The sequence below is a fragment of the Oceanisphaera pacifica genome (genome assembly GCF_017498065.1).
Lineage (GTDB): Bacteria > Pseudomonadota > Gammaproteobacteria > Enterobacterales > Aeromonadaceae > Oceanimonas > Oceanimonas pacifica.
In genome coordinates this window covers 57672-115342 of record NZ_JAGDFX010000004.1, presented here as the reverse complement: position 1 = coordinate 115342, position 57671 = coordinate 57672, and the positions used below count along the sequence as shown (strand labels likewise).

52 protein-coding genes (1 of these 52 only partly in view) are annotated in these 57671 nt (G+C 47.2%); 32 read left to right on the top strand and 20 right to left on the bottom strand.

What is annotated here, in order from left to right:
- Nucleotides 1-462 carry the 5' portion of a TonB family protein gene (locus tag J3U76_RS14665; protein ID WP_208004666.1) on the bottom strand. The gene continues 234 nt to the left of window position 1, outside the view, so only the first 462 of its 696 coding nucleotides appear in the window; the start codon lies at nt 460-462; its stop codon lies beyond the left edge, outside the window.
- 315 nt (nt 463-777) lie between these two features.
- On the opposite strand from J3U76_RS14665, the gene hutX reads away from it, so the two are divergent.
- From hutX to J3U76_RS04570, 4 genes are all read left to right on the top strand, one after another.
- Entirely contained in the window at nt 778-1281 is a 504-nt protein-coding gene (gene hutX / locus J3U76_RS04585) for a heme utilization cystosolic carrier protein HutX (RefSeq protein WP_208004665.1), read from the top strand.
- Entirely contained in the window at nt 1274-1801 is a 528-nt protein-coding gene (gene hutZ / locus J3U76_RS04580) for a heme utilization protein HutZ (protein WP_208004664.1), read from the top strand. The genes hutX and hutZ overlap by 8 nt, the downstream gene beginning before the upstream one ends.
- Before the next feature lie 166 nt (nt 1802-1967).
- Nucleotides 1968-2399, top strand: a complete 432-nt coding sequence (locus J3U76_RS04575) for a CBS domain-containing protein (protein ID WP_208004663.1) — start codon at nt 1968-1970, stop codon at nt 2397-2399.
- A 135-nt stretch (nt 2400-2534) separates the two neighbouring features.
- A complete protein-coding gene (locus J3U76_RS04570) occupies nt 2535-3701 on the top strand; it encodes a benzoate/H(+) symporter BenE family transporter (protein ID WP_208004662.1) in 1167 nt (388 codons plus the stop codon).
- 534 nt (nt 3702-4235) lie between these two features.
- Here J3U76_RS04570 and J3U76_RS04565 read toward each other — a convergent pair.
- Both J3U76_RS04565 and J3U76_RS04560 read right to left on the bottom strand, forming a co-directional pair.
- Nucleotides 4236-5552, bottom strand: coding sequence for a DEAD/DEAH box helicase (locus tag J3U76_RS04565; protein ID WP_208004661.1), 1317 nt, complete (start codon nt 5550-5552; stop codon nt 4236-4238).
- A gap of 713 nt (nt 5553-6265) precedes the next feature.
- Complete coding sequence (locus J3U76_RS04560) at nt 6266-6997, bottom strand: glycerophosphoryl diester phosphodiesterase (RefSeq protein ID WP_208004660.1); 732 nt, start codon at nt 6995-6997, stop codon at nt 6266-6268.
- Nucleotides 6998-7166: 169 nt separating this feature from the next.
- Here J3U76_RS04560 and J3U76_RS04555 point away from each other — a divergent pair, with 169 nt between their 5' ends.
- On the top strand, nt 7167-8534 hold the full coding sequence (locus J3U76_RS04555; RefSeq protein ID WP_208004659.1) for a GGDEF domain-containing protein: 1368 nt from the start codon (nt 7167-7169) through the stop codon (nt 8532-8534).
- Here J3U76_RS04555 and J3U76_RS04550 read toward each other — a convergent pair.
- Nucleotides 8502-9452, bottom strand: coding sequence for a ChaN family lipoprotein (locus tag J3U76_RS04550; RefSeq protein ID WP_208004658.1), 951 nt, complete (start codon nt 9450-9452; stop codon nt 8502-8504). The genes J3U76_RS04555 and J3U76_RS04550 overlap by 33 nt on opposite strands.
- Before the next feature lie 84 nt (nt 9453-9536).
- Between J3U76_RS04550 and J3U76_RS04545 the strand changes: the two genes are divergently transcribed.
- Nucleotides 9537-10685, top strand: coding sequence for a 3-phenylpropionate MFS transporter (locus J3U76_RS04545; protein ID WP_208004657.1), 1149 nt, complete (start codon nt 9537-9539; stop codon nt 10683-10685).
- A 71-nt stretch (nt 10686-10756) separates the two neighbouring features.
- Complete coding sequence (locus J3U76_RS04540) at nt 10757-14236, top strand: hybrid sensor histidine kinase/response regulator (protein ID WP_208004656.1); 3480 nt, start codon at nt 10757-10759, stop codon at nt 14234-14236.
- A 656-nt stretch (nt 14237-14892) separates the two neighbouring features.
- Here J3U76_RS04540 and J3U76_RS04535 read toward each other — a convergent pair.
- Entirely contained in the window at nt 14893-15519 is a 627-nt protein-coding gene (locus J3U76_RS04535; RefSeq protein WP_208004655.1) for a response regulator transcription factor, read from the bottom strand.
- A gap of 156 nt (nt 15520-15675) precedes the next feature.
- Between J3U76_RS04535 and J3U76_RS04530 the strand changes: the two genes are divergently transcribed.
- The 4 genes from J3U76_RS04530 (at nt 15676) to J3U76_RS04515 (ending at nt 19266) form a co-directional block, all read left to right on the top strand.
- A complete protein-coding gene (locus tag J3U76_RS04530) occupies nt 15676-16998 on the top strand; it encodes an MFS transporter (RefSeq protein WP_208004654.1) in 1323 nt (440 codons plus the stop codon).
- Nucleotides 16998-17693 (top strand): DUF3108 domain-containing protein, encoded by a 696-nt coding sequence (locus J3U76_RS04525; protein WP_208004653.1) that lies wholly within the window; start codon nt 16998-17000, stop codon nt 17691-17693. The genes J3U76_RS04530 and J3U76_RS04525 overlap by 1 nt, the downstream gene beginning before the upstream one ends.
- A gap of 143 nt (nt 17694-17836) precedes the next feature.
- A complete protein-coding gene (locus tag J3U76_RS04520; RefSeq protein WP_208004652.1) occupies nt 17837-18460 on the top strand; it encodes an energy-coupling factor ABC transporter permease in 624 nt (207 codons plus the stop codon).
- A gap of 71 nt (nt 18461-18531) precedes the next feature.
- Entirely contained in the window at nt 18532-19266 is a 735-nt protein-coding gene (locus tag J3U76_RS04515) for a DsbA family protein (protein ID WP_208004651.1), read from the top strand.
- Nucleotides 19267-19446: 180 nt separating this feature from the next.
- Here J3U76_RS04515 and ycaO read toward each other — a convergent pair whose 3' ends face one another.
- From ycaO to J3U76_RS04495, 4 genes are all read right to left on the bottom strand, one after another.
- Nucleotides 19447-21228 carry a 30S ribosomal protein S12 methylthiotransferase accessory factor YcaO gene (gene ycaO, locus J3U76_RS04510; protein WP_208004650.1) on the bottom strand — a complete coding sequence of 594 codons (1782 nt, stop codon included), beginning with the start codon at nt 21226-21228 and terminating at the stop codon, nt 19447-19449.
- Nucleotides 21229-21402: 174 nt separating this feature from the next.
- A complete protein-coding gene (locus tag J3U76_RS04505) occupies nt 21403-23232 on the bottom strand; it encodes an SLC13 family permease (RefSeq protein ID WP_208004649.1) in 1830 nt (609 codons plus the stop codon).
- 100 nt (nt 23233-23332) lie between these two features.
- Nucleotides 23333-24436, bottom strand: a complete 1104-nt coding sequence (gene asd, locus J3U76_RS04500) for an aspartate-semialdehyde dehydrogenase (protein ID WP_208004755.1) — start codon at nt 24434-24436, stop codon at nt 23333-23335.
- Nucleotides 24437-25098: 662 nt separating this feature from the next.
- Nucleotides 25099-26004: a LysO family transporter gene (locus J3U76_RS04495; protein ID WP_208004648.1), complete on the bottom strand. Its 906-nt coding sequence runs from the start codon at nt 26002-26004 to the stop codon at nt 25099-25101.
- Nucleotides 26005-26212: 208 nt separating this feature from the next.
- Here J3U76_RS04495 and J3U76_RS04490 point away from each other — a divergent pair, with 208 nt between their 5' ends.
- From J3U76_RS04490 to J3U76_RS04475, 4 genes are all read left to right on the top strand, one after another.
- Nucleotides 26213-26980, top strand: a complete 768-nt coding sequence (locus J3U76_RS04490) for an ABC transporter ATP-binding protein (RefSeq protein WP_208004647.1) — start codon at nt 26213-26215, stop codon at nt 26978-26980.
- A gap of 84 nt (nt 26981-27064) precedes the next feature.
- Nucleotides 27065-27841 (top strand): ABC transporter substrate-binding protein, encoded by a 777-nt coding sequence (locus tag J3U76_RS04485; protein WP_208004646.1) that lies wholly within the window; start codon nt 27065-27067, stop codon nt 27839-27841.
- 133 nt (nt 27842-27974) lie between these two features.
- Nucleotides 27975-28715 (top strand): ABC transporter permease, encoded by a 741-nt coding sequence (locus J3U76_RS04480; RefSeq protein ID WP_208004645.1) that lies wholly within the window; start codon nt 27975-27977, stop codon nt 28713-28715.
- 3 nt (nt 28716-28718) lie between these two features.
- Nucleotides 28719-29396, top strand: coding sequence for an ABC transporter permease (locus tag J3U76_RS04475; protein WP_208004644.1), 678 nt, complete (start codon nt 28719-28721; stop codon nt 29394-29396).
- A 302-nt stretch (nt 29397-29698) separates the two neighbouring features.
- Here the strand turns inward: J3U76_RS04475 and J3U76_RS04470 are convergent, their stop codons facing one another.
- Together J3U76_RS04470 and arsC are read right to left on the bottom strand one after the other, a co-directional pair.
- Nucleotides 29699-30076, bottom strand: a complete 378-nt coding sequence (locus J3U76_RS04470; RefSeq protein ID WP_208004643.1) for a DUF2069 domain-containing protein — start codon at nt 30074-30076, stop codon at nt 29699-29701.
- Nucleotides 30076-30423, bottom strand: a complete 348-nt coding sequence (gene arsC, locus J3U76_RS04465; protein ID WP_208004642.1) for an arsenate reductase (glutaredoxin) — start codon at nt 30421-30423, stop codon at nt 30076-30078. The genes J3U76_RS04470 and arsC overlap by 1 nt, the downstream gene beginning before the upstream one ends.
- 120 nt (nt 30424-30543) lie before the next feature.
- Between arsC and J3U76_RS04460 the strand changes: the two genes are divergently transcribed.
- Nucleotides 30544-31020, top strand: coding sequence for a TlpA family protein disulfide reductase (locus J3U76_RS04460; protein ID WP_243454069.1), 477 nt, complete (start codon nt 30544-30546; stop codon nt 31018-31020).
- A gap of 80 nt (nt 31021-31100) precedes the next feature.
- Here the strand turns inward: J3U76_RS04460 and bepA are convergent, their stop codons facing one another.
- A complete protein-coding gene (bepA, locus tag J3U76_RS04455) occupies nt 31101-32543 on the bottom strand; it encodes a beta-barrel assembly-enhancing protease (RefSeq protein ID WP_208004641.1) in 1443 nt (480 codons plus the stop codon).
- Between the two features lie 121 nt (nt 32544-32664).
- Here bepA and J3U76_RS04450 point away from each other — a divergent pair, with 121 nt between their 5' ends.
- The 3 genes from J3U76_RS04450 (at nt 32665) to J3U76_RS04440 (ending at nt 35376) form a co-directional block, all read left to right on the top strand.
- A complete protein-coding gene (locus J3U76_RS04450) occupies nt 32665-32886 on the top strand; it encodes a sulfurtransferase TusA family protein (protein WP_208004640.1) in 222 nt (73 codons plus the stop codon).
- A 12-nt stretch (nt 32887-32898) separates the two neighbouring features.
- On the top strand, nt 32899-33972 hold the full coding sequence (locus J3U76_RS04445; protein ID WP_208004639.1) for an AI-2E family transporter: 1074 nt from the start codon (nt 32899-32901) through the stop codon (nt 33970-33972).
- Nucleotides 33973-34038: 66 nt separating this feature from the next.
- Nucleotides 34039-35376, top strand: coding sequence for a sodium-dependent transporter (locus J3U76_RS04440; protein ID WP_208004638.1), 1338 nt, complete (start codon nt 34039-34041; stop codon nt 35374-35376).
- A gap of 115 nt (nt 35377-35491) precedes the next feature.
- Here J3U76_RS04440 and J3U76_RS04435 read toward each other — a convergent pair whose 3' ends face one another.
- Together J3U76_RS04435 and J3U76_RS04430 are read right to left on the bottom strand one after the other, a co-directional pair.
- A complete protein-coding gene (locus J3U76_RS04435) occupies nt 35492-36328 on the bottom strand; it encodes a tetratricopeptide repeat protein (RefSeq protein ID WP_208004637.1) in 837 nt (278 codons plus the stop codon).
- Nucleotides 36329-36358: 30 nt separating this feature from the next.
- Nucleotides 36359-37084, bottom strand: a complete 726-nt coding sequence (locus J3U76_RS04430) for a 4'-phosphopantetheinyl transferase family protein (protein ID WP_208004636.1) — start codon at nt 37082-37084, stop codon at nt 36359-36361.
- 117 nt (nt 37085-37201) lie between these two features.
- Between J3U76_RS04430 and J3U76_RS04425 the strand changes: the two genes are divergently transcribed.
- A complete protein-coding gene (locus J3U76_RS04425) occupies nt 37202-37705 on the top strand; it encodes an NlpC/P60 family protein (RefSeq protein ID WP_243454068.1) in 504 nt (167 codons plus the stop codon).
- Between the two features lie 116 nt (nt 37706-37821).
- Here J3U76_RS04425 and J3U76_RS04420 read toward each other — a convergent pair whose 3' ends face one another.
- Nucleotides 37822-39678, bottom strand: coding sequence for a DUF3413 domain-containing protein (locus J3U76_RS04420; RefSeq protein ID WP_208004634.1), 1857 nt, complete (start codon nt 39676-39678; stop codon nt 37822-37824).
- A gap of 75 nt (nt 39679-39753) precedes the next feature.
- The gene (locus J3U76_RS04415; RefSeq protein ID WP_208004633.1) at nt 39754-39981 is read right to left on the bottom strand and encodes a YejL family protein; all 228 of its coding nucleotides are present in this window, start codon (nt 39979-39981) and stop codon (nt 39754-39756) included.
- Nucleotides 39982-40058: 77 nt separating this feature from the next.
- On the opposite strand from J3U76_RS04415, the gene yejK reads away from it, so the two are divergent.
- Complete coding sequence (yejK, locus tag J3U76_RS04410; protein ID WP_208004632.1) at nt 40059-41054, top strand: nucleoid-associated protein YejK; 996 nt, start codon at nt 40059-40061, stop codon at nt 41052-41054.
- Nucleotides 41055-41230: 176 nt separating this feature from the next.
- Here the strand turns inward: yejK and ahpF are convergent, their stop codons facing one another.
- Both ahpF and ahpC read right to left on the bottom strand, forming a co-directional pair.
- Complete coding sequence (gene ahpF, locus J3U76_RS04405; RefSeq protein ID WP_208004631.1) at nt 41231-42799, bottom strand: alkyl hydroperoxide reductase subunit F; 1569 nt, start codon at nt 42797-42799, stop codon at nt 41231-41233.
- Between the two features lie 84 nt (nt 42800-42883).
- Nucleotides 42884-43450, bottom strand: a complete 567-nt coding sequence (gene ahpC, locus J3U76_RS04400; protein ID WP_208004630.1) for an alkyl hydroperoxide reductase subunit C — start codon at nt 43448-43450, stop codon at nt 42884-42886.
- Between the two features lie 786 nt (nt 43451-44236).
- Between ahpC and J3U76_RS04395 the strand changes: the two genes are divergently transcribed.
- Entirely contained in the window at nt 44237-45835 is a 1599-nt protein-coding gene (locus J3U76_RS04395) for an isocitrate lyase (RefSeq protein WP_208004629.1), read from the top strand.
- Between the two features lie 741 nt (nt 45836-46576).
- On the opposite strand, the gene J3U76_RS04390 is transcribed toward J3U76_RS04395, so the two are convergent.
- Entirely contained in the window at nt 46577-47182 is a 606-nt protein-coding gene (locus tag J3U76_RS04390) for an acyl carrier protein phosphodiesterase (protein ID WP_208004628.1), read from the bottom strand.
- Between the two features lie 8 nt (nt 47183-47190).
- Nucleotides 47191-47703: a CBS domain-containing protein gene (locus J3U76_RS04385; RefSeq protein WP_208004627.1), complete on the bottom strand. Its 513-nt coding sequence runs from the start codon at nt 47701-47703 to the stop codon at nt 47191-47193.
- A 218-nt stretch (nt 47704-47921) separates the two neighbouring features.
- Here J3U76_RS04385 and queA point away from each other — a divergent pair, with 218 nt between their 5' ends.
- The 10 genes from queA (at nt 47922) to iscU (ending at nt 57670) form a co-directional block, all read left to right on the top strand.
- Complete coding sequence (queA, locus tag J3U76_RS04380) at nt 47922-48986, top strand: tRNA preQ1(34) S-adenosylmethionine ribosyltransferase-isomerase QueA (protein WP_208004626.1); 1065 nt, start codon at nt 47922-47924, stop codon at nt 48984-48986.
- A gap of 167 nt (nt 48987-49153) precedes the next feature.
- Nucleotides 49154-50302, top strand: coding sequence for a tRNA guanosine(34) transglycosylase Tgt (gene tgt / locus J3U76_RS04375; RefSeq protein WP_208004625.1), 1149 nt, complete (start codon nt 49154-49156; stop codon nt 50300-50302).
- A gap of 90 nt (nt 50303-50392) precedes the next feature.
- Nucleotides 50393-50719 (top strand): preprotein translocase subunit YajC, encoded by a 327-nt coding sequence (yajC, locus tag J3U76_RS04370; protein ID WP_208004624.1) that lies wholly within the window; start codon nt 50393-50395, stop codon nt 50717-50719.
- Nucleotides 50720-50740: 21 nt separating this feature from the next.
- Complete coding sequence (secD, locus tag J3U76_RS04365) at nt 50741-52594, top strand: protein translocase subunit SecD (protein WP_208004623.1); 1854 nt, start codon at nt 50741-50743, stop codon at nt 52592-52594.
- A gap of 9 nt (nt 52595-52603) precedes the next feature.
- Complete coding sequence (gene secF, locus J3U76_RS04360; protein ID WP_208004622.1) at nt 52604-53548, top strand: protein translocase subunit SecF; 945 nt, start codon at nt 52604-52606, stop codon at nt 53546-53548.
- 119 nt (nt 53549-53667) lie between these two features.
- Nucleotides 53668-54537, top strand: a complete 870-nt coding sequence (nlpI, locus tag J3U76_RS04355) for a lipoprotein NlpI (protein ID WP_208004621.1) — start codon at nt 53668-53670, stop codon at nt 54535-54537.
- 119 nt (nt 54538-54656) lie between these two features.
- Nucleotides 54657-55400, top strand: a complete 744-nt coding sequence (gene trmJ / locus J3U76_RS04350; protein ID WP_208004620.1) for a tRNA (cytosine(32)/uridine(32)-2'-O)-methyltransferase TrmJ — start codon at nt 54657-54659, stop codon at nt 55398-55400.
- 78 nt (nt 55401-55478) lie between these two features.
- Nucleotides 55479-55937 carry a Fe-S cluster assembly transcriptional regulator IscR gene (gene iscR / locus J3U76_RS04345; RefSeq protein WP_208004619.1) on the top strand — a complete coding sequence of 153 codons (459 nt, stop codon included), beginning with the start codon at nt 55479-55481 and terminating at the stop codon, nt 55935-55937.
- Between the two features lie 93 nt (nt 55938-56030).
- The gene (locus J3U76_RS04340; RefSeq protein ID WP_208004618.1) at nt 56031-57245 is read left to right on the top strand and encodes an IscS subfamily cysteine desulfurase; all 1215 of its coding nucleotides are present in this window, start codon (nt 56031-56033) and stop codon (nt 57243-57245) included.
- Between the two features lie 38 nt (nt 57246-57283).
- A complete protein-coding gene (gene iscU, locus J3U76_RS04335) occupies nt 57284-57670 on the top strand; it encodes a Fe-S cluster assembly scaffold IscU (RefSeq protein ID WP_208004617.1) in 387 nt (128 codons plus the stop codon).
- Nucleotide 57671: the final 1 nt, after the last annotated feature.

Genomic DNA, 57671 nt, shown 5'->3' with positions numbered 1-57671 from the left:
AATAGGAGCGGGACGACTACGAAAGCTAGGTCTTTCAATGCGCTTGGGGGCACTATTTTTTGCTTTAGCAGCTGGCTTTTCAGCCATCTTTTTAATTGGCTCAGGCTTAGGCTGCGCTTTGGGCGTTGGCGCGGGTGTGGGTTTTGCAGCCGGTTTAGGCTTAGGTTTTGCTACCGGTTTGGGAGTTGGCTTTGGCTTGGGCTCAGGTTTAGGTACCGGCTTAGGTTTGGGCACAGGCTTAGGTTCTGGCTTGGGCTCAGGTTTTGGCTCAGGTTTGGGCTCCACCACAGGCTCGGGCTCAGCACTGGGCTGAGTCACTGTGGGGATCATTTGCACGCTGATGGGGCCAGGCTCGGCTGGCGGGGCGGCAATGGTTAGCGCCTGATTGTCCATGGCATGTGCCAATAGGCCGTGCAATAGCAAAGAGGCCATTGCAAAAACGGCGTAGCGTTTAAAGCTCACTAGAAAACCTCAAGTTATAAATGAGAGTTATTTCGATTTCGTGATGCTATAGAATACGTATTTTTAGCGCAATGTCTATCGCTATCGATATCGGTGTTACTAATGATAATGAGTTGCATTAGATGTTATATTGTATTAGCCTGCTGCCACGTATAAAGTCCACTCGCTCGCTGCAATTGAAGAGATAAGTATGGGGGAGTGGTGAACAGCTGTGCTCTCTTAAAGTGAGAAGGCAGGCTTATTTATTACAATGCAACATGATGCAATATACCATTAAGCGTATAACAACGTTTTTCATTAGAGGATTGAATTAGCATGCCTGAGCTAACTCGCCAAGTGCTTGAATTATTAGAAAATGAGCCTAAGTTGCGCCCAGCCGCCATGGCAAAACAACTCAATGTGTCAGAGTGGGAGCTAGTCAGCCGCCTTCCTCGTGATCTTATTGTTCCTCTTGCGGGTCATCATGCCCAGGCTATTTTAGAGCAAGTTGCCACTTGGGGGCGAGTGACCACCATCATTGAAGTGGCGGGATCTATTTTTGAAGTAAAAGCGCCTGTGCCCAGTGGGCGTCTTGGGTATGGCTTTTATAACCTTCAAGCTAAATTTGGTGAGCTAGATGGTCATCTTAAGTTAGACGCAGTGGCACATATTTCACTGCAAAGTAAGCCACACCGAGGCAATGAAGCCTATGCGATCGTGTTTTACGATGGGCAAGGCAACACTATTTTTAAGATTTATTTAGGTCGAGACGAGCAGGGCGTATTGTTTCCTGAGCAAGTAGCACAATTTAAGGCGTTAAAGGAGTTAGCCAATGTTTAATAAACAAGAGCGTTTACAAGGACGATTAGAGCCAGAAATTCGTGAGTTTCGTGATGCCAGCCAAACCTTGGTATTAGCGACCGTTGATAACGAAGGCACACCTAATGTGAGTTATGCGCCTTTTGCTTTGTTAGAAGATGGTTATTACATTTTGATCAGTGAAATGGCGCGCCATACTAAAAATTTGCTCACCAATCCTAAAATTTCGTTAATGATGGTGGCGGACGAGCAAGATAGCCGCACCTTATTTGCACGCAAGCGCTTAACCTTTGATGCGCGACCTGAACGCGTGACCCGTAATAGCCCAGAGTGGCAAGCCGGTATTGATGCACTGCGCGCCCGATTTGATGACACCATAGATGGCTTAAGTAAACTGGAAGATTTTCATTTATTTCGCTTAGTGCCGCTAAAAGGCTTATTTGTAAAAGGTTTTGGTCAGGCGTTTGCGGTCAGTGGTGATGATTTGGTTGATGTATTGCACTTAACTGACGGTCATAGACCGGTTGCCAGCGCAAGCTAAACGATATATTCACTGGAATTAAAGCCCGTTAATTGAACGATTAACGGGCTTTTTTTGTTTGGCCTTTTCTAGGTCTATCACACTGTATCAAGAGAGATTATGATAGATGCTAAAATATGTATTTAATTGGCATTGTGATCAAGTAATCAATAAGGATAGGTGACCTATGGCTGCTATTTGTGTTGGCGATATAATGACGCGTAAGTTACTGACGCTCGATCAGTCTGCAACGTTAAAAGATGCGCATGACATGATGCGTGAAAAAAGTATTCGGCATATTCCCGTGGTCGATGCCTTAAGTGGCAAGCTAATGGGGGTATTAACGCAAAAACGCATGATTGCCACCATTATGGGACTGTTATCTGATTATGGTGTGAGTGCGCTAGAGCGGCGTGAGCGCCAGTGTCGTGTGGTAGAGATTATTGACGCTGATTTTGAATCTGTTGATGTTAACGCGCCCTTAACCGAGGTGGTTGAGTTTTTTCTAAATAATAAACACGGTTGTTTAACCATAGTGGATGACAATCAATGTTTGATTGGTATTGTCACCTCCTCTGACTTTGTGCGTTTGTGTGCTGAGTTATTAAATCATCGCTAACTTGGTGAGGGGCAAGAAGCCCAGTTTTACCGGAGCAATGGTATCTTGCGCCTTATGAATGGGCTGTAAAACGGGGTTATTATGTAACTTATGGCGTACAGCATAAGGCGTACCGCTGTGTTTTAAGGATGAGATATGCGCTCTGCTGTTCAGTTTTCACATCTGTCGGCCGGTTTTATTGCGGTATTAGTGGGCTATACCAGCTCGGCGGCGATTATTTTTCAGGCCGCTGCGGCGGCTGGCGCCAGTCAGGCACAAATTAGCTCTTGGATGTGGGCGCTAGGGCTAGGGATGGGCGCCACCTGCATTGGTTTTTCGCTGCGTTATCGCGAACCTATACTGACCGCTTGGTCTACCCCAGGGGCGGCGTTATTGGTGACGGCGCTGGCCGGTGTGCCCATGAGTGAGGCAATTGGGGTCTTTATTTTTAGCTCAGCCCTTATTTTTCTCTGTGGCATTACTGGTTGGTTTGACCATATTATGCAGCGAGTACCCCCAGGGCTGGCGGCGGCCATGCTGGGAGGCGTTTTACTCACCTTTGGCCTCGACTTATTCAGCTCGGCCGAGACCCAGCCTTGGTTAGTTGCAGCCATGCTTGCCACCTATTTTGCCTTACGCCACCGTTTGCCGCGTTATGTGATCCCGCTCAGTTTATGTGTTGGGCTGGCGGTGGCAGCAGTAACGGGGCTTTTGCAGTTTGAACAATTTAGCTGGCAGTTAGCCAAGCCGGTATTGATGACGCCGAGTTTTTCTCTCGCTAGTTTAATTGGCATTGGCATTCCTTTATTCGTGGTCACCATGGCCTCGCAAAATGTGCCCGGCATTGCCGTATTGCGCGCGCATGGCTATCACACCCAAGGCTCGCCTTTAATTAGCTGGACGGGCATTACCGGTTTGTTACTGGCCCCTTTTGGTGGCTTTGCCTTTAACCTTGCCGCTATTAGTGCCGCCGTATGCATGGGTAAAGAGGTGGATGCCGACCCTAAACAGCGTTATAAAGCAGGCGTTTGGGCGGGTATTTTTTATTTATTAATGGGCTTGTTTGGCGCTACTGTGGTGAGCTTATTTGCCGCCTTGCCCAACGAGTTGATTATGGCCATTGCCGGACTTGCCTTATTGGGCACCATTGGTAGCAGCTTAACGGTGGCATTGGCTGATGAAAAAGAGCGAGATGCGGCTTTATTAACTTTTATGATCACCGCCTCCGGCGTTGCTTTGTTCGGGATCGGCAGTGCCTTTTGGGGATTATTGGTAGGCGGAATTGTGCATGGGTTAAATGTAAAGCGTAGCGCTAAACTGTAAGTCGTACCGCTGCTCTTAAGCTGTCATTGCGAGCGTAGCGCGGTAATCCATTCTTCAGATCTGTGCAAGTCCCAACCTAGGCTTATCTTAAATACTTTAATACTAATTACATTAAAGAAACAGTCGTTTTACTTGCTGCAAAAGCCGAACAAAGGGGTGACTCCACCGACACGCTGCAAGCACCTCCCTGTGACGCTCAACACATGACGTCCCTGTCATGTGATGGTCGGTGGAGTTACTCCCTTTATCCGGCCATCAGCCACTGAGTTGCCTGTTAGCAGTCTCAATGACAACGCTGAGCTCAAGAAGAGGCGGCTGAGATCGCATCCCACAACCGTGAATGTCATGGGTGGATTTATGGCGTGTCGTGGGAGGTGACCCAGCTTCCTATTTTATGCTGGTTTTCAATAGAACAAATATTTAGTGTGTTTGGTATAAGAGGATGATAAAAAAGCCGACTACAGAGTAGTCGGCTTTTTTGTTTGCTGATAGCTGACGGCTTAGCGCTGATAGCTATCGGCTATCAGCTATGTTTTAACTGTCGCTACGGCGGGGTGACTTATTACTGCGCGGCGCTTTGTTATTGGCTGAACGTGGGTTTGAATTACGCCCAGCATGACCACGGCCACTATTTTGGCCTCGGCTACCACTATTGCCACGGCCGCGTTTGGCGGCGGGCTTTTCAATTGGCGGTTGCTCGCTATCGGGTAGTGGTTCAAAGCCTGGGAGTATTTCTAACTCTATACTTTGCTTGGTGACGCGCTCAATGGCTTTTAGCAGCGGCTTTTCTGCAAAGCACACCAAAGACATGGCTTCACCCTTAACACCGGCGCGACCGGTTCGGCCAATACGGTGCACATAATCCTCGGCAACATGAGGCAGCTCAAAGTTAACCACATGAGGCAGTTCGCTAATGTCGATACCACGGGCAGCAATATCGGTGGCCACTAATACGCGCAGCTTACCTGATTTAAACTGACTTAAAGCACGAGTACGTGCACCTTGGCTTTTATCACCATGAATCGCCATGGCGGGCAGGCCGTCTTTATCTAGCTGCATAGCTAAACGGTTTGCGCCGTGTTTGGTGCGGGTAAAAACCAATACTTGTTGCCAGTTATGGTGGCCAATTAAATAACTGAGCAAAGCACGCTTGCGGTTTTTATCTACGCCATAAAAACGCTGGGCTATGGTGTCGGCGGTGGCGTTACGCTTTGCGACTTCAATGTGCTCTGGGTTTGTTAATAGGCTCTCGGCCAGCTTTTTGATTTCGTTAGAAAATGTTGCTGAAAACAGCAAGTTTTGGCGCTTAGGCGGCATTTTAGCAATAATACGCTGAATATCGCGAATAAAACCCATGTCTAACATGCGATCCGCTTCGTCTAATACCAGCATTTCAATGCGTGATAAGTCAATAGAGCGCTGTGATACGTGATCGAGTAAACGTCCCGGTGTGGCCACCACCACATCTATTTTTCCGCCTAAGGCTTTCATTTGTGGGTTAATGCTTACTCCCCCAAACATGGCCAAGGTTCTTAAACCTGAATGCTTAGCGTAGGCACGAATATTTTCTTCAACTTGTGCCGCTAACTCACGGGTGGGAGTGAGCACAAGTGCACGCACAGGCGCGCGCCCGTTGCGCAGCGGTGTGGCTTTTGTTTCGCTTAAGCGTTGCAACATGGGCAAGCCAAAGCCTGCGGTTTTACCGGTACCAGTTTGGGCGCCGGCCAATAAGTCACCGCCCTTTAATACCAGCGGAATGGCTTGAGTTTGAATAGGGGTAGGTTCTGTATAACCACATTCATTGATCGCTTGAACGAGCTGGGCATTAAGGCCTAGGGAAGCAAAAGACATGAGACTCCGAACTAAAAAGGTCCTGGCGGACGGCTAAGAGGCATTGCCGAGAGGCAAACTTATAATATGATAACAGAAAAGCACAAAGGGCAATAAGTTTAAGTGTTCACTAGCGCTAAGCCGTCAGCTTTCAGCCTTCAGCGACAGGGAGCATTAGCGCCAAGTCTAGAAAGCTGAGAGCTCTGTCGTCACCGCATATATGTGGCATGACTTAGGTTGGTTTGTTCGGTACTATTTTTTGATTTTTCTGACAGCTTAAAGCTGACCGCCTGTCACTTAGTTACATCTTTTTGTTGATGTTTGGGTAAAAGTCAGGCAGAGCGCTCCGCTCGACTCGCCGCTAAATAGGCCACTCACTTTTTAGCCAACTGCGAATATTCACTGGATATTCGGTCTGGCTAAAAAGCTCATCTAGGCGAAAGAGACTCGCCCCACTGGGGCTCCGCCGCGCCATCCTTGGCGCGGAGGGTCGACGGAGCAGCCACCTTCTGCCTTCCCATTAGCATCTGAACTGACTGTTACTACAAACAGTCGCCACTAAAGCATGAAGAAGAGATAGGAGGCATTGCCGTAGCCAACCGTCAAATGCCAGGGACGGCATTTGCCGAGCGCCGCATGGATGCGGTTTAAGCGAGTTGGCGAAGGCAAGCCTGCTGGCTCTTCCTACACTATGACATTTTACAGACTTGTGATGAAGTGACAGGCTTACCGCTTTAAACAAGGTGCTGGGCGCCGGGCGCTTGTCTTAACGGATTATCGGTAAAAATCATATTGACTCCCCAACTTGCTAGGGTGTTGGCCTGGTGCTGGCTATTAACGGTGTAGCAGTTGAGCTGATACCCTGCGGTAGAGATTTCATGGGCTTTTGAGCAAGTGAGATGGCGATAATCGCAGTGCAGGGCGTGGCCATCGAGAGATTGTAATAACCGCTGCCAATTATGAGGTATGCGCTTAACCAATAAGGCGCGCTTAATCATTGGCTGCCACTGCTGCATATACGCAAGTGTAGCTATATTAAAGCTAGACAAGAGTATCTGTGTTTCTGGTATTAGTCGCTGTGCGAGCACTTGGCTTACCTGCTGCGCCAATGGCAGGGCGTCACCTTGAGCGTATAGTTTTAGCTCTATATTTACTTTTATATTGAGCTGAGCGGCACGAATAAGATAATCCGATAACAGTACTAATCTTTCATTGGCAAACTCGGCAGAAAACCAGCTTCCGGCATCAAGCTGGCTCAGCTGTTGCCAGCTATGTTGGCCGAATAGGCCGCGACTATTGGTGCAGCGGTCAAGCTGCTGATCATGAAACAGCACCACGCGATTATCTTGGGTGAGTTGCACGTCTATTTCTACCCAAGATAAGCCATATTGATGAGCGGCTTCTAACCCCGCCAAGGTGTTTTCGGGGGCGATACTGGCCAGCCCGCGATGTCCGCACTGCAACATATACCCTCCCTTATCATGCTAACAAGCGTGACTTATGTGACTTATTTATAGGTATTAAAATCGTTTTATTATACTTATTGTCTATCATCTCGCTCATATTAAGGGTAAACGTGTATTCGTACAGCAAAACTATTTATAATGCGGCCCCGCTTTCATCCTGAGAAATAGCATGCCAATAATCGATCCTCTTAGTTACGGCCAAAATCAATGGCACATTATTCTGTCTGACTATGATCAGTCGATGCGTTCTCGGATGCGAGATTTGGTGTTTGCTCACAGTTCGGAACTGACAGATAGTTTTTATCAGCAAATGATGGCCTTGCCTGAAGCGCGAGAATTTTTAGAGCATCAAGTGGTTAATCAGCGTTTAAAAGCCTCCATGATACTGTGGTTAAAACAAGCGTTTTCAATTCAAGATACCTCTGAAATAGCAGCAGCGGTTGAGCACCAACTTGAAGTGGGTAAGGTGCATGCGCGTATTAATCTGCCGATTAACTTGGTGTCTTTAGGCGCACGTTTACATAAACGACGCTTGCTTGAATTAATATCAAATCTCTGGCAGACCCCAGCTGATTGGTTACCCGCGGTGCAGTATCTACAAGATGTGATGGATGTTTCGTTAGAGCTAATGAGTTTGGCCTATGTGACTAAATCGGATCGTAAAAGTCGTGCCGATGAAGCCTATCGCTTGCATTCGCTGAGCTTAAATTTATCTGTAGAGCGAGAGCGACAACGGGCGGCACTACTGGATTGGAGTCACGAGCTGATGTTTGCTTTGCACAGCGGTGAAGCCACATTTAAAGGTTTGAGTCGCTCTGAGTTTGGGTTGTGGTTTTATCATCAAGCCATTTCGGTATTTGATGGCGCGCCAGAAATTAATCAAATTGAACAAGTGTTACAACATATTGATCTCGTCCTATTGCCTCAATTACAAGCGTCGGCTCAATCGGGCAATATGGTGGAGAAAATGGCGCAATTACAGCAAGAAGTAAAAGCCATTATTTATTTTTTAACCACATTATTTGACCGCTATATTGAGTTAGAGCAGGGGCGCGATACGCTGACTCGTTTATTAGATAGACGCTTTCTACCGGCGGTAATGAACCGCGAGGTAAAATTATCTAAACGTAATAGTGGCGTATTCTCAGTGATATTATTTGATATTGATCACTTTAAAGCCATTAATGATAACCATGGCCATGAAGGTGGCGACATGGTGTTGCAACAAGTGGCGAATTTAGTGGCAGGAGCCGTACGCAGCAGTGATTTTGTATTCCGTTATGGTGGTGAAGAGTTACTGCTGGTATTAGTGGAAGTGTCGGCAGATAAGGCATTGGTCATTGCAGATAAAATCCGAACCAAATTAATGAATAATCCCTTGAAGCTGCCAGGTAACCAAACCCAGCAAGTGACCATGAGCGGCGGGGTGGCAACTTTTGATGGCCACCCCGATTATGAGCATTTAATTAACCGCGCCGATAAAGCCTTGTATCGAGCTAAAAGCTTAGGGCGTAACCTTTGCGCTGTGGCTGAGTGAGTGACACTCAGGCTGCTCTGAGCTATAAGCTGGTAGCGGTTCACCATCTAGGCGAGTGGCGGGTAAGACTGCAACTTGCAAAGTCCATACTGGTGTCTCGGGTTGGCTTTCTGTGGCGGTAACGGGGTAAATAACGGCAACATTAAGCGCTGGGTTGCGCTGCCTTAAACGCTGTACTGTGCCCAGTCGTTCAGCAACATGAAAGCGACCCACGGTTAGCATAACCCTGCTGTTTGGATGCTGCTGTAAATACTGAGCTATGCTGTCTGCCATGGTGTCATCCCAAGTGGTTTGGGCGGCAAATTGCCGCTCAGTTGGGGCTTGGCCATGATGGCGGTTTTCCATAAAGCGCGCTTTATAAGCATCGTCGTCAAGGGTTAACTTGTCGGCTACCCAGCCACGTTCGCTAGCCGGTAGTCTCGTTAAGTAATCTGGACCTTCTTGGCTAATGCAGCGCACTATGTTGCGTGGTGCGTTAGCGGCAATAACGGCGATGTTCGCTTCTTTAGCCAAGGTTATAAGCGCACGATAGTCACTGCGATAACTGGGCCAAGCTTGGCTGTCTTTAATAAATAAGTCCTCGCCGAGCTCGTTGGCTAAATACTTGTCTACCACCGCTTGGTTGTTGCGGCTAAATTGCTCCATGGCTAAGGCGATGGGCTCTGGTTGTTTAAGCAGCTGGGCAAGTAAGTCGGCTTGAAAGCGGTGCACGCCTTGATGGCCGTGTAGCTCGCCCACCATAATCACATCGGCCTTGGCTAACTGAGCAGCACCGTCAGCGAGGGACATCATCTCTCCTGTGGGGCTGTGCAGTTGATAGTCAAATAAGTGTTCGGCAAAAAAATCTGTGTGAGTGGTGGAAGACGGTGCTTGGCAGCCGGCTAATAATAAGCCTGCCAGTAATATCAATCGTTGCATCAACTAACCTTCATAAAAAACTAATAAAAGATAAAACATAACGTATTATCATATGCATTATGGATCCACTACTTAGTGATAAAAATGTCTCCTGCTATTTGGCTTTCCGCTTTATTCGCCCTGTTTTATTTTAGCTACGGGATTTATCTTCCTTATTGGTCTTTGTGGTTAAGCCATATTGAGGTAGAAGCCGATGTTATCGGTTGGTTGCTGGGTTTGGGCATGGTGGCGAGGTGTGTAGGTAGTTTAGCCGTAATGAGCCAATTGCGCAGCGCGCATCATTTGCTGCCCGCCATTCGTTTATTAGCCGGATTAAGCGTGCTGATAGTAGCTGGGTTTTATTTAAGCCAGTCGCTATGGGCATTGGTCATACTTATGTTGGCCCTTAATCTCATTTATCCCGCACTTATGCCGGTTAATGAAGCCTTAGCCAGTCGTTTAATCCAACAAGTGCGCCTCGACTATGGCAAGTCTCGATTATGGGGCTCGTTTGCTTTTATTGTGGCCAATGTGGCGGTGGGTAGCTTAAGTAATCACTGGGGAGCACAGTGGATTTTACATGCCATGTTAATGTCTCTGGCGCTAATGTGGCTAATGAGTTTTTCCCCCATGACACCCGCCCCTGTTGAGCAACACAAGGAACGTCAAGGTAACAGCGTGTTAACGGTGTGGCGCCAACCGGAAATGAAGCGTTTTTTGCTGGTGGTCTCGCTATTACAGGGCAGCCATGCGTTTTATTATGGGTTTAGTGCCCTGCATTGGCAAAGTCAGGGCTACGCCACCACTACTATTGGCTACTTATGGGGACTGGGAGTATTGGCTGAAATTGCAGTGTTGGCGCTAAACCGACGCTGGTTTGAAGGTATGAGCGCGCAAGGGTTATTATTAGCTGGCGCGGCGTTTGCGTTAGTGCGCTGGGGAATATTAGGAAGCACCACTGAGTTGATATGGTTAGTAGTGGCGCAACTGCTGCATGCGGGCAGCTTTTGCCTTAGCCATTTAGGTGCCATGCGCTACATTAGTCGCGATCTCAAACCAGAAGCTGTGATTGGTGCCCAAGCCCTATATGGTGCACTGGCATTAGGGTTAGTGGTGGCGGTGTTATTGGTCGCTTCGGGTAAGCTATATCCGACTTTAGGCGGACAGACCTTTTGGTTAATGGCGGCGATAATACTCCCCGCTTTGGTGTTGTTACGCCGCCCCTTGCAGGGCAATGCAGCAGAAACGCCGTAACACTAAGCCCTAACCTAGAAGTGGTTGTTCAGCATAATCACTATTACTTATCACATATACAGGAGCGCTAAATGCAGGGCTGGACGGTTATTAATATTGCGCTGGCATATTTGGCGATACTCTTTTTATGTGCCTGGTTAGGGGATAGGGCGCGTATGGGGACCCGTGTTGAGAAGTTGCGTCCCCTTTTGTATAGCTTTTCATTGGCAGTGTATTGCTCGTCTTGGAGCTTTTTTGGCACTGTGGGCCAAGCCAGTACAGACTCTTGGTCTTATTTCTCGATTTATCTTGGTCCCATTATTATGTTTACGTTTGCCGGCCCGCTGATTGCGCGCCTAATTGATGTGGCAAAACGCGAACATATCACCTCTATTGCCGACTTTATTGCGGCCCGCTATGGCAAGTCACAGCGACTCGCCGTCTATGTCACCTTAATTGCTATTGTCGGCATCTTGCCCTATATCGCCTTGCAGCTTAAAGCCATTGTGATGGGACTTAACTTAATGGCCCCCGATGTAGTGGGCGGCAGCGGGCGCAGTGCCGGTGAAGTTGCCCTTATGGTAACTGTGCTGTTTGCGGTATTTATTTTATTATTTGGCACCCGCCATATTGATGCTACCGAGCACCAAAGAGGGGTGATGGTGGCTATCTCACTCGAGTCTGTGGTGAAGCTTATCGCCTTTATTGTGGTAGGGGGCTTTGCCTTATGGTTAGTCATTGCACACCCTAACCAGCAAAGAGTCATGGTCACAGAAGGCTTTATCGACAGTTTTATGCATATCACAGGGGCTAACCTGCTGGATATGGGGGTGTATACCTTGTTGTCGATGAGTGCGGTTATCTGTTTGCCCCGCCAATTTCATGTCACCGTAGTAGAGAACCATGGTCCTGCCGATTTGCGTTGGGCACGGCGATTATTCCCGATTTATTTAGTGCTAATGGGCTTGTTTGTGCTGCCTTTGGCCTTGGCGGGGCAGCAGTGGCTGGGGGCTGATATTTCGCCAGATACCTATGTGATAAGCCTCCCTCTGGCACAAGATAAGCCCGCCTTAGCAGTGTTGGCCTTTATTGGTGGTGCGTCGGCCGCCACCGGTATGATGATTATCTCTATTATTGCCTTGGCTATTATGGTGAGTAACGACTTGGTATTGCCGATGGTTTTACGTCGTCGCCAAGTGCAAGGTGCTGATTTTAATGATGTGGCCCAGCTGCTGTTAACCATCAGGCGTGCCGCTATTATTGTGACTATGGTTACCGCTTGGCTCGTGTTTTTGTGGCTGGGCGACATTGAAAGCTTGTCTCGCATTGGTTATTTAAGTTTTGCCGCCATTGCTCAGTTTATACCCGCCTTAGTCTTGGGCTTATATTGGCGAGGGGGCAACCGCCGAGGCGCCTATTGGGGACTAAGTTTGGGTATGGTGATGTGGCTGCTAAACCTGATGGCCGAAACCGGTATGTTTGCCGGTGATCCTGAAACCAACGTTTTACTATGGATCTTTACGCCGCCGCAGTGGGGGGCGCTCGGCGGTATGAGCTCGGTAACTTGGGGGATTTTGCTAAGTTTATTATTTAACTTAGCAGGCTATGTATTGGGCTCTTGGCTATCAGTGTCTACGGTCAGTGAGCGATTACATGCTGCCGCCTTTGTGGGGCGCCAGCATAAAGATGGCGGAGATGTCTATCAAGCCAAGGTGTCGGTGCAAGAGTTAGAGCAACTGGCAGCACGTTTTGTCGGAGAATCTAGAGTCAGTCGCGCGTTTTCGCTATATGTCGATGAGCACGGCACGCTAGATAAATACGTGCAAGCGCCAGCAAGCTTAATTCGCCATACAGAGAGGGTATTAGCTGGGGTGTTTGGCGCCTCGTCGGCACGATTAGTGTTAGCGTCGGTACTGCAAGGGCGCAGTATGGAGCTGGATGAGCTGGCCACCATTGTTGATGAAGCTGGAGATGTGTTTCGTTTTAACCGAGGTTTACTGCAAGGGGCAATAGAACACATTGATTTAGGCATTTCTGTGGTGGATAAAGAGCTGAATTTGGTGGCATGGAATCGACGCTATATAGAGTTGTTTGGCTACCCTAGTGGTCTTATCCAGATTGGCCGGCCCATTGGCGATATTATTCGTTATAACGCCGAGCGAGGTTTATGCGGTGTGGGTACGGTACAAGAGCATGTAGATAGGCGGGTGAATCACATGAAGGCCGGCACTGCTCATACCTCTTCTCGCACGCGCCCCGATGGTCGCGTGATTGAAATGCAGGGTAACCCTATGCCCGGTGGCGGCTTTGTGATGACTTTTAATGATATTACCACCTTTCGCCAAGCCGAGCAGTTACTCAAAGATGCCAATGTGGTGTTAGAGGCGCGGGTGGCTGAGCGTACGCAAGAGCTGTCTGCGGTTAACCAACAGCTGCTTGCGGCCACTGAGGAGGCAGAAAAGCTCAGTGCTTCTAAAAGCCGTTTTTTAGCGGCGGTGAGCCATGATCTCATGCAACCATTAAATGCCGCTAAACTATTTGCTTCTTCTTGGTTAGAAACCTCAAGTGATAATGAAAGTAAGCGCTTGGCGGGGCATATCGATCGCTCGCTTGCGGCAGCAGAAGATTTGATTAGTGATCTACTGGATATGTCGCGGCTGGAGTCGGGAAAGCTGACAGCTAAACCCTTTAACTTTGCGCTCGCTGAGGTGTTAGATACCTTGCAAGCGGAGTTTGGTGTACTGGCAGAGCAAGCCGGAGGACGCTTTGATGTGGTGAGCAGCCAGTTAGGCATACATAGCGATCCGCGATTATTACGCCGTATTTTACAAAACTTTTTAACCAATGCGATGCGTTACAACTCAGGAGGTCGCACTTTGCTTGGGGTGCGTCATCAGGGAGACGAGCTGCGCTTAGAAGTATGGGATGACGGGCCCGGTATTGCAGCCGATAAACAGCAGACTATTTTTGATGAATTTATGCGATTAGAGCATGGCCAGCGCCATCATCAGCAAGGCTTAGGGCTAGGATTAGCCATTGCCCAAGGCTTAGCCAGTATGCTGGGGCATCGCTTAGCTGTACATTCAGTAGAGGGCAAAGGGTCTATGTTTAGTGTGACTGTGCCCAGAGCTGAGCTTGCGACCACCGCCACTTCTGCCATGTCTACCGCTGAGCCCGCGCCTGTGCGCCATCAAGGTAAGCTTGCGGGCATGCGTATACTCTGTATTGATAATGATCCCGATATTTTGAGTGCTATGTCTGATTTACTTAACCGTTGGGGCTGTGAGCTGCGTTTGGCGGTTAATCACCAAGAGGCACATCAGCATTATGTAGATGGGTTTATTCCTGAGATCATTTTGTCTGATTATCACTTAGATGAGGGCGAAACTGGGCTTGATGTGGTAACCGAACTGCACAGCGCTTTTGGTGCTGTGCCCACCGTGATTATTAGTGCAGATCGCCAACCAGAGTTACAAGCTCAATTGAAACAGCGAGACTTCAACTACTTAAGCAAACCGGTTAAGCCGCTCAAGCTACGATCTTTACTGCAACATCTAGCACCCAATGCGTAACGCTTCCAAGCTTAGCGCCTTTAAGCAGCCATACGCTTTACGCCGAGCGTGGTACGAAAAAAACCAGTGTTTTCTTTAACGTAAAGCGGTCAGCGTTAAACGTAGCGCTTTGGTTTGGAATGGATTGCCACGCTGCGCTTGCAATGACTACGAAGAGGGTGAAGTGAACTGGCTAAGATAAACCGGTGAAGGGTAAGGCGGACGACACGGTTTTTCTTGTTCTGCTCCCTATTCCCCAATCCCTAATCACGCATCAATATCTAAGCTAGCCGCTGTGTTCCTTTAACTGACAGCTTACGGCTTAAGGCTGACAGCTCCCCGAAGGGGCAGTCATTGCGAGGAGTGCAACGACGCGGCAATCCATTGAACAGACAGTAATAAGCTTGAAGCTAGAAGCTTGAAGTAAAACCAAAAATAAAAGTACCGCAGTGTTTTTGTTTAGCTTACCGCTTCCAGCTTTCGGCTTTTTATACGCTTTACGCTGAACGCCTTACGAAAAACCAAACCGGTGTTCAGATTTTTCTTACGGCGTATAGCGTACCGCCTTGTTTAAGGCGGTCAGCGTTAGACGTATAGCTTTGGTTTGTGGTTTCTTTAACTGACAGCTTATAGCTGACGACTTACAGCTCCCCAAAGGGGGGGCTTGGCGCTGCCAGTTACTCTATCTGCGACAGCGCAATGACAGCTTGGGTGCGGTTTTTAACGTCTAGCTTGCGGAAAATAGCGGTCACGTGGGCTTTCACAGTGGCTTCAGATACCGTTAGCTCAAAGGCGATTTGCTTATTAAGCTTACCCTCAGACAACATGGTTAACACCTTAAATTGTTGTGGTGTTAAGCTAGCCAGTCGCTCGGCAATGTTATCTTCTGGTATGTCTTTTAAGCTAATACCGGCAGGAAACCAAGGCTCCCCTTCTAAAATAATATTAAGGGCGCTAACCAAGGTCGGCATCGGCGAAGATTTAGGAATAAACCCCATGGCGCCCAAGCGCATGGCTTGCTGTACCACTGCGGTCTCTTCGTTGGCAGAAACAATAACAACGGGTAAATCGGGGTACTGATGGCGCAGCGACGTAAGTGCCGAGAAGCCACTGGCACCAGGCATTTTTAGGTCCAGTAATAATAAATCTATATCGGTTGTTTCACTTAGTAGCTGCATTAGGCTGGTAATACAGTCCACTTCCTGTAAATCAACGCCATTAACGGCCATTTGCACAGCCTGATGCATAGCGCTGCGAAACAAGGGGTGGTCATCGGCAATAATAATGCGGTAGCCCGTATCCATGTAAATAGTCATCCTTGTATCGATAAAGGTATTGATAAGCAGCATCTATGTGATAGCCACAAAGGTAATAAGCATATTACCTTATTATGATAGAGCCTCAAGCTCAGGCTGAGAACCAGATGAACTTATTTTTCCGTGATCCAGTAAGAGGTTAAGATGAAATTTAAAAAAATAACCGTTACTAACCTAGTCGGCGCGCTCAGCACAGAAGAAGATGCAAGGCTGTGTAAAGATATTCCTGATAAAGATTGTACCGTCATTAAAGGTAATCGACGCTTATTAATCTTTGCGCAAATTGCCACCGCCCTTGCGGAGTTAATGACCAATGCCAAAACCATATTGCCTTGGCTGCTACAGGCAGTGGGGGCGCCGATATGGATTATTGGCTGGCTAGTACCCATTCGAGAAAGTGGCTCTATGCTGCCACAAATTGTGTTGGGTGCCTACGTAAGACGCTTGCCTAAACGTAAAGGCGCTTGGCTGCTAGGCGCGGGGTTACAGGCTGCTTGCTTGATATTAATGGCCATGGTGGCACTGGTGTTCTCGGGATGGCTGGCTGGTCTTTTATTGCTCTTGCTGTTAGCCATGATGAGCATCTCTCGAGGCTTATGCTCGATTGCGGCTAAAGACGTATTAGGTAAAACGGTACCTAAACGTGAGCGCGGTAAGGTAACAGGCGCAGGGGCCAGTTGGGCTGGGGGCATAGGGCTGGTCTTTGGCTTAATACTGAGCCGGTTAAATGATATTCCGCTGTGGGGCTATGCCGCTATTTTACTCGCTGGCGCAGCGGTTTGGGGGTTAGGCATCTTATGCTATTGGAATATTAAAGAGCAAGCAGGAGCAACCGAAGGCGGCGTTAATGGCTGGCAGCATGCGCTAGATAACCTTAAATTAGTACGAGAGGACAAATATTTTGCACGGTTTTTATTAGTGCGCACTTTATTGCTCTCCACGGCACTCGTAACGCCGTACTACGTATTATTAGCCCAAGAAGCAGACGCCAGTATGAAAGTGCTAGGGTTACTTGTTATTGCCCAAGGTCTCGCTCAGTTTTTAAGTAGCTGGATATGGGGGCGTATGGCGGATCACAGTGCGCGCCGAGTGATGCAATGGGCCGCTAGCATGGCCAGTGGCTTAGGGATTTTGGTGTGGCTACATTTAGAAGTGGCGCAAGGTACGCCTTGGTTAGGTTACTTTCCGCTGGTTATTTTTGTATTAAGCTTAGCCCATGCCGGTGTAAGAGTGGGGCGAAAAACCTACTTGGTCGATTTAGCGGGCGGACAGCGGCGCACCGATTATGTCGCAGTCAGTAATACATTAATGGGGATCTTATTGCTGTTAGTGGGTGCCTTAAGTATGTTATTAGCATTATTATCTAACCTTGCCGTTATTTTGGTGTTTTCTTTGTTAGGTGTAATGGGGGTATGGTTAGCGCAGACCTTGCCCAATGTTCAGGCGCAGACAGATGAGGAAAGCTAATGTTTAAAAAAATAGTATTAGGGCTTAGTGTCCTCATGGTTGCAGGCACTGCGGGGGCAAAAGACATCGATCATTTACGCGCACAATACAGCGTGTTAATGAACGGTGATAAAACCCGAGGGGTAAATACGCTTAAAATTGATCGTAATAGCGATCAGTATCAGGTGCGTTTTTCGTTAGCGCATTGGTTGCTCGATGTGGATCAAAAAGCCAGCTTTAAATGGAAAGATTGCACTGCCACGCCTGAATCTTTTAGTTATAAAACCAAGTATTTAGGTACGCGTCATGAAGAGCGCTTAGTGTTTGATAACAATACGCAAATGGTGTTGTACCAAGGCAAAGAAGGCGATGCGTTATTATCCACAGAAGAAGGGGCCTTTGATTCTGTGAGCTTCTTTTTTGAAGCGCGCTGCGATCTTATGGCCGGAAAAACCAGCTTTACCTACCCTGTGGTACGCGACGACGAAATAAAAGACGTCACCTTTAATGTGGTGGGTGAAGAGGTCATTAACACCGGCATTGGCAGCTTTAATAGTTTGATTGTGCAGCGCGATCGGGGTAACAGTAAGCGTCAAACCCGTTTTTGGGTCGCGCCCGAGTTAGATTATCAGCTCGTGCAAATTAGCCACAGAGAAAGCAGCATGCTGTCGGTAACGGTCACGCTTGATAAGCTAGATTACAGCTTAGTTGAATAAGGTGCAGCCATGCGGTAGTCCAGTGTGCAGGATTTCAAAGTACAGGATTTAAAAGTGCAGGGCTTCAAGTTTTTAAGCCGAATGTAGTATGATCTATGCCAATTTATATGCAGCGAACATCTTAAACGGTGCAAGGGGGAGCGGTGATCATACTCGGTATACTGGTGGTGATATTAGTGGCTTGGCAGGTAGATTGGCCTGACTGGCTGGCTGATAAAACCCGGCATCACCTAAGTTTTGGCTCGGCCATTGCACTGGTCCCCCTGTGGATGCTGCAAGCAGGGGTAAAAGAAGGGCTAGAGCTGCACTTTTTGGGCTTAACCACCTTGGCGCTCATGTTGGGCTGGCGAATGGGGTTACTGATGAGCTCGGTGAGCTTAGTGTTGATCACCTTATTTGGCTTTGAGTCTTGGTCAAGCTTTGGCGTGAATCATCTATTAGGGGTGATCCTGCCCATCACTTTTAGTTATTTACTGTTTGTGCTTACCTATAGCTACTTATACCGTCATTTATTTGTGTATATCTTTGTCGCAGGTTTTTTAAATGCCGCGCTGACCATTGCCTTTAAAACCCTGCTGCTTTCTGGCTTTATGGTGTGGACAGCTCAATATGACTGGCAAACTGTGTTAGATAACTACCTGAGTGTATTACCTTTATTGCTATTACCCGAAGCTTTGCTTAACGGCATGGCGGTAACGGTACTCGTAGTATTTAGGCCTAATTGGATGCGTACCTATTTAGACCGAGATTATTTAATCAATAAGTAAGGTTGGCCTTCAGGTCGTTTCTCTGGTCTGATACGCTATATCAAGACCACCTAATTTAATGTGAGAAGTAGATGAAATCCAACACCTTGAAAACATTAGCACCTTTATTGGCATTGGGACTGTTTGCAGCCACACCAGTACAGGCCGCGTTAAGCGAAGCTGATGTTAAAAAGCTAGTACGAGACACCCTGCTGGAGCAGCCTGAAATACTGCGTGAAGCCATTATTAAGTTAGAAGAAAAAGAGCAGTTGGCGCAACAAGCTGAATTTTCTAAACAATTGAAAAAGCAATCAAAGCAGCTGTTTGCTAATAAAACAGACGGCATTATGGGTAACCCTAATGGCAAGCTAGAGATGGTGTATTTCACTGACTATAACTGTCCTTATTGCCGCCGTATGAACCAAAGCTTACAAACGCTGATTAAAGATGAGCCAGAGCTTAAGGTTATTGTGAAAGACTTAGGCATCTTAGGACCAGACTCAGTGCAAGCTGCGCGTCTAGCACTGGCCGCCGCCCAAGAAGCTCCTCGTCAATACGATGAACTGCACCAAGCACTTATGAGCCAACAGCGGGTAAAAACCGCAGCGCTGGCCTCTATTACTGACAAAGCAGGGCTAGACAGCAAGGCGCTACTCAAAGCTGCCGACAGTAAGCAAGTGGCGGATAAGCTAAACCAAAACCTAAGTCTGTTTCGCAGCTTAGGCCTAAACGGTACCCCTGCGCTGGTCTTCCCAGACGGCACTTTAATTCCGGGTGCAGTTGATGTTGCAGGCTTAAAAGATATTCTAAAAAAACAAAAATCCTAAGGGTTTATGTGTAATAAAAAAAACCGGCCAAGGCCGGTTTTTTTATCTTTATTGGTAGAGGCCGCTTCAGCTGGCCGGGGGCGCGCAAAGCGGCACTACAAAAACAGCCTCAATTCTGGTTTTTCTGTAGTCCCACGCTTTAGCTGTGGGTTCTGCGAAGCAGAGTGGTTAGATTTTTCTTTAACTGACAGCTGACGGCTGACAGCTTCCAGCTCCCTGCTTTCGTTTCGCTTGTTGCAGTTTTTCGTAAGTGGCCAGTAGTGCTTGGTGAGCCGGAAAATCGCTCAAGCTTTCATCTGCGCGCGTTAGGCCATGAAAACGTGTTTGGCCTGCAATATTTGCCCAAACCTGCTCGACGGTTTGGGTACTAAACATGCTACTAAATGCGGATTTATACTGGCTAGGATCACGGTCTTCACTTAAAAATAGCTCAAGTGCGGCTTTTAAACAGCGATAATAACGATGGCGCTCATCACTAAACACAGAAGCATTAAAGCTTAAGGTCCAGTCGGCATACTCTAGCGCCACTTCAAGCTCACCTGCGGCCAAAGCCAGCATACATTTTAGCTCACCAATGCGCAGCGTATGCCAAGCACTGCCTTTACTTGAGGCAATGCCAATTAGTTCGCGCACTCGAGTAAAATCATCAAAGCCTTCTTCTTCTAACTGCTCATATAAGGCCATAAGCTGTTCGGCATCAGCATCCGACTCTGGCAGGCTTAACAAGGTAGCGCGCAAGTGGGCGCCCATATTGTTATTGGCCATGGTTAAGTCATCAACCGGATAAATATCCGACATACCCGGTGCTAAAATACGGCAAGCGTAAACACCTAAATGCTCATAGTCGGCGATATAAACTGGCTGTTCTAGCTTATTAAAAATGGCTAACAGGTGAGAGAATTCTTGCTCTGAACTGCCGCTAAAATCCCAATCGACAAACTCAAAGTCGGCAGTGTCTTGAAATAAGTCCCAGCTGATAAGGCCCGATGAGTCAATAAAGTGTGTTTCAAGGTTATGGTGATCAGCCACCTCGTCGTCGGCAAAAGAAGGCGGCACAAATACATCTAACTCTTTTAAACTACGACCTTGCAATAGCTCAGTTACAGTGCGCTCTAAAGCCACCTCAAAACGTGGGTGCGCGCCAAAAGATGCAAAACAAGTGCTGTTTGCTGGGTTAAATAACACCACGCAAATAACGGGGTATTCGCCGCCTAATGAGGCATCAAAGGCATGAATAGGAAAGCCTTCGGCTTCTAATGCAGCAATGGGAGCTTCAATATGCGGGTAGCGCGCCATTACCTTAGCGGGGATCTTAGGCAGGCTAATACGCTCGCTGATAATGCGACTTTTAATGCTGCGCTCAAATACTTCCGATAACCCCTGGGTGCGAGCTTCGGTGCGCGTATTACCGGCACTCATGCCATTAGAAACATATAAGTTTCCGACGATATTCATCGGAATATACACAGTGGCTAAATCACCTTGGCGCTCAAAGGGCAGGGCGCAAATACCGCGATTATCATTGCCCGACTGTAAGTCGATCAACATATCGGCGGTTAACTCATTCTCGGGGTTGTAAAAGCTTCGCGTGTAGTCATCCAGCATCCCCTTAGGCAGGCTGTTATCACTTGGCAGGGCAAACCATTTTTCGTTGGGGTAGTGCACAAAATCGCCGTCAGCAATCTCTTGGCCGAGGTAAAAGTCGGCAAAAAAGTAGTTAGTGGCTAAACGTTCAAAGTATTCACCTAGGGCTGAAGCAAGCGCGGCTTTTTTACTGGCGCCTTTACCATTGGTAAAGCATAAACCACAGCTTTTATCGCGAATATGTACCGACCAGACATTGGGTACCGGATTCAGCCAAGAGGCCTCCTCGATATCAAAGCCAAGCTTGATGAGCTGTTGCTGAAAGTAGCTAATGGAGTCTTCCAGCGCAGCGTCTTTGCTAGGAATGAATGTTTTCATGAGGTGGCCTCGGGTATGAACAAAAAAGGAGGCAGATCCTAACCCGAGGCGATTTTGTGAACAAGTTTTTGTTTCAGTGTGAAGGTATTTTCTCCTGAAACAGAATACACGAGAGTGGCAGGCTAATACCTGTTCTATTTGTTGGTTGCCCAGCCTGGTGACTTGGTTGTTTTATTAAAGCGGAAATAACCAAGGTACGATTAACACGGTAACGGCCATCACGACTATCGCAAAAGGCACGCCAATACGGATAAAATCCATAAAGCGGTAGTTACCGGGCCCCAGTACTAAAGTATTTACCGGTGAAGAAATGGGTGTCATAAAAGCTGTAGAAGCGGCAATGGCGACCGTGACGGCAAAGGGATAGGGTGATGCGTGCATGGCTTGGGCACTGGCTATGGCAACCGGTGCCATTAAGACGGCGGTGGCGGTATTAGATATAAATAAACTAATAAAGGCGGTCGTTACAAATAAGGTTGCCAAGATAACACTGGGCCCAGCCCCACCTAATAAGGTGAGTAGCCCCTCTACGATCAGGTTAATGCCCCCCGTTTTTTGCAGGGCTAAGGCAAAGGGCAGCATGCCCACGATAAGAATTAAACTTTGCCAATGAATACTGCGATACGCGCTATTCATGTCTACACAACGAAACAACCCCATTAATAAGCAGCCTATTAAAGCGGCCAGTACATTAGGCACCACTCCTGTCACCATCAGTAACACCATTATGGCAAGGCTTGCGATGGCATAAGGGGCTTGGCTGAGCGCGGGGGCCACTTCATCTACTTCTGCGGGTAGGCTGAGTACCACAAAATCTCGGCTATCGCTTTGTAAACGTCGTATGTCGTTCCAGTTACCTGCCACTAATAAGGTATCGCTAACTTGCAGGGGTTCATAAATAAAGGTATCGCTAAATGCCGTTAATTGCCGACGTAAACCAATAACGTTTAATTTGCGCTGGCTGCGAAAGGTGAGCTCTTGAATGGTTTTCCCTACTAAATTGGAGTGAGGAGGTAACATCACTTCAGCCACCCCAAGCTCACGATGATGATCAGCAAAATAGCTATTTCCTCGTGGCCATAAAGACAAGCCCAGCTCTTGGTAAGTATCGCTCGCCGACCGCCCTGTGCCTATCCAATCGATGAGCAAGCGATCGCCGCTGTGAATTTCGGTACTGCCGGTGGCACCCAATAAAATTTGTCGAAAACGACGTTGGCGCTCTACGGCAATCACGTTAATACCGTAGTGCTTACGCAGATGAAGTTCATTAAGCAATTGCCCCACTAAAGGGGAGTCGTCTTTTACCCTTAGGCATCGCTCTCGGTCGCTAAACGCATACTCATCAATTAGATCTCGAATATGATGGCGCTCACTTTTGGGGATGGTGCTTGCTGGGCTAGGGCTGAGCCAGCGGCGGATCAGGCGCATATAAACAATGGCCAATAGCAAAACAATCAAGCCTATTGGGGCAAAGGAAAAAAAGCTAAATCCTGTTAAGTCGGCCCGTATTAGTTCACTTTGAATCACCATATTGGGCGGCGTGGCCACCAGCGTCATCATGCCACTGATTAAACCGGCAAAACTTAATGGCATCATTAAACGGCCAACAGGAATATTAAGCCGTAGCGCTATGCTCAGTACCACAGGAATAAAAATAGCCACCACACCGGTGGAGCTCATAATGGAGCCCAAGCCTGCCACACTGAGCATCAGTAATACCAATAAGCGGGTTTCGCTTTGTCCGGCATGGCGCATTAATAACTCACCTAGCTGGTAGGCCACGCCGGTTCTTACCAGACCGTCTCCCATCACAAACAGTGCGGCAATTACAATAACGCTGGGATCACTAAAACCGGCTAAGGCTTCTTCTACGGTTAACACGCCACTTAAGGGCAAAGCGACCAAGATTATTAGTGCAACCGCATCCATTCGGGGGCGGTTACGAATGAATAAGGCAACGGCACTGGCCAGTAGTACTAAAACCCAAACAAGCTCTATATTCATGATCAGATGATTAGACACTAATTAAAAAGACTGCCGTAGCCTAATAAAAAGCGGGCTTATTAGCCCGCTTATTTTTCTTCTATTGTGTGCTGCACCTCGTTTAAGGCAGCAAATGCAGCATACGACGTAGTGGCTCGGCGGCCCCCCACAATAGCTGATCGCCTACTGAGAAGGCAGACAGGTACTCAGGGCCCATGTTTAGCTTACGTAAACGGCCAACAGGAACGTCTAGCGTGCCAGTAACAGCAGCAGGCGTCAGTTCATCCATTGAGCGTTGACGATCGTTGGGGATCACTTTTACCCAATCGTTATGCTCTGCCAATATCTTTTCAATTTCAGGAATTGAAATATCTTCTTTTAGCTTGATGGTAAACGACTGGCTATGGCAGCGCAGTGCACCTACACGCACACACAAACCATCAATAGGAATGACTTTATCTGTGCCTAAAATTTTATTGGTTTCAGCTTGGCCTTTCCATTCTTCGCGGCTTTGACCATTTTCTAACTGAGAGTCAATCCAAGGGATCAAGCTGCCGGCTAGCGGTACGCCAAAGTTATCAACGGGAAGCTCACCGCTGCGCGTTTTTTCTGTGACCTTGCGCTCAAGCTCAAGAATAGCAGATGCAGGATCGGCAAGTTCTGTTGCCACTTCATCACGCAGCATGCCCATTTGAGTAACAAGCTCACGCATATGGCGCGCACCACCACCGGAGGCGGCTTGATATGTAGAAACGGCAATCCACTCAACTAAATCTTTTTCGAGTAAGCCACCTAATGCCATTGTCATTAAGCTGACAGTGCAGTTACCACCAACAAAGGTTTTAGCGCCATTAGCCAAAGCTTGGCTAATATTATTACCGTTAACCGGATCTAACACTATCAGTGCTTCGTCATCCATACGCAGAGCAGAGGCAGCATCAATCCAATAGCCATTCCAGCCAGCTTCGCGCAACTTTGGATACACTTCATTGGTGTAATCGCCGCCCTGACAGGTTAGTACTACGTCTAACTCTTTTAGTGCATTTATGTCGAATGCATCCTGCAGGGTACCAGCGTCGGTGCCAAAATCGGGAGCGGGTTGACCTGCTTGAGAAGTGGTAAAAAAGACCGGTTTAATGCGAGAGAAATCACCTTCTTCAACCATGCGGCTCATTAATACTGAACCGACCATTCCACGCCAACCGACTAAACCTACAGTTTTCATCATTAAATGTCCTTCCTTTGGAAGTAAGTAAATCAAATTTCTTTATTTACAATACCGATTAGGCGCGCAGGTGCAAGAAATAAAGGTTTTTTAGCTCAAAAAAAGACCAGTTAGGCCTCAAAAAGCACCAAAATAAAGCGAGAAGCTGAAAGCTAGAAGAATAGGATTGCTTTAACTTCACGCCTGTTACTTAGTCACAAGTCTGTAAAATGTCATTACGCAGGAAGATACACCAGGTTTGCCTACGCCAATTCGCTTAACCCGCATCCATGCGGTTGGCTATGACAATACCTCCCGTCTCTTCTTTATGTTTCTGTGTGGACTGTTTGTAGTGACAGTCAGCTCAGATGCTAATGTGAAGGCAGAGAGTGTCTGCTCCGTCGACCCTCCGCGCTAGGGCAGAAAAATGCTCCTGCCATTTCTGTATTCCCGCCATCCTTGGCGGTCAGATAGCGCGGCGGAGCCCGTATGGGGCAGCTTGCTGCCGTGTACCTTTGCTGGGTAATGGACCAAATACCCTGTGAATATTTGCAGCTGTTGCCCAGCGAAGGTGGCTATCCCAGCGGCGAGTCGAGCGGAGTAGCGCGCTCTGCCTGACTTCTACTCAAACATCAACAAAAAGATATGATGAGCTTCTAGCTCTAGGCTTCACGCTTTATTTCTTACCCCAGCGACAGAAAAAACAGCATAAAAATAGGGGCGGCCAGGCTAAGCACAAAGCCCGATACTATGGCCACAGGAACAATGGCCACGCCGCCAGAGCGTTGTAATACCGGTAGCGTAAAGTCCATGGCTGTTGCCGCCCCGTAACCTACGGCACAAGAAGGGTGGCGGCGCATTAAGGTTGGAATCAATATAATGGCCACTAACTCGCGAGCTAAATCGTTAATAAAAGCGGCACTGCCCAATACTGGGCCTAATTGATCGCTAATTAAAATGCCCGACAACGAATACCAGCCATAACCCGACGAGAGCGCCAACCCTTGGCTTAATGGCATATTCAATATTAATGCCCCCGCCACGCCGCCAACCCAAGAGCTAACCAGCACCACCAAGGCGATAATTAGCCCCCAAGGGTTCAGTAATATTTGCCTTAATCCCATACCCGAGTTGCGCAATTGAATACCAATTAGTAGCAATAACAACATGAGTGCCCATTCGCTTAAAGCATCAACATCAAACCACTCAGGATCCAGTAGGTGTCCCAATGCCACACCAGCTAAAATCACCAAACACAGCCACACTGAATCAAGCAATAAGGCCCACTTGCTAATTGCCTGTGCCCCAGGGTGAGGATTTAAGCGCCCGCGGCGTATATCGATTAGCCATAAACCGGCTAAATTGGCGATAGCAATGCAGACAAGAAATACCAAACTAACCGTAAAAATGGTGGTTAAATGGCTAACCAAATTATCGACAAACGCCAAGCTTATCCCCATTAAAAATAAGATGAGGTAAATCATGCGTGCTACCACCACATTAAGTAGCTTTAAGATAGATTGTGAGCGACAAGGCACACAATAGCCCAAGGCAAGGGGCAACAAAACGAGCAGTAGGCCGGCGTACATAGTATTTATCTTCCATTTCTCTGTGTGTCTGCCACAAATCCCACCCGTTTTATTCTAATACAGGCGAGTTCTTGGTTATTCGTTTGTTCTGTTTAGTGATTGTGTTGTGATTACTTGAGACTGGTGATAGCTTTTAGAGACGGTTAACAAGCTATTAACCCTAAACGAGTATGCCGTCTTGTCGGCAATGGAACAAGGATTTGCACGGATGAATAAAGCTGCCCTTGAAATTTCGGGTTTGCACAAGCACTACGGTGACCTTGAAGTGCTAAAAGGCATTGATCTTAGTGCCTCAAAGGGTGATGTGATCTCTATTATTGGTTCCTCTGGTTCTGGTAAGTCGACCTTTTTACGCTGTATTAACTTACTCGAAACTCCATCTGCGGGTGAGGTGCGCTTACATGGTGAGCTTATTGAAATGCGCACCAACAAGCGTGGTAAGCGAGAGCCGGTAAGTATGCGCCAAGTTGAGCGTATTCGGTCTCGGCTAGCCATGGTCTTTCAGGGATTTAATTTATGGTCACATATGACGATATTAGAAAATATTATCGAAGTGCCGATTCATGTGCTAAAAGTGCCTAAAAAAGAGGCGATTGAAAAAGCCGAGGCGTTACTACAAAAAGTCGGCCTATACGACAAATGTGCTGCTTACCCCAATCATTTATCCGGTGGCCAACAACAAAGGGCGGCCATTGCCCGAGCGCTGGCGGTGGATCCCGAAGTGATGTTGTTTGATGAGCCCACCTCGGCACTGGATCCTGAATTAGTGGGCGAGGTGTTGGGAGTGATGCGTAATCTGGCTGAAGAAGGTCGTACTATGTTGGTAGTGACCCATGAAATGAGCTTTGCCAAAGAAGTGTCTAATCAGTTGATGTTTTTGCATCAAGGGATAGTAGAAGAGCAGGGAGATCCCAAACAGGTATTTGCCAATCCAAGCTCCGAGCGTTTTAAACAATTTATATCGTCAGTCTATTAAGCTTGGCTAATGTTATTGCTGGGCTAAACTAAGCAAGCAGTCATTATAAACGGATATTTCAAGCACAATACAAGGAGTAATGAGATGAAAAAATGGTTAGTAGCAGGGGCTATCATGGCCACCTTCGCAGCAGGCTCTGTGCAAGCTAAAGAATGGAATACGGTACGTTTTGCCATTGAAGGAGCTTACCCTCCTTTTTCTTGGACAGATAAAGAGGGGGAGTTGCAAGGCTTTGATGTTGATATGGCCAATGCCTTATGCAAACAAATGGCAGTAAAATGTGACTTGGTGGCCCAAGATTGGGATGGCATTATTCCTGGCTTATTAGCCCGTAAATACGATGCCATTCTTGCGGCTATGTCCATTACCGAGCAGCGCAAGCGTACCGTCGATTTTACCAATAAATATGCCCTTGTCCCCAATAAATTTGTGGCTAAAAAAGGCACTCCGCTTGATCTTAGCCAAGCCGGTCTTAAGGGCAAGCGAGTTGGGGTACAAATTGCGACCACTCACGATAAATACCTGACAGATAACTTTGGCAAAGACGTCAGCTTAGTGCGCTATGGCACTGCTGATGAAGCCTATCTCGATTTAAAAGCCGGCCGTGTAGACTATGTGTTTTTAGATGCTACCGCCATTGAAGAGGGGTTATTAAATAAAGAGGGCGGAGACCAATTTGAGTTTGTTGGGCCTTCGGTGACCGATCAGCAGTGGTTTGGTGATGGTTTTGGTATTGCCGTGCGTAAGCAAGATAAGGATCTTAAGAAAAAGCTAAACCAAGCGATTCAAGAGCTGCGTGATAACGGCCAATATGAAGCGGTCAATAATAAGTATTTTGAGTACGATGTTTACGGTGAATAAACCGATAGCCTCTGCCTTAGTGTGTTTAGCAGGGTAAACTTATGTGGCTAAGTCGACGCGTATCGGCTTAGCCACTTTTACCATAAGGATGGGGAAAAGAGGATAATAACAGCCAACAACATAGGACGTGGTTATGCTGGGTTTGCAAGGATACGAAGGCGCCTTGTTAGAAGGCGCAGGGCTAACGATACAGGTGGCGCTGTTTTCATTATTACTGGCAGTCACGCTGGGCCTGCTAGGTGCCCTTGCCAAATTATCTGCTTTTTTGCCGCTACGCTGGCTTGCCACCGCTTACACCACCATTATTCGCGGTATTCCCGATTTAGTCTTGATGATGCTGATCTTTTTTGGTGGTCAGGTGTTACTAAATAACACTTTGTATTCACTGAATGAACGCCTTAACGACTGGTTAGGTGGGCAGGCTCCGGCTCATGAATGGGTAAGCTATCTGCCTGATTATATAGAAATAAGCCCTTTTATTGCCGGCATTTTAACCATAGGCTTTATTTTTGGTGCCTATATGACAGAAACCTTTCGCGGCGCTATTTTAGCGGTTGATAAAGGGGAGTTAGAAGCGGCGCATGCTTACGGTATGAACCGCATTATGGTACTGCGTCGGGTATTATTTCCGCAGATGATGCGCCATGCACTGCCAGGGTTGGGGAATAACTGGTTAGTTTTGCTTAAAACTACCGCGTTAGTGTCCATTATTGGGTTAGACGATATGGTGCGTCAGGCTTCGTTGGCCGCCGGTGCAACGCAGCTGCCCTTTACCTTTTATATGGCGGTGGCGATTATCTTTTTGTTGTTCACCACATTGTCTACCTCACTGTTGAAGTGGGCGGAACAACACTATGCAATAGCGGCGAGGTAAACGATGGACTTCTCTATTCTCGCAAGCGAGTGGCCTGTGTATTGGCAGGGGTTTTATACCACAGTGTGGTTGGTGGGCGTTTCGCTTATTATTGGCCTGCTGGTGGCGGTGCCACTGGGCATTTGTCGTAACAGTCGCCATTGGTTATTAAAAGCCCCCGCTTGGGCCTATATTTATTTCTTTCGTGGCACCCCCTTACTGATACAACTGTTTCTTATTTACTATGGTGCGGGTCAGTGGGCTTGGCTGCGCGAATCTATGGCGTGGGAGCTATTTAGCCAAGCTTGGTTTTGTGCCATTTTAGCCTTTACGTTAAATACCAGCGCTTATACTGCCGAGATTATTCGTGGCGCACTCAATGCCATGCCTAAGGGACAAATAGAAGCGGCCTATGCTTATGGTATGAGCCGACTAACCACCTTGAGACGCATTATCTTACCCAACTCATTTCGTCGGGCATTACCGGCCTACAGCAACGAAGTAATTTTTATGTTGCACGGCTCCGCGGTTGCAGGGGTGATCACCATCGTCGATTTAACCGGTGCAGCACGCATTGTTAACTCTCGTTACTATTCCCCTTTTGAGGCGTTTTTGGCGGCAGGGTTATTATATATGTGCCTTACCTTTATATTGGTCTGGGGCTTTAGACGCTTAGAAAACCGCTGGTCTCAAGCGTTATAAGTGATGTTAAATACTCAAAACTGTTCTGCCACTGAATACACGGAAAATTAAGGTGAGATAAGGTCTACAAGTGATTTTTAATGGTAAGTTCAAAAGTCCTGCCGCTAATGGTTTGGTATTTGGCCCTTACTCATATAGCTTTGATTTTTCAGGTCTGATCTCTATTTTTCCGTGGATTTTGTGGATTCCGTTGCAAAAATAGGGCTAGGTTTAGATAGTATCTCACCCGTTACTTATAAGATCTCAAATAAAAAACCGAGCCTGTGGTGGGCTCGGTTTGGTCTTTTCTTATGTTTACAGCTTTAAGCTTTTTTCTTCTTACGAATACTTAACCCAAGCTCGCGGCCACGCAGTTTGGCGTAATACATATTGCCGATAAACATAGTGGTGGCCAATATCAGCTCTACCACAGCCAGCCAGCGCTCGCCTTCATCGGACCAAACTAATACCCCGCCATGTAAAAAATACGGCATTAGCATGTAAACCGCCCAAGCATGAGTATAAGGGTTGCCACTGAGCATGCCCTTAACAGGGATCAGCAACCAAGGTAGCCAGATAACCAGCATAAAAGTGACACTCAGCTGCGGGTGAGGAGAAATAACCCCATGCCAGAGGATCACCCATATCAGTAAGCCAAAATAGCCAATAAGTGCCAATAAGCGTGCTAGTTTTGTGGTCATTATATAATATCCAATACTTGCTCGGGTGGGCGGCCAATGGCGGCCAAATTACCGTTTACTACAATAGGGCGTTCAATCAGTTTAGGCTGGTTCACCATGGCATTGATAAGAGTTTGTTCGTCTTGCTCATCCGCTAATGCCAGCTCTTTATAAACGGCCTCTTTAGTACGCATGAGTTGGCGCGCCGAGCTCATCCCTAACAATGACAAAAGTTGTACTATTTGCTCTGCATCAGGCGGAGTCTCTAGGTATTTGATAACCTTAGGGGTAAGTCCTTTTTCTTCGAGTAAGGCAAGGGTCTCTCGGCTTTTGGAACAGCGGGGATTATGATAAATACATAGGCTCATGAATAAACTCCTGTGACAATGCGCACAATATAATGCCAGTGACGGATGATAACGCAATGATGTTAACATTGGACGATGGCAAAAGAGAAAAGTTTACCTATCCCTAACGTGAGTGAAGCTATGATAAAAAAATATAGTGCTGGCTTTTTTATGTTGTGTGCCGCCGTATTGTCTTTAGCTGGCTGTGGTGAGAAAGCCAGTTTGACCTTGGCCAATGGCGAGCAACAAACATTAAGTGATTATCGCGGCCAATGGTTGGTGGTGAACTATTTTGCCGAATGGTGCGCGCCTTGCTTGCGCGAAATGCCACTGCTCAATGAATTGAGTGCCAGTGAAAGCCCACAAGTATTAGCGGTCAGTTTTGATAAGCTAACCGAAGAACAGCTTGCCAAGCTTGCAGATCGTTATGACATGGCCATGCCCGTGGTAAAATCATTATCCGGAGACTGGCCATTCGACAGACCCAGCGCCTTACCCACTACCATGATCTTAGATCCTAAAGGTAATTTGGTAGACAGCATTCAAGGGGAATTAGAGCCCGACGACCTAGCCCGCCTAAAAGCAGCGTACTGGAAAAAACCTAGCCATAAGCCATAAGCTGTAAGTGACACTTCCAGCTTCCAGCTTTCGGCTTCCAGCTTTCGGCTTCCAGCTTTCGGCTTCCAGCTTGGCGCTACTCACTTCCTCAACGCTTCCCATTCTTTTTGTTGCTGGCGCAATTGTTGTAGGCGGGCGCCTAGGCGGGCTCGTTGCATGCGATCTTTGGTTAGGTTGGCGGCAATTTCCATTTGATCCACCGCCAAGTCGTAGCGACCTTTTAAGGCTGCGGCTTCGGCTTGTGCTTGGCGAAAGGCCGACTCATCACTTAATGGGCGATAGGCTTGGGCGATAAGCTCCCACGCCAGCAAGTTGTTGGGGTGACGTCTAAGGTAATCATCAAGTAAGGTGGCTGCTTGTTGATAACGCCCTGCTTGCAATAAGGTGTCTGCAAGGTTAATCATTACTACCTGATTGTCTGGTCTGTGCCCTTGGGCGCGCTTTAAGCGGGTAAGGGCGGCGTCAAATCTATCTTGGCCATTATCTAGGTCAGTTAGCGCATCTAATATAAACATATTATTAGGGTACTGGCTGGCAAGCTTTTCTAATAACGGACGCGCGTCTTGATAATCATGGTTTTTTAATAAGGCCAATGCTTGGCCATAACGGGCGGCATCGGGGTGCCAATCTTCCCCAAGGGTGACTTCTCGTGCAAAAAAGCGTGCCAGTTTGGCGGTGTTATTACGCTGAAAACGCACCATGACTCTGGCTTTTGCTAGCTGAAAGTCCACGCTCTGCACATACTTTTTACTCGGGTAGTCTTGGGCACGACTGCGCGCTTCGGCAATACGGCTACTGGGCAAGGGATGCGTAAGCAACATAGGGGGTGGGTTGCTGGCAAATTGGTACTTATTAGCCAATTTTTGAAAAAAGCTGCTCATGGCGCTGGGATCAAAGTCGGCATTGTGCAGCAAGCGTAAACCAATGCGATCGGCTTCAAATTCATTATCGCGGGTGTAATTAATTGCCGACTGCATTTTTAAGCCCAAGGTGGTTTGCAAGGCGGCCATGCCTGCTTGTGGGTTAACCACAGCGAGGGCCACTGAACCCACTAAACCGGCAACCGTTAATGGGGTGCTGCGAGATTGAGATTCTAAATAACGGGCAATATGGCGTTGGGTAACATGGGTAATTTCATGGGCAATCACAGAGGCCAGTTCACTTTCGTTCTCGGCATATAAAAACAAGCCGGTATGCAGTTGTACTACACCGCCTAAAAAGGCGCTGGCATTAATGCTGTCGTCATTAATTAATAAGAAATGAAATGGAAAGCGCACCGAATCGGCCTGAGATAACAGTTGCAAGCCAAGATCTGTTACATATTCATTAAGTACAGGATCGTTAATGACCGGCTGATTGGCTCTGGCAAAACGCGTAAAAGCCTGGCCAAAGCGCACTTCTCGCTCTATCGACATGGCACTAACCCCTGCCGTGCCGATGTCTGGCAGCTTATTTGCGGCCCCAAGCTGGGCGGCAAACAGCAAAGAAAACCCCCATGCCAACTTGCTGGCTTTAAACCCCATGTGAACTACCTTGTTTTATGATGCACTTATAGCAGAATACCTGCCCCCATTAGGGGTAACAAGCATTGTTTGATGGCCTTAACAAAGGGATAATGCTTTTCATTTGTTAGCCGGAGGGGCGATGGATACATTAGATGCTAGCGCCTTGCGCTGCCCGTTGCCCTTGTTACAAGTCAAGTTATGGCTAAAAACAGCAACAGATGGGCAAGAGTTACAATTACTGGTTAGTGATGCGGGATCTCGACAAGATATTCCCGCCTATCTTTTACGTATGGGCCATGGGGTGAGCGTGGTGAGTGACACACCCAGCGTGTTAACACTGACTATCACCAAGGCACCATAAGGAGCAAGTTTAATGCTAGATGTGATCAAGCACTGGTATCGGCAACGATTTACCGATCCAGGAGCGGTGGCGCTATTTTTAAGTCTGCTATTTGGCTTTGTCGTGGTGTATTTTTTAGGCCATATATTGGCGCCATTTTTTGCAGCAGTGGTGGTGGCTTACTTACTCGACTGGCCAGTTACGCGTATGCAGCGTCTTGGTATGGGGCGAGTGTTGTCGGCGGCCATAGTGCAGTTGGTGTTTGCGATTTTAGTGGTGCTATCGCTGATCAGCATAGTGCCCACTTTCTTATCACAAATGGCGAATTTAGCTCGAGAAATTCCCGCCATGATCAGCCGAACCCAAGAGCTACTATTAACCTTACCCGAAGAATACCCAGAGCTGGTTGATATTACCTTAGTACAAAGTGTGCTCGATGATTTACGAGGGCGCTTATTAGGCTCAGCAGACGCCATTTTAAGTGTGTCACTCAACTCACTGACCAATGCGGCCGTATTACTGGTGTATTCTATTTTAGTATCTGTGTTGGTGTTTTTTATGTTGAAAGATAAGCGCCAATTACTGAACAGTACCAATCGATTCTTACCAAAAAACCGCGAACTGGTTACCCGCGTATGGCGAGAAATGAACGTGCAAATTGCCAACTATGTACGGGGTAAAGTCATTGAAATCCTGATTGTGGGCGGCGTGAGTTATCTCACCTTTATGTGGTTAGATTTACGCTACCCCTTATTATTATCGGTATTGGTAGGGTTTTCTGTGCTGATCCCTTATATAGGGGCGGCGGCGGCCACCGTACCAGTGGCCATAGTAGGCTTGTTTCAGTGGGGATTTACCGCACCTTTTTTCTATCTCATTGTGGCCTACGGCATTATTCAAGCGCTTGATGGTAATGTGCTGGTGCCCATTTTATTTTCAGAAGCCGTTAATCTGCATCCTATCGCCATTATCATGGCGGTGCTGTTGTTTGGCGGTTTGTGGGGCTTTTGGGGGGTGTTTTTTGCCATCCCGCTCGCCACCTTAGTGAAAGCTGTGGTGAATGCGTGGCCCAAACACGATGACCCACCTGCACTTATCGAAAAATAACAATAATTAGACGTTAACGTGAGCCTAATTTTCGCTCACAAACCAGTAAAACAAAAGGACACTATAGTGAGAGAACATTTTGGCTCGCGCTTCGGGTTTATTATGGCTGCCGCCGGTGCGGCTGTGGGACTGGGCAATATTTGGGGGTTTCCCACTCAGGCGGCCAGTAATGGCGGTGGCGCCTTTTTAATGGCTTATTTAGTCTTGGTGCTGTTATTGGGCTTTCCGATGCTCGTCATGGAGGTGGCCATTGGCCGCTTTGGGCAAGCGAACCCTGTAGACTCAGTGCGCAAACTGGGGCGTAATCCACTGCAAAAACGCATGGCGTCACTGGTTGGTTATGCGGGTATGTTGGTGCCAAGCTTAGTGTTGTCTTTTTATGCCATAGTGGCCGGTTGGTTATTGGCCTTTTTAGTGGCGGCCGTCACCCGAATTTTGGGTTGGGAACAAGCCACTAGCTGGCTGCAAGACTTTGGACTAGGGCGCAATATTGTGGGCACCTTGGTCTTTTATTTGTTGACTATATTGGTGGTGCAAGCTGGGGTGCGCAAGGGCATTGAGCGTTGGTCGGCCCGACTTATGCCGGCTTTATTTGTGCTCTTCTTACTGCTGTTTTTTTATATTTTAACCCAAGATGGCGCCATTATGGGGCTTAAGCATTATTTGGTGCCGGATTTTAGCAAGGTGCTCGAGCCCGACTTGCTGATTAGCGCCATGGGGCAGGCTTTTTTCTCGCTAACCATAGGTGGCTGCTCCATGTTGATGTATGGTTCTTACTTAAATAAGCAGGAGGACATTCCACGCACCGCCTTACAAATTACCCTGCTTGATACTGGGGTGGCCTTTTTAGCCGGGTTAGTGATTTTACCGGCTATGTTTGTTGCCATGAAAAACGGCGTCACTATTTATGCAGAAGACGGCAGCTTACTCAGCTCCGACACCCTGGTGTTTACGGTATTGCCGGCATTATTCGATACCATGGGCCCGATTGGGTTAGTGATGGCCTTAGTCTTCTTTGTGCTTATGGGCATAGCAGCGCTCACCTCGTCCATTTCTATGTTAGAGGTGCCTGTGTCTTATAGTACCGAGCGCTTTAACGCGCCACGCCCCATTATGACCTGGCTTATTGGTGGTTTGCTTGCTTTAGTGAGTGTGATTATTTGTTTTAACTTTGGCAGCTTATTTGGCTTTGTTATTCGCTTATCTACGCAGCAAATACAGCCCTTAGTGGGGTTAGGTTTTGTGTTATTGGGCGGCTGGATGTGGGGGCGCACCAAGTTATTTGAAGAGCTAGTGCTGGGTTCACCAGCATTGGCTAAGAGTCTCTTCTGGCGCATTTGGCCTTGGTATGTACGCATAGTCTGCCCACTATTAGTAATATTAGTTATTGCTAGTAGTTGGTGATAATGACAGCTATCAGCGGTCAGCTGTAAGTTCAACAAAAAGCCCCAAGTCCACAAAGGCTCGGGGCTTTTTTATCTTTAGCTGAACGCTTACAGCTGACGGCTTACAGCTGTTTTTAATACAGCATACTATAAAGTTTGCGGCGAAATTTAGAGGCGATGGGGTCGGCGCCCATGGTGGTGATCATATCTAAAAAGCGTTTTCTGGCTTCACCGAAAGCTAAATCTTTTTGTAAAACCTCAATCAATAACTGCAAGGCCTCTTCTTGTTTGCCCGCTTGAAATAACAACACTGCTAGCTCTTCTTTTAGTATCAGTGAATCGGGCTGGGCTGCTAGCTTTTGCTCTAACTCGCGAAGCTCCGGGCTGTCGGCGGCTTCTTCTGCCAACTTTAAACGCGCTTGAATATGTTGATATTGGCTATCTTGATCCGCCATACCAATACTTGCTAGTAACTGCTTGGTTTCTTCTAGCTTATTCAGTGCCAAAGCACACTCGGCTAAATACAACCGAATGGTAGCGCTGTCTTCTAGTGCGCGAGCCTGTTGTAATAAGCCATAAGCGCTTTTGGGATCCATGCCTAACATTTGTTTGGCTTGATCGAGCAATAGCTCGGCTTCATTAGGTTGATAAGGCTTTAAAAACTGGCTAATGGCTGCTTCATCTTGTGGGCCTTCTAACACATCAACTGGCTGACCTTCTTTAAAGGCTACCAATGCAGGCAGGGCGCGCAAAGCAAGTTGCGAGGCCAAGCTTTGCAGCTGTGGGTCTTCAACATTCACTCGTGCTAAATCAATATGCTGACTGTCGCTACCAATTAAACGCTCTAATATGGGCGCCATGGTTTGGCATTCGGGCACGGCTTGGGCATGAAAAAACACCACTACCGTTTTAGTGTTAGAGGCGTCCAGCAGTGCTTGCTGAAAATTTTGCACGGTAATATCAAGGATCATAAAAATCTCGCTCAGCAGAAGAAGGAATAGTTAAACGCTATAGCTTAAATTGGGCTGTGGGCCGCTAATTTCAAGCGCAAAGGGTAAATCGGCTACGTTAAGTCGATGAATATTGTCGTTATGTAGAAGGGCGGCATCTTGAAGAGCCAAGGTCACTCGAGTGTGTTGAGCCTGATATAAATGCAGCTGATATTGAGCTTTATCAAAGTGAGCAATGGGCTCAAAAGGCTGCCATTGTACGGCACTTAGGTTATTGGCAATGCCGCCGCCGTGGGCTTTAAGTACGGCTTCTTTAATGGTCCATAACTGTAAAAAGCGAGCTTGAGTTTGGGCTTGTTCCAGCCATACTTGCTCGTTGGGGGCAAAGTAGCGCTTAGCTAAACGATGAATTTGCTTTTCAGATAAGGTGCGACTTTCAACATCAATCCCCAAGGGTCCTTGGTTACCAAATGCGAGTGCTAACAAGTTGCCACTGTGGCTAATATTAAAATGCCAGCTGGCTTCAGTAAGCTGAGGTTTGCCTTTTTCATCCAGACTAATAGCGATGTGTTCGGGGGCTTGCTGCAAAGCTGGTGCCAGTAGCTGGCGTAATAAGTAGCGACCTAATAAAAAAAGTTTGGCTTGTTGAGGGCTTTGCATTTTATTCAGTCGCGCTTGCTCTGGCTGCGAAAGGAGATGCTTGGCATGGGGGGGTAATATAAGATGATCTGCATCACAAATAAGTATTTGGGTCGCCGTAACCGGTTGTTTACTCATATTACTTTTGCAAACCTCTCACTTTGTACTCTATTATCGAAGGGTTAATATTTATTATCATGCGGTGCTAGGTTTATTAAGCACCGACTTTATTCACTCTGGGTTGCTATGATCGCGATGAAAAAGATAAGTGTTTTTATCAGCATACTGTTATTAGCTGGCTGCAGTAGCAGCCCTAAGCCAGAGCCAACGCCTCCTCCTGTCTCCTCTTTAACCTACTCAGTAAGCACTGAGCCTAAACCTGCGTTTAACCCAGCTCGTAGTTTGCATAAAGCGTATCAGCGTTGGCGGGGCGTACCTTATCGCTTTGGCGGTACCGATGCCCAAGGCATGGACTGTTCGGCGTTCACGCAAACCCTATATGAAGAAGTGTACGATATGAGGCTGCCTCGCAGTACCCATCAACAGGTTGAAGTGGGTCGTGCAGTAACTAAAGCGGAGTTACAACCTGGCGATGTGGTGTTTTTTCGAACTGGGCGCAACACACGCCATAACGGTGTATATGTAGGAGAGGGCAAGTTTGCCCATGCCTCATCCAGTGTAGGAGTCACCATTTCTCGTCTAGATAACATCTACTGGCGCAGCCGCTTCTGGCAAGCCCGACGCATGTTAGAAGACTAAAAAAGCGATAAGCCGTCAGCTGTAAGCGAACAGCTAAAGAAAGCACCTCATCACATTGTTTTTCGCTTTAAAACCTAGCTGTTTCTGATAGCTGACAGCTTATCGCTGATAGCTGATTAATCCCCTTGAAAGCGGTTTAAGTCGTTCATTACTTGCAGTAATAACGACAGCTCGGGGCTATCATCTGATTGCTGGCGATAGTCGCTGGCGCGTAACAGTTGCATGTCCCCTCGGCGATTAAACAAGGTAATGTCTTGATGCTGATAAATGGCATATTCATCTGCGTCTGAAGCTAGTCGCCATCTGTTATTATCAGCATTAAATAAAGACTGGCCAGTGGCATAGCTGCGCATGGGGTTATTGACCCCTAATGCTTGGCGCATCACGCTGGGGATCACATCTAATTGGCTACTTGGGTGCTCAAAGTGTGCCGGTTGTAACTGCCCAGGCCAGCTGATCACCAATGGCACCTTAAGCTGGGCTGGAGAATACGCATTACCAAACCCCCAAGTGTTATTGTCATTATCGTTAAACTCCATGCCATGGCCAGAGGTAACAATAATCAAAGTATCGCGCTCACTCACACCTTGGTTAAAAGACAATAATTGCCCTAATAGGCGATCGGTATAAAAGACCGAATTGCGATAACGATTAAACAGCGCCTCTTGCTGCTCACTTTGATAAGGCTGAGCTGGGTTTAATTGCTTAATGGCGGGCTGAAAGGGCCCTTCAACTTGCTCGGGTAAGTCGAGGGAGGTGAGGGCATTTAAGTACACAAAGGAAAACCAAGGGCGCTCGCTCTGTTGCTGTGCTTGCCACTGCATAAACTCAGCCACCGCTTGTTGATCGCCTTTGAAACCGCCAGGGGCGGCATTAAAGTTACGATGGCGTAAGCTTGAAAAAATAGCGTCTTTATATAAAGCCGTATCTAGGCCGCCGCTGGCAAATAAGCCAAAGCGATAATCTTGGCGCTGTAACTCATCAATAAACACAGGTGCCATGTTTTCTTGCACCATCTCGTGTTGATAGCGACTAGGCAGGCTATAGAAGAGGCTAAATAATGCCGATTCGGTTTGATTGCCCGCACTTAAATGGTCACTAAAGCGCAAGTGTCTATGGGCAAACCGATTGAGATTTGGCATGGTAATCGCATCAAGTTGATCGCCGCGCAGGCCATCGGCCACCACCAATAAAATATTGGGGGGCAGATCTGGCGCTTTTACAGTTAAGGGGCGCTGCGGATAATTAAGAGTGCGCCCAGCGTTATCTTCCGCTTGTTTAGACAGCTGTCGATATTGATCTTCGTCTAACCAGCCTTGTTTTATTAAAAAGCTTTTTGCGGTCATGGGGTAAGACAGCGGAAAGTTGGCTTTTTGCTCGGTAATAGGAGCGTACACCAGTGCATCGGCCCAAATATGCATGCTATGGGTTAAAAAGAAACAGGCTAATAAGGGCACAGACAGCGGCAGTGTCAACGAGCGTCGACGACGTTGGCTCCAACGCCACAGCCAAGAGGCCAGCCAAAGCTCAAATAAAAATAGCAGCGGCACCCACACAAATAGCCAGCCCCATCCTGAAGCTTCTTCGGCTTGAGCTTGCTCGAGTAATAAGCGCCAAACGGTAGGGTTAAGGTGAAACTTAAATAAGCTAAATACTTGGGTATCAACCAGCAACAAAGTGAGGGCACCCGTTGCAATGGCTGCCCCCATTAATTGCACCGCGCGTACCTTAGGAAATAAAAAGGTAAGCGGAAACAAAGTCAGCAAATAGGTGAAAAAAGTCAGAAAAGCAAAATGCCCCGCCCAACTGATCAGCATATAAAATACGCCCAGTAGCGTATCTGGACTGCCAGCAATAAGCAGGTAACGGCTAGACACGGCCATGGCTAACAGCACATTAATAAACACCAGCCAGTGTCCCCAGCCTATCAGGCGGGATACGTTATCGCGATAAAGGTTACCGTTTTCGAGCATGGTTCAGCATAATTCAACTATTTAAATGAACATCTATGCCAGCCGCAGCCTAGCAAAGCATGGTTAAGTCAGCGCTTAATGCGCGCCTTTTTGCGTATCGACTGAAGAAGTCAGCACTTGTGCAAACTTATCGGCAATGGCCTTACGTTGCCCAGGGGCAATTTGATGGTTAATAATGTGCGTTGCTAAGTTGCCCAACACCATCAAACGCAAATCCGCCGGTGCTTGTTGCTGATCCATCACAGCTTCTAAGTCACTTAGCAAGGTATCAAATTCTTTTTCGTATTTTGAAGTTATAGCCATAAGGTTTCTATCATGTATCTTGATAACAGGATGGCTATAATACCCCACCCATTCTGGCAACTCTATGGCAATCTGTTATGAGCTTGGATATCGAACACATCATAGTACATTCTCTGTTTCTTGATGAGCAGGGACAAACCCAACTAACTACCCGTGATCAGGAGTTAGACACAGGCCCCGCCGTAAACGACTTAATGGGCGAGTTACATCATATTTATAACACCAAGGCCGGTAAGGTATTTGGTTACTTTAATGATGAAGAGGACAGTTTTCGTGACTTAGTGCGTCGCGTAGAAGATGAGAGCCTCAGCTTTACCGCCTTTAGTCACCAAGCCTCACAGCGCTTGCTTAATGAGCTCAACCGATTAGAGATGAACGAGGCGGGAGTATTGCTGTTTGTGCGCTATCAATGGTTAGGCGCGCACTACTTGTTAATTGCCCTGCTGGACAATAAAGACAGCGTCACCGTGACCGATAAGCTAGATGTGAGCCATGCCAGTTACTTGGATTTGGGCAAAATGCAGTTGGCGGCACGGCTCGATCTTACCGAGCTACAAACCCGCCCCGACTCACGCCGTTATTTCTCTTTTATTAAAGGCCGTGCTGGGCGCAAGGTGTCGGACTTTTTCTTAAACTTTCTCTCGTGCGTAGAAGGCATGGATCCTAAGGCGCAAAACCAAGGCTTACTAAAAGCGGTGGATGAGTTTTGCGATGCCCGCCAATTAAGCAAAGAAGAAAAGCAAGAAAGTAAGGCGCTGGTCAACAAATATTGTCGCGAGCAGCTAAAAGAGGGTGAAGAGCTTGAAATGCGGGAGTTATCGGCCGAGTTGGGAGCAGATAACGATTTAGACTTTTATCAGTTTGTAAGTGATGAATATCAGTTAGAAGAAAAATTTCCCGTTGATCGCTCATCACTAACAGGGCTAACCAAGTATGTGGGCTCAGGAGGGGGATTAACCATAAGCTTTGATCAAAAACTCTTAGGTGAGCGCATCCAATATGACGAGCACACCGACACCTTAGTGATAAAAGGCCTACCGCCTAACTTAAAATCACAACTGCTGAAGGGGTAACTGCAGCTTTAAGCGGTCAGCTGTCAGCTATCAGTTAAAGAAAAGAAAACACCGAGCCCTTATGGCTCGGTGTTTTTATTTCCAGCTTCCAGCTTCCAGCTTCCAGCTTCCAGCTTCCAGCTTCCAGCTTCCAGCTTCCAGCTTCCAGCTTCCAGCTTCCAGCTTCCCGCCTTGTTTTACGATCTAATTAAATGGTCAAAGGCGCTGAGGGCGGCGGTGGCACCGGCTCCCATGGCAATAATAATCTGCTTATGCGGTACAGTGGTCGCATCGCCAGCGGCAAAGACACCGGGTTGTGAGGTAGCGCCTTTAGCATCGATAATCACTTCACCAAAGCGCGATAGCTCAATGTTTGAGCCTTGTAAAAACTCAGTATTAGGTACTAAGCCAATTTGTACAAAAATACCGGCAACAGCAAGGTGCTTAGGCTCGCCACTCACGCGGTCAATATAATTCATACCGCTGACTTTTTGACCATCGCCCACCACTTCTGTGGTTTGCGCACTGCGAATAATCTCAACATTCGGCAAAGACTCGGCTTTGCGCTGTAACACCTCATCGGCGCGTAAAGTATCGGCAAACTCCAATACAGTGACATGCTCGACTAGGCCGGCTAAATCAATTGCGGCCTCAATACCTGAGTTACCACCGCCGACTACTGCCACTCGCTTCCCCTTAAACAAAGGGCCATCACAGTGTGGGCAATAGGCCACGCCTTTATTGCGATATTCCACTTCACCTGGCACATTCAGCTCTCGCCAGCGCGCCCCTGTGGCTAAAATCACACTGCGGCTTTTTAAGGTTGCGCCACTGGCTAAGGGGATATTCACTAACCCATTAGTATCTGCAGAGGCCGATTGAATACCAGTGGCGCGTTGGGCGCTAATAATATCCACATCATACTCTTTTATATGCTGCTCAAGGCTTGCTGCGAGTTTAGGGCCCTCGGTATAAGGCACAGAAATAAAGTTTTCTATACCTAGGGTATCCATCACTTGGCCGCCAAAGCGCTCAGCTAACAAGCCGGTGCGTATGCCTTTTCGGGCCGCATAAATGGCGGCTGCCGCGCCTGCTGGGCCACCACCTACAACTAATACATCGTAAGGGTCGACATCATTTAAGTTTGCCGCTTGGCGCTCGGCCGCTTCGCTATCAAGCTTAGGAATGATCTCTTCTAAGCTCATGCGCCCTTGGCCAAAATGCTCACCGTTTAGATAAACGGCAGGCACCGCCATAATTTGACGTTCTGTTACTTCGTCTTGAAACAGCGCCCCATCTATCATCACATGAGTAATATTAGGGTTAAGGGTCGCCATTAAGTTAAGAGCCTGCACCACATCGGGGCAGTTTTGGCACGACAGTGAAATATAAGTTTCAAAATGAAACTCGCCTTTAAGGTCGCGAATTTGCTGCTGTAATTCACTGCTCACTTTAGAAGGGTGACCGCCTGCCTGTAGCAGTGCCAATACTAAAGAAGTAAATTCATGACCCATAGGAATACCGGCAAAGCTTACTCTTGGCGTTTGGCCTGCTGGCGCAATGCTCATGCTAGGAGAGCGGTGTGCTTGCGCTTCCTTTAGGCTTATTTGGTGTGAAAGCTGGCTAATTTCTGTGGCCAACTCTCGTAATTCGGTTGATTTTGCTACTTGTTCTGGTGTCTCGCTCAAGGACACGCTGATCTCGATAGGCGAGACAATGTTTTGTAAATAAGCGTTCAATTGTTGTTTGAGGTTTGCATCTAACATAGTCGTGTCCTGTGCTGAGGGTTAACAGAACTCGGCCAGCACTTTGGCTTAGCCGAGTTACGATTAGGGAGTGATTAAGCTAACTTAGATTTTGCCAACCAAGTCCAGTGATGGTGCTAAGGTTGCTTCGCCTTCTTGCCATTTAGCAGGGCAAACTTCACCAGGGTGAGTGGCAACATACTGAGCGGCTTTAATTTTGCGTACTAAGTCTGCTGCGTTCCGGCCAATGCCTTCTGCAGTAACTTCTACCGCCTGAATAATGCCCTCTGGGTCAATAATAAAGGTGGCACGGTCTGCTAAGCCTTCGCCTTCACGCATAACATCAAAGTTATTAGTGATAGTGCCGGTTTGGTCACCCACCATGTAGTACTGGATTTTACCAATGGTGTCGGAGCTGTCGTGCCACGCTTTATGGGTAAAGTGAGTGTCGGTCGATACAGAAAACACTTCCACGCCCATTTTCTGTAGCTCGCTGTAGTGATCGGCCACATCACCTAATTCGGTTGGGCAAACAAAGGTAAAGTCTGCAGGGTAGAAGAACACCACTGACCACTTACCTTTTAAGTCAGCCTCAGTCACTTCAACAAACTCGCCTTGACGAAACGCTTGAGCGGTAAAGGGTTTGATTTCGGTATTAATTGCAACAGTCATAATATTTCCTTTTGTGTTGGTTACTTGTTTTGAATGCTTATGTGTTGAGTCAGCCTTGTGCTGTGAACGGTTATAATCATAGAACGGTACTATGATTAAGTTAATTCGTTGTTTCCTATAGAATCGATAGATTTTAACTATCAATCAATATAAGCAGTATCCAGAATTTTGAGGAAACCACAGCAAACTGTTTAAAAATGGTGAAACAACAACAAACAGGAAATTCGTTCACTTTTTTTATTGAACTGGAGGGGGCTTTTTTAGTGTTGCTATTTTTTATGCGCCAGACTGGCAATTGCCGCTATGCCTGAGCTAAGGGCAAGAAGTGTTGCTTTACATTCGATTGCTGGTAAAAAGCTAAACGTTGGACCTTAATTTAATGTTAGGTTGTTTTTGGTTGTTTTATTACAGTTTTTAGTTACATTTTTGTTCGGTGTGTTGAGGGGGGGCTGTTTGAGAGGGCCGCAGTATAAGAGGATGCTGATTATACTTTAGTTTTATATTATACCTGTTATGTGACCTGTGTTGTAATTTTGCTAGATTGTTACTTGACCTTATGCTAAATGTTGCGCAAATTAGTATCCGTAACGCAGCGCAGAATAAACGGAAACGTCATATATAAAATAATAGAGCAGAGTTTTCTGACTCACTAAAAATAGACGAGAGTTGCGGTGCAAAATAAGCAAGGTTATAGCGCACAACATTAATGCAAATTTTGTTGTGGTAAGGAAGTAGAAAAGCCTAAACATAGGCTTCAACTCGACAGACTAGAACAGGACGGACACCATGCCATACGCAAGCGAAATTGATACCCTGACTTCTTTGATTAAACAAAACCCTACTTGGGGCGCCATTAAGCCTGAGCATGCTGCACGTATGCGTGTGCAAAATAAATTTAAGACCGGCTTAGATATTGCCAAGTACACCGCAAAAATTATGCGTGAAGACATGGCCAACTATGATCTAGATACTTCGCAATACACTCAGTCTTTAGGTTGCTGGCACGGTTTTATTGGTCAACAGAAAATGATTTCTGTTAAAAAGCACTTTAATACCACTAAGCGTCGTTATTTATACTTGTCTGGCTGGATGGTTGCCGCCATGCGTTCTCAGTTTGGTCCGCTGCCCGATCAGTCTATGCATGAAAAAACCGCCGTGTCTGGTTTGATTGAAGAGCTATACACCTTCTTGCGCCAAGCTGATTCTTGGGAGCTTAACCACCTGTTCCGAGACTTAGAAGAAGCCGTAAAAGCAGATGATCAGGCTAAAATTACTGAGCTAACGCAGCAAATTGATAATCATGAAACACACATAGTGCCAATTATTGCTGATATTGATGCCGGTTTTGGTAATGATGAAGCTACCTACTTGCTGGCCAAGCAAATGATTGAAGCCGGTGCTTGCTGTATTCAAATTGAAAACCAAGTATCTGATGAAAAGCAGTGTGGTCACCAAGACGGTAAAGTAACCGTGCCTCATGCTGACTTCTTATCAAAAATTAATGCGGTGCGCTTAGCTTTCCTAGAGTTAGGGGTAGATGATGGTGTGATTGTGGCCCGTACCGACTCTTTAGGTGCCGGCTTAACCAAGCAAATTGCCGTAACAGAAGAACCAGGTGATTTAGGCGACCAGTACAACAGCTTTATTGATGGTGATGAAATTGCCTCAGCAGATGACATTAATAACGGTGACGTGGTTATTAAGCAAAATGGCAAGCTGATTAAACCAAAGCGTTTAGCCTCAGGTCTGTTCCAGTTTAAAGAAGGCTCAGGTGAAGATCGTGTGGTAATGGACTGTATTGCCAGCTTACAAAACGGCGCAGACTTACTGTGGATTGAAACTGAAAAACCGCACGTTGGCCAAATTGCCAATATGGTTAATCGCATTCGTGAACAAGTACCTAATGCCAAGCTGGTGTACAACAACAGCCCGTCGTTTAACTGGACGCTCAACTTCCGCCAGCAAGTGTACGATGCATGGGCTGAAGAAGGAAAAGACGTAAGCGCTTATGATCGTGCTCGCCTAATGAGTGCCGATTACGATACGTCTGAGCTGGCTAAACTGGCCGACGAATGGACGGCTAACTTCCAGCGCGATGCAGCACGTGAAGCGGGTATTTTCCACCATTTGATTACGCTGCCTACTTACCACACTGCGGCATTGTCTACCGATAACTTAGCAAAAGGCTACTTTGGTGACGAAGGCATGCTGGCATATGTAGCAGGTGTACAGCGTAAAGAAATTCGCCAAGGCATCGCCACCGTTAAGCACCAAGATATGGCAGGCTCTAACATAGGTGATGACCACAAAGAATTCTTCGCCGGTGACGCCGCTCTTAAAGCCGGTGGTAAAGACAACACTATGGGTCAGTTCGAAAATATATAATTAATAATAAAATGATGACCAGATCATCAAGCATTATCCCTTAGTTTATGGCAGCCCCCGGGCTGCCTTTTTTCGTTTGCTTAAATGGTTTTTTGTCGGGCTACTCCAAAAAATAGCTTGAAGCTTGAAGCCGGAAGCCGGAAGCCGGAAGCGAAGATCTAGGTTGGGTAGGGTACGAGCCTGAAGGATGGATTGCTTCGTGCCTCGCAATGACAAAGCTACTGGTGTTTTCTGTAGTCCCACGCTTTAGCCGTGGGTTCTGCGAAGCAGAAAGGTTATACCAAATACACTAAAGATCTGTTCTATTGAAAACCTGCATAAGAGAGGAAGCTAAGTCACCTACCACGACACGCCATAAACCCATCCATGGGGGCTCGGGAAATGCCGTCCATGGCATTTCACGGTCGTGGTAGGCGATCTCAGCCGCCTCTTATAAAGATCAGAGTTGTCTGTGAGACTGCTAACAGGCGACTCAGTGGTTGTTGGCCGGATAAAGGGAGTGACTCCACCGACCATCACATGACAGGGACGTCATATGTTGAGCGCCACATGGATGTGCTTGCAGCGTGTCGGTGGAGTCACCCCTTTGTTCGGCTTTTGCAGCTATTAAAGCTGACCACTTCTTTAGTACGATTGGTATTAGATTTTTGTAGAAGTAAAGCGGACAGGATGAGATAAACCCGTAAGGGATAAGGGGGACGACACTCAATCGGTGCAAATACTTTACTTCCGGCTTCTAGCTTACCGCTTCCAGCTATCTTTCACGCTTTGTCTTAATACATAATCCATTAACTCGGGGTAAAAGCGCAAAAAAGCTTGTTCCATATCTGAATAATGCGCTTGTAATAAAGGCAGACAATGGGCAAGCGGGGTAGGGCGGTGAAAGCGCTGGCCAATGCGGGTGAGCGCCAAGCTAATGCCCTCTAAAGACTGATAACTGGCCAGTAACTGATATTGCTGCATACGTGCCACCAAGGTCACCATGGCAGCTGGCCAATGGTTATCTGGCACAAGCTGGGCGTGGGCCTCATCAATAAAGTTACTCAGTGGCTGAGAGCTAAAGCAACACCAATGTTTAGCCAAAAAATGGTCAAATATCATATCCATAATAATGCCACCAAAACGCCGATAGGGGCTGGGCAAGGCTCGCACCGCCCCCAAATGCTGCGGGTGAGCATCGGTAAAAGAGTCGATGCGCCTATGTAGCCAAACGCCTCGCTGTAAATCGGCGGGGAGTGCGTCTTTAGCACTTTTGTTGATGTCCCCTTTTACATACTCGCCTAACAAGGCACCCGGCAGGCTGGTGTGACTCAATTGTGCCAGATGTAGATGGGCTAGGTAGTTCATTGACTGGCCTATCTTACCGGTAGCGCGTCATCATCCTCATCAACCTGATGCACCGATAAGTCTAAATCATCGGGATCCATCTCATTATCGGGCTGCTCGGCCAATTGTGCATCCAATACCTCAAGCAGATGAATCGCCACTGTCACAAAGTCACTGTCGGTGACAATGCCCACTAATTTGCCTTTATCAATAACCGGCAAACAGCCGTATTTATGTTGTTGTAAATACTGCGCCGCCTCACGTACCCCAGCCTTGGGGCTGACACTGGTGACGTCTTCGATCATCACTTCTGATAGTTGATGCTGAGTTAAAAAAGCGCCATTACTGTCTTTTTCAAGGCAAGACTCTTGGGCGGCTAACATATCTCGCTGGCTTACCAGCCCCACTAAGGTGTCTTCTTTGAGTACAGGAAGGTGTCGAATATGATGGCGCTGCATTAATGTGCGCGCTTCACCCAAGGTGGCGGTAGGGGGCAGACCAATCACATCGCGGGTCATAATTTCAGAGACGATAGCTGGCATAAGGTATTCCTTCTCTTTGATGTCGTTTTAATATCAAGATAGTCGAACGATAACGTCTTGTCTGATGATCACCATAAAGGAAGATATCATCAAGTGCCTATTACATTGACCTTACGCTATATCACAATAATATGCATTATGGCGCGATAACGGCGAATTGCCTTGATCCAGTGAGGCGCCCTCACTAGACTATCGCACGTTATTACAAGAGGTTGCCTATGCTGGTTAGCGAATTTTCTTTTGAGCTCCCCGATGAGCTTATTGCCCGCCACCCCATGCCGGAGCGCGGCGCAAGTCGTTTGTTACAGCTAGAGGGTAACAGTGGTGAGATTAATCATGGTTATTTTCATCAAGTACTGGAGCGTGTTAACCCAGGAGACTTGCTGGTATTTAACAATACGCGGGTTATTCCAGCTCGATTATTTGGCCGTAAGGCCAGTGGCGGCAAGTTAGAGGTGTTGGTTGAGCGCGTATTAGATGATAAGCGCGTATTGGCCCATGTGCGTGCCTCTAAAGCCCCTAAGCCCGGTAGCGAATTAATTCTAGAGCCAGATGTTAAGGCGACTATGGTGGCGCGCCACGACGCTTTGTTTGAAATTGAATTTCATGATGACGCGCGCACTGTATTAGAAATTTTAGAAGCGGTGGGCCATATGCCCCTGCCGCCTTATATTGACCGACCCGATACCGAGGCTGATAAAGAGCGTTATCAAACCGTTTATAATGAAAAGCCCGGTGCGGTAGCCGCACCCACGGCAGGGCTGCATTTTGATCAAGCTTTATTAGATGCACTGGTGGTCAAAGGCGCCGAACTGGCGTTTGTGACTTTGCACGTAGGGGCGGGCACTTTTCAGCCGGTGCGGGTTGATAATGTGCTTGAGCATCAAATGCACGCTGAATACATAGAAGTGTCCGATGAGGTGGTTGAAAAAGTGCTGGCCACTAAAGCCCGTGGCGGCCGCGTGATTGCCGTGGGGACTACCTCGGTACGTTCATTAGAAAGTGCGGCAAAAGTGGCGCAAGAAAATAACACCGCATTAGCGCCTTTTTACGGCGATACCGATATCTTTATTTATCCTGGATATCGCTTTCAGCTAGTTGATGCCATGATCACCAACTTTCATCTGCCAGAATCCACCTTGATCATGCTGGTCAGCGCATTTTGCGGATTTGAGAATATTAAAGAAGCCTATCGCCAAGCCATTGAGCAGCGATACCGCTTTTTCAGCTACGGCGATGCCATGTTTCTTACTCGACAACAGACATTGGGGAATAGGGACTAGGGATTGGTTAACTCCAATTCCCAACTCCCTCCTGCTAAACAGGACCAACAGCTAAAGCGTTGGACTACAAGGGCGGGTATTTATGTTTCACGTAAAGCGTAAAACGTAAGGCATACAGCTGTTTTTAAACAAGGTCAGACTGTTTCTCTGGCCAGAAGAGGTAACACATGAAATTTGATTTACACACAACCGATGGCTTAGCCCGTCGTGGCCGCCTAACGTTTGATCGTGGCGTGGTTGATACCCCAGCCTTTATGCCGGTCGGCACCTACGGCACGGTAAAAGGCATGACCCCAGAAGAAGTGGCAGATACCGGTGCCCAAATTTTGCTGGGCAACACTTTTCATCTGTGGGTACGCCCTGGACAAGAGGTGATGAAACTACACGGCGATTTGCACGACTTTATGAACTGGCAAGGCCCAATTTTAACCGACTCCGGTGGTTTTCAGGTTTTTAGCTTGGGCGATATTCGCCAAATTACCGAAGAGGGCGTGTATTTTCGCAATCCCGTAAACGGCGATAAAATTTTCTTGTCCCCAGAAGTGTCGATGGAAATTCAATACGACTTGGGCTCTGATATAGTGATGATCATGGATGAATGTACGCCGTTTCCTGCCACTTGGGAAGAAGCGAAAAAATCCATGGAAATGTCATTGCGCTGGGCGAAACGCTCTCGCGATCACTTTGATAAACAAGGCAATAAAAATGCTCTATTTGGCATTATACAAGGTGGTATGCATGAAGACTTACGCGACGTCTCTTTAGCGGGCCTGTTAGATGTGGGCTTCGATGGCTATGCCGTGGGTGGTTTAGCTGTGGGTGAACCTAAGCCCGAAATGCACCGCATACTGGAGCATATTTGTCCGCAAATTCCGGCCGATAAACCCCGTTATTTAATGGGGGTGGGTAAGCCTGAAGATTTAGTAGAAGGTGTGCGCCGCGGCATTGATATGTTTGATTGTGTTATGCCCACACGTAATGCGCGTAACGGCCATTTATTTACCACAGACGGCGTGGTTAAAATTCGTAACGCTAAGCATAAAACCGATACCGGGCCATTAGATAGCGAATGCGATTGCTACACCTGTAAGAATTATTCTCGCTCTTATTTACATCATTTAGATAAGTGTAATGAGATATTAGGCTCGCGTTTAAACACCATTCACAACTTACGTCACTACCAACGCGTAATGGAAGGTTTACGTCAGGCTATCGAGCAAGGTAAATTAGACGACTTTGTTGCTGAGTTTTATCAGCGTCAAGGTAAAGCTGTGCCTCCTCTTGGGCAGACTGGCGACGCCGGCGAACAAGAATAGGTAACAGACCCATAAAAAAGGGACGGCGATGGCTTTCCCTGTTAATCGCGATTTATAAACACGTTAATCATCAATAAGGAACTAAAATTTATGAACTTTATCTCTAACGCTCATGCTCAAGGCGGCGCTGCAGGTGGTGGTATGGAAATGATCATCATGTTGGCGGTATTTGGTTTGATCTTCTATTTTATGATTTTCCGCCCTCAGTCAAAGCGAGTGAAAGAGCATAAAAACCTAATGGCGTCTTTAAGCAAGGGCGATGAAGTGCTCACCAACGGTGGCTTAGTGGGTAAAATTGCTAAAATTACCGAAGACAACGATTACGTGCTGCTGAGCTTAAGCGAGCAAAGCCAAGTGACCATTAAAAAGGACTTTATTTCAGCCGTCCTTCCTAAGGGTTCTATTCAGTCCCTTTAATTCCTTGCCAAGGAGCACAGCGTGTTAAATCGATATCCGCTGTGGAAATACTTGATGGTGATCGCTGTGATCACCATCAGTTTTCTATATGCAGCACCCAATTTATTTGGTGAAGACCCTGCGTTGCAGGTGTCCGGTACCCGAGGCAGTCAAGTGACGGCTTCTGAGCTAGCTAAAACCCAAGCGACCTTACAAGCCGCCGGCATTGATATTAAAAGTGCCGCGCTAGAAGACGATCAGTTGTTAGTGCGCTTTCGCAACACAGATGATCAGCTTAAAGGAAAAGAGCTAGTAGCCGCAGAGCTTGGCGATAATTACATTAGTGCCCTTAACTTAGCGCCTGCCACGCCTGCTTGGTTAGAAGCCTTAGGCGCAGGCCCACTTAAGCTCGGTCTTGATTTACGAGGCGGTGTGCACTTCTTAATGGAAGTGGACATGGATGAAGCCATTAATCGTGTTCAAGAGCAAAGAATACAAGATTTTCGTACCGATCTACGTGAACAGCGTTTGCGCTACTCTGGGGTATTAAGCAAAGACGAGGGCACCTTAGCCGTGTTCCGTGACGCTAAAACTCGGGATCAAGCGCTAAGCTTTTTGCAGGGGCGTTATCCTGATCTCGTGTTTGCTGAGCGTGATAGCGGCGATAATTTTGGCGTATTTGCTCAAATGAGTGAGCAGCGCCTTAAAGAAGTCAAAGAATACGCACTACAGCAAAACATTACGATTATTCGTAACCGAGTCAATGAACTTGGGGTTGCCGAGCCGTTAGTACAGCGCCAAGGTGCCGAGCGTATAGTGGTACAGTTGCCCGGTATTCAAGACACAGCTCGTGCGAAAGAAATCTTAGGCGCAACCGCCACCTTAGAGTTTCGTTTAGTGGACGAAAAGGCCGACACTGCTGCCGCCAACGCTGGGCGCGTGCCGCCTAATAGCGAATTGCTAAAAGATCGTAATGGCCGTCCTGTGGTGCTGCATAAGCGTGTTATTTTAACCGGTGAGCATATTGTTGATGCCAGCTCGAGCATGGATGAATTTAGCCGTCCTCAGGTCAACATTAGCCTAGATGCCCCTGGCGGTAGCCGCATGGCCGATTTTACTAAAGATAACGTAGGCCGCCCTATGGCGACTGTGTTTACCGAGTATAAAACCGGCGACAAGATCAATGAAGATGGCTCACGCCAATTCAACAAGCACCAAGAAGTGATCAACATTGCCACTATTCAGTCGCGACTGGGTAGAAGCTTTCGTATTACCGGTATCGATTCTATGGCAGAAGCACAAAATCTGTCTTTACTGTTGCGTGCGGGTGCCTTAATCGCCCCCATTCAAATAGTAGAAGAGCGCACCATAGGTCCAAGCTTGGGTAAGCAAAACATCGAAAACGGCATGATGGCCATGGTCTTTGGCATGATTGCGGTGGTGGTGTTTATGGCGATTTATTATCGTAAGTTTGGCTTGGTGGCCAATGCCGCTTTATTGGCTAACTTGGTCATTATTATTGGTGTGATGTCTATGGTACCCGGTGCCACTATGACGCTGCCCGGTATTGCCGGTATTGTGTTAACCATAGGGATGTCGGTGGATGCCAACGTGCTTATTTTTGAGCGTATACGCGAAGAAATACGCGATGGCCGCAGCATTCAACAGGCCATTCATGTGGGGTACGATAAAGCGTTAGGCACCATTGCCGACTCTAATATTACTACCCTTATCACTGCCATTATTTTGTTTGCCATTGGTACTGGCCCCATTAAGGGCTTCGCCGTGACACTGATTATCGGCATTTTGGCGTCCATGTTTACCGCGATTGTGGGAACCCGAGCGCTGGTTAACTTGCTCTGGGGCGGTAAGCGTCTCAGCAAATTATCGATATGAGGAAAGAAAATGTTTGAGATCCTCAAAACCCGAGCGCCCATTCGCTTTATGCACTACTCAAAACTGGCTAGCGCCTTTTCAGCAGTGCTTATTGTATTGTGCTTTGCCACCCTATTCACCAAAGGGCTGAACTGGGGGCTAGATTTCACCGGTGGTACAGTGGTGGAAGTGGCCTTTGAGCAATCGGTTGACTTGGACAAAGTACGCACTAGCTTAGAGCAAGCTGGCCTAAGCAATGCCACAGTACAAAACTTTGGTAGCAGTCGCGATGTGCTAATACGCTTAACGCCTCAAGCCGGGGTAGACGTACAGCAACAAGGTGAAGCCGTACTGGCCGCCATGGAGCAAGTACAGCCTAATGTGGTAATGAAGCGATTAGAGTTTGTGGGGCCGGCCATTGGTAAAGAGCTGGCCGAACAAGGTGGCCTAGCCATTTTGGTCGCGCTCTTGTGTATCATGCTTTATGTGGGGGTACGCTTTGAGTGGCGACTGGCTTCAGGGGCAGTGATTTCTTTGGCGCACGATGTGATTATTACCTTAGGGGTATTCTCATGGAGCCAAATAGAAGTCGACTTAACCATAGTGGCCGCCTTACTCACAGTCGTGGGGTACTCACTTAACGATACCATAGTGGTGTTTGACCGAGTGCGAGAAAGCTTTCGTCGTGTTCGCGAAGATACCACAGCACAGGTATTTAATGAGGCCATTACCGATACCCTAAGCCGTACTTTGATCACATCCATTACTACATTAGTGGTGGTGGTTGCCTTGTTCTGGAAAGGCGGCGCGTTAATCCACGGTTTTGCCACCGCCTTATTGTTAGGCATTGCATTTGGTACCTATTCTTCTATTTATATTGCCAGTGCTTGGGCAATGATGTTGGGGGTAAAGCGCGAACATATGCTACCGCCACAAATAGAAAAAGAAGGCGCAGACCAAGAACCATTGGTTTAATATTAGCGTAAATAAAAGGGTCCTACGGGACCCTTTTTCTATCATAATGCATTTGTCTAATGACAAATGCTGCGCAGCTGCATAAGATGAATTCATAATAAAATAAGTTCGGAGCCGTCTTGAACCAACGATTATTGCTCGGCCCTTTAGTATTTCTTGGCTGCTTATTAATTGGCTGCAGCTCATCACCGGTAGTTCCTGCTACTTTGGTGTTGCCTGTACCTATGCAAGTATCCTATGAAAACGAATTAGGCCTAGCCCGTATTGGGCAAATGTTAAGTTCTCCTGGGTTAACCTCAGAGCAGCGTGCTGAATTACTTTTTCAGCGTGGTGTTATTTTTGATCGCGTTGGTTTACGCGCCATGGCGCGATTAGACTTTAATCGAGCATTGCGAGAAAAGCCTGACTTTGCTGATGCCTATAATCTAAATGGCGTTTACTTCACGCAAAACCAAGAATTTAGTGAAGCCTATGAAGCCTTTGATTCGGCATTAGAACTAGATCCTGATTATGAATATGCCAACCTTAATCGCGGCATTGCCTTGTATTACGGTGGGCGACCTCGATTAGCTGCGCAAGATCTTAAGATTTTTCTTGATGCCCAGCCTGATGATCCTTATCGGTTATTACTTTGGCACTTGGCGTTGGAGCGTTTAGATCCCTCTTTGGCTAATATGATGCTGCAACAATTCCAACAAAACTACGGCACTAATGAATGGGCATGGGATATTGTTCATGTTTACTTAGGTAACAAAAGTGAAGAACAATTATTAAATCGCATTGCCGAAGAGAGTAGTAATAATCAACAATTAGCAGAGCGATTATGTGAGGCTTATTTTTATTTAGGAAAACGCGCTCAGCAAGCAGGTGATATTGATAAAGCCGAAGTCTATTTTAAATTGTCCTTATCTACCAATGTCTACGACTTTGTCGAACACCGCTACTCCTTGCTTGAGCTAGATTTAATGGAACAAGCTAACGACAACTAAAAGCTGGAAGCTCGAAGTGACCTCCGGCTTCCGGCTTCCGGCTTTTGACTTCGAGCTTTGAAGACGAGTGCTATTTGTCTGTGATAGAATTTACGGCTAAGCACCCTTGGACTCTTGTAATGCTTGAACACATAAAAATCGTATTAGTAAATACCTCTCACACCGGCAATATAGGCTCGGCGGCTCGCGCCATGAAAACCATGGGGTTAAGTGACTTATGGCTGGTTGACCCAGTCACGCCGATTGATGAGCAAGCACAAGCCCTATCTGCTGGCGCCAAAGATATTTTAGAACAGTCCCATACCGTGGCTACCTTAGCCGAGGCGGTGGCTGACTGCGGGCTAGTGATCGGCACCAGTGCCCGCTCTCGTACTTTGTCTTGGCCCATGCTGGATGCCCGAGAAGCCGGCGAAAAAGCCATAGCTGAGGCGCCACAACATAAGGTGGCACTGGTATTTGGCCGTGAACGCACCGGCTTAAGTAACGACGAGCTGCATCAGTGTCACTTTCATGTTGCCATTCCGGCTAATCCTGACTACAGCTCGCTTAATTTGGCCATGGCAGTACAAACAATTAGCTATGAAACCCGTATGGCTTGGTTAAATAGCCAAACTCAAGCCGATGTTGCAGAGGCAGAGCAAACCTACCCTTTATCACAAGATTTAGAGCGCTTTTACGGTCATTTAGAAGACACCTTATTAGAGACCGGTTTTATAATTAAGCCCCATCCAGGGCAAGTGATGACCAAGCTACGGCGCTTGTTTAATCGGGCACGACCAGAAGATCACGAGTTAAATATCTTGCGCGGCATTCTTACCTCAATCCAAAATCCTGGGCGTAAAAAAGGCAAAGGAAGTAGTTGAGTGTTTTAGTCAGGTTAATACTTGACTAAATTACTCGGGTATGGCAATCTTGCTGCATATCAGTAAGAGGCTAATAACATGAGATTGACATCAAAAGGGCGCTATGCAGTAACGGCTATGTTAGACGTCGCCTTATACGGCGATACCGCACCTGTATCTCTTGCCCACATCTCTGAACGACAGGGAATTTCTCTGTCTTACCTCGAACAATTGTTTGCCCGTTTGCGTAAGCATGGATTAGTAAGCAGTGTACGTGGACCAGGTGGTGGTTATCGATTGGGATTAGAGCAAGCAGATATTTCTGTTGGTGCCATTATTTGGGCCGTAGACGAGTCCGTAGATGCCACTAAGTGCCAAGGCAAAGGGGACTGTCAGAGTGGTAATCAGTGCCTAACCCATTCACTATGGTGTGCATTAAGTGATCGCATCAGTGATTTTCTGGAAGGTATTAGCTTAGCTGAGCTGGTAAGCCAGCAAAGTGCCCGTCAAACGGCCGAGCAACAAGATAGTCATGTCAGCTTGTTAACGCTAGATTAATGCGCTTAACAGTGACAGTCTGTAAATAAATATAATGTGTTTAATGTCGATGACAAGACTGCCGAATAGAGCAGCGTCGTAATGGAGAATATAATGAAACTGCCCATTTACCTCGACTATGCGGCTACCTGCCCGGTAGATACTCGCGTTGCCGAAAAGATGATGCAATGCCTTACCACAGACGGAATTTTCGGTAACCCTGCTTCTCGTTCCCACCGTTTTGGTTGGCAAGCAGAAGAACAGGTAGATATTGCGCGTAATCAAATTGCTGATCTGATTAATGCCGACCCTCGTGAAATTGTGTTCACATCAGGTGCAACTGAGTCTGATAACTTGGCTATTAAAGGCATTGCCAATTTCTATGGCAAAAAGGGTAAGCACATTATTACCTCTAAAACTGAACACAAAGCGGTATTGGATCCGTGCCGTCAGTTAGAGCGCGAAGGGTATGAAGTAACTTACCTTGAGCCACAATCTAACGGTCTGTTTACCCTAGAGCAAATTGAAAACGCCTTGCGTGAAGACACCATTTTGGTGAGCATCATGCACGTGAATAACGAAACTGGCGTAATCCAAGACGTTAAAGCCATTGGCGAGCTGTGCCGTAGCCGTAAAATTATGTTCCATGTTGATGCTGCACAAAGTGCCGGCAAAATCGACATAGACGTAAAAGACATGAAAATAGATCTACTGTCGCTATCAGGTCATAAAATTTATGGTCCTAAAGGCATAGGCGTATTGTATGTATCGCGTAAGCCGCGTGTGCGTTTAGAAGCGCAAATGCACGGTGGTGGACACGAACGTGGCATGCGCTCAGGCACCTTAGCGACTCACCAAATTGTTGGTATGGGCGAGGCATTTCGTATTGCTAAACAAGAAATGCACGCCGAAGGCCAGCGCATTGAAGCGCTACGCCAGCGCCTATACGATGGCGTAAAAGACATAGAAGAAGTTTATGTTAACGGTGATTTAGAGCAGCGCGTACCCGGCATTCTTAATATCAGTTTTGCCTATGTTGAAGGTGAGTCTTTAATTATGGCATTAAAAGACTTAGCCGTTTCATCAGGCTCCGCCTGTACTTCTGCCAGCCTAGAGCCGTCTTACGTATTGCGTGCCTTAGGTCTTAATGACGAGTTAGCGCACAGCTCAATTCGCTTTAGCATTGGGCGTTTTACCACAGAAGCAGAAATTGATTACACAATAAAGCTGGTTAATGACGCCATCGATCGTCTGCGTGACATGTCTCCATTGTGGGAAATGTTTAAAGACGGAATAGATTTGGATCAAGTTGAATGGGCACACCACTAAGGTGTTGACACCATAGAAGCAAGGGTGAGGAAATAATCATGGCTTACAGCGAAAAAGTAATAGATCACTATGAAAACCCCCGTAACGTGGGCGGTTTCGATAAAAACGATACCAGTGTTGCAACCGGTATGGTGGGCGCGCCGGCCTGTGGTGACGTAATGAAACTACAGCTAAAAATTAGCGACGCCGGCATTATTGAAGATGCTAAGTTTAAAACCTATGGTTGTGGCTCAGCCATTGCCTCTAGCTCGCTGATTACCGAGTGGGTAAAGGGTAAAAACTTAGAAGAAGCAGCCAGTATCAGCAACACCGATATTGCCGAAGAGCTGGCATTGCCTCCGGTAAAAATTCATTGCTCTATATTGGCAGAAGACGCCATTAAAGCAGCCATTGATGATTACAAGCAAAAGCAAGCACAAGCGTAAA

Coding starts and splice junctions, on each gene's coding strand:
- J3U76_RS04485 (WP_208004646.1), top strand. CDS start 27,065: ATGAAAAAATGGTTAGTAGCAGGGGCTATCATGGCCACCTTCGCAGCA.
- J3U76_RS04545 (WP_208004657.1), top strand. CDS start 9,537: ATGTCTCCTGCTATTTGGCTTTCCGCTTTATTCGCCCTGTTTTATTTT.
- yejK (WP_208004632.1), top strand. CDS start 40,059: ATGAGCTTGGATATCGAACACATCATAGTACATTCTCTGTTTCTTGAT.
- bepA (WP_208004641.1), bottom strand. CDS start 32,543: ATGGGGTTTAAAGCCAGCAAGTTGGCATGGGGGTTTTCTTTGCTGTTT.
- ahpF (WP_208004631.1), bottom strand. CDS start 42,799: ATGTTAGATGCAAACCTCAAACAACAATTGAACGCTTATTTACAAAAC.
- J3U76_RS04460 (WP_243454069.1), top strand. CDS start 30,544: ATGATAAAAAAATATAGTGCTGGCTTTTTTATGTTGTGTGCCGCCGTA.
- secF (WP_208004622.1), top strand. CDS start 52,604: ATGTTTGAGATCCTCAAAACCCGAGCGCCCATTCGCTTTATGCACTAC.
- J3U76_RS04525 (WP_208004653.1), top strand. CDS start 16,998: ATGTTTAAAAAAATAGTATTAGGGCTTAGTGTCCTCATGGTTGCAGGC.
- J3U76_RS04420 (WP_208004634.1), bottom strand. CDS start 39,678: ATGCTCGAAAACGGTAACCTTTATCGCGATAACGTATCCCGCCTGATA.
- iscU (WP_208004617.1), top strand. CDS start 57,284: ATGGCTTACAGCGAAAAAGTAATAGATCACTATGAAAACCCCCGTAAC.
- J3U76_RS04495 (WP_208004648.1), bottom strand. CDS start 26,004: ATGTACGCCGGCCTACTGCTCGTTTTGTTGCCCCTTGCCTTGGGCTAT.
- J3U76_RS04505 (WP_208004649.1), bottom strand. CDS start 23,232: ATGAATATAGAGCTTGTTTGGGTTTTAGTACTACTGGCCAGTGCCGTT.
- J3U76_RS04475 (WP_208004644.1), top strand. CDS start 28,719: ATGGACTTCTCTATTCTCGCAAGCGAGTGGCCTGTGTATTGGCAGGGG.
- J3U76_RS04425 (WP_243454068.1), top strand. CDS start 37,202: ATGAAAAAGATAAGTGTTTTTATCAGCATACTGTTATTAGCTGGCTGC.
- yajC (WP_208004624.1), top strand. CDS start 50,393: ATGAACTTTATCTCTAACGCTCATGCTCAAGGCGGCGCTGCAGGTGGT.
- J3U76_RS04535 (WP_208004655.1), bottom strand. CDS start 15,519: ATGGATACGGGCTACCGCATTATTATTGCCGATGACCACCCCTTGTTT.
- asd (WP_208004755.1), bottom strand. CDS start 24,436: ATGAAAACTGTAGGTTTAGTCGGTTGGCGTGGAATGGTCGGTTCAGTA.
- J3U76_RS04530 (WP_208004654.1), top strand. CDS start 15,676: ATGAAATTTAAAAAAATAACCGTTACTAACCTAGTCGGCGCGCTCAGC.
- ahpC (WP_208004630.1), bottom strand. CDS start 43,450: ATGACTGTTGCAATTAATACCGAAATCAAACCCTTTACCGCTCAAGCG.
- J3U76_RS04385 (WP_208004627.1), bottom strand. CDS start 47,703: ATGCCAGCTATCGTCTCTGAAATTATGACCCGCGATGTGATTGGTCTG.
- J3U76_RS04490 (WP_208004647.1), top strand. CDS start 26,213: ATGAATAAAGCTGCCCTTGAAATTTCGGGTTTGCACAAGCACTACGGT.
- J3U76_RS04415 (WP_208004633.1), bottom strand. CDS start 39,981: ATGGCTATAACTTCAAAATACGAAAAAGAATTTGATACCTTGCTAAGT.
- J3U76_RS04515 (WP_208004651.1), top strand. CDS start 18,532: ATGAAATCCAACACCTTGAAAACATTAGCACCTTTATTGGCATTGGGA.
- J3U76_RS04550 (WP_208004658.1), bottom strand. CDS start 9,452: ATGCAACGATTGATATTACTGGCAGGCTTATTATTAGCCGGCTGCCAA.
- J3U76_RS04565 (WP_208004661.1), bottom strand. CDS start 5,552: ATGTCTTTTGCTTCCCTAGGCCTTAATGCCCAGCTCGTTCAAGCGATC.
- hutX (WP_208004665.1), top strand. CDS start 778: ATGCCTGAGCTAACTCGCCAAGTGCTTGAATTATTAGAAAATGAGCCT.
- J3U76_RS04480 (WP_208004645.1), top strand. CDS start 27,975: ATGCTGGGTTTGCAAGGATACGAAGGCGCCTTGTTAGAAGGCGCAGGG.
- J3U76_RS04430 (WP_208004636.1), bottom strand. CDS start 37,084: ATGAGTAAACAACCGGTTACGGCGACCCAAATACTTATTTGTGATGCA.
- queA (WP_208004626.1), top strand. CDS start 47,922: ATGCTGGTTAGCGAATTTTCTTTTGAGCTCCCCGATGAGCTTATTGCC.
- tgt (WP_208004625.1), top strand. CDS start 49,154: ATGAAATTTGATTTACACACAACCGATGGCTTAGCCCGTCGTGGCCGC.
- J3U76_RS04560 (WP_208004660.1), bottom strand. CDS start 6,997: ATGTTGCAGTGCGGACATCGCGGGCTGGCCAGTATCGCCCCCGAAAAC.
- iscR (WP_208004619.1), top strand. CDS start 55,479: ATGAGATTGACATCAAAAGGGCGCTATGCAGTAACGGCTATGTTAGAC.
- J3U76_RS04450 (WP_208004640.1), top strand. CDS start 32,665: ATGGATACATTAGATGCTAGCGCCTTGCGCTGCCCGTTGCCCTTGTTA.
- hutZ (WP_208004664.1), top strand. CDS start 1,274: ATGTTTAATAAACAAGAGCGTTTACAAGGACGATTAGAGCCAGAAATT.
- trmJ (WP_208004620.1), top strand. CDS start 54,657: ATGCTTGAACACATAAAAATCGTATTAGTAAATACCTCTCACACCGGC.
- J3U76_RS04445 (WP_208004639.1), top strand. CDS start 32,899: ATGCTAGATGTGATCAAGCACTGGTATCGGCAACGATTTACCGATCCA.
- arsC (WP_208004642.1), bottom strand. CDS start 30,423: ATGAGCCTATGTATTTATCATAATCCCCGCTGTTCCAAAAGCCGAGAG.
- J3U76_RS04470 (WP_208004643.1), bottom strand. CDS start 30,076: ATGACCACAAAACTAGCACGCTTATTGGCACTTATTGGCTATTTTGGC.
- J3U76_RS04555 (WP_208004659.1), top strand. CDS start 7,167: ATGCCAATAATCGATCCTCTTAGTTACGGCCAAAATCAATGGCACATT.
- J3U76_RS04575 (WP_208004663.1), top strand. CDS start 1,968: ATGGCTGCTATTTGTGTTGGCGATATAATGACGCGTAAGTTACTGACG.
- J3U76_RS04390 (WP_208004628.1), bottom strand. CDS start 47,182: ATGAACTACCTAGCCCATCTACATCTGGCACAATTGAGTCACACCAGC.
- J3U76_RS04570 (WP_208004662.1), top strand. CDS start 2,535: ATGCGCTCTGCTGTTCAGTTTTCACATCTGTCGGCCGGTTTTATTGCG.
- J3U76_RS04435 (WP_208004637.1), bottom strand. CDS start 36,328: ATGATCCTTGATATTACCGTGCAAAATTTTCAGCAAGCACTGCTGGAC.
- J3U76_RS04340 (WP_208004618.1), top strand. CDS start 56,031: ATGAAACTGCCCATTTACCTCGACTATGCGGCTACCTGCCCGGTAGAT.
- J3U76_RS04540 (WP_208004656.1), top strand. CDS start 10,757: ATGCAGGGCTGGACGGTTATTAATATTGCGCTGGCATATTTGGCGATA.
- ycaO (WP_208004650.1), bottom strand. CDS start 21,228: ATGAAAACATTCATTCCTAGCAAAGACGCTGCGCTGGAAGACTCCATT.
- J3U76_RS04395 (WP_208004629.1), top strand. CDS start 44,237: ATGCCATACGCAAGCGAAATTGATACCCTGACTTCTTTGATTAAACAA.